This window comes from Marinovum sp. (genome assembly GCF_034669705.1).
Taxonomy (GTDB): domain Bacteria; phylum Pseudomonadota; class Alphaproteobacteria; order Rhodobacterales; family Rhodobacteraceae; genus Marinovum.
Genome location: NZ_JAXMOR010000023.1, coordinates 1 through 56,557, shown reverse-complemented (window position 1 = coordinate 56,557; position 56,557 = coordinate 1). Strand labels below are relative to the sequence as shown.

Annotated in this window: 54 protein-coding genes and 1 pseudogene (1 of these 55 cut by a window edge); 39 read left to right on the top strand and 16 right to left on the bottom strand. The window is 67.7% G+C overall.

The features are described 5' to 3' along the window. From VOI27_RS15835 to VOI27_RS15795, 9 genes are all read left to right on the top strand, one after another. A protein-coding gene (locus VOI27_RS15835; protein ID WP_323766340.1) for an ABC transporter substrate-binding protein crosses the window boundary here: on the top strand, positions 1–1,494 show its 3' portion. The gene continues 84 nt to the left of window position 1, outside the view; 1,494 of the gene's 1,578 nt are visible here — the last part of the coding sequence; its start codon lies off the left edge, out of view; it ends in the stop codon at positions 1,492–1,494. 205 nt (positions 1,495–1,699) lie between these two features. Next, a complete protein-coding gene (locus VOI27_RS15830) occupies positions 1,700–2,683 on the top strand; it encodes an ABC transporter permease (protein ID WP_323766339.1) in 984 nt (327 codons plus the stop codon). A 13-nt stretch (positions 2,684–2,696) separates the two neighbouring features. Beyond that, entirely contained in the window at positions 2,697–3,662 is a 966-nt protein-coding gene (locus VOI27_RS15825; protein WP_323766338.1) for an ABC transporter permease, read from the top strand. Between the two features lie 5 nt (positions 3,663–3,667). Beyond that, positions 3,668–4,849, top strand: a complete 1,182-nt coding sequence (locus VOI27_RS15820; RefSeq protein WP_323766337.1) for an amidohydrolase family protein — start codon at positions 3,668–3,670, stop codon at positions 4,847–4,849. Continuing rightward, positions 4,849–6,285 (top strand): chlorohydrolase family protein, encoded by a 1,437-nt coding sequence (locus VOI27_RS15815; protein WP_323766336.1) that lies wholly within the window; start codon positions 4,849–4,851, stop codon positions 6,283–6,285. Before VOI27_RS15820 ends, VOI27_RS15815 begins: the two co-directional genes overlap by 1 nt. Continuing rightward, a complete protein-coding gene (locus VOI27_RS15810; protein WP_323766335.1) occupies positions 6,282–7,274 on the top strand; it encodes an ABC transporter ATP-binding protein in 993 nt (330 codons plus the stop codon). The genes VOI27_RS15815 and VOI27_RS15810 overlap by 4 nt, the downstream gene beginning before the upstream one ends. Continuing rightward, complete coding sequence (locus VOI27_RS15805; protein WP_323766334.1) at positions 7,271–8,245, top strand: oligopeptide/dipeptide ABC transporter ATP-binding protein; 975 nt, start codon at positions 7,271–7,273, stop codon at positions 8,243–8,245. The genes VOI27_RS15810 and VOI27_RS15805 overlap by 4 nt, the downstream gene beginning before the upstream one ends. Further along, positions 8,235–8,732, top strand: a complete 498-nt coding sequence (locus VOI27_RS15800) for a nucleoside deaminase (RefSeq protein WP_323766333.1) — start codon at positions 8,235–8,237, stop codon at positions 8,730–8,732. Before VOI27_RS15805 ends, VOI27_RS15800 begins: the two co-directional genes overlap by 11 nt. 3 nt (positions 8,733–8,735) lie before the next feature. Beyond that, positions 8,736–9,449 carry an aspartate/glutamate racemase family protein gene (locus VOI27_RS15795; protein WP_323766332.1) on the top strand — a complete coding sequence of 238 codons (714 nt, stop codon included), beginning with the start codon at positions 8,736–8,738 and terminating at the stop codon, positions 9,447–9,449. Between the two features lie 38 nt (positions 9,450–9,487). Here VOI27_RS15795 and VOI27_RS15790 read toward each other — a convergent pair whose 3' ends face one another. Then, positions 9,488–10,393 carry a LysR family transcriptional regulator gene (locus VOI27_RS15790; RefSeq protein ID WP_323766331.1) on the bottom strand — a complete coding sequence of 302 codons (906 nt, stop codon included), beginning with the start codon at positions 10,391–10,393 and terminating at the stop codon, positions 9,488–9,490. A gap of 113 nt (positions 10,394–10,506) precedes the next feature. On the opposite strand from VOI27_RS15790, the gene VOI27_RS15785 reads away from it, so the two are divergent. The 5 genes from VOI27_RS15785 to atzF all read left to right on the top strand — a co-directional run bounded on the left by VOI27_RS15785 (position 10,507) and on the right by atzF (position 17,557). Beyond that, complete coding sequence (locus VOI27_RS15785; protein ID WP_323766330.1) at positions 10,507–12,129, top strand: ABC transporter substrate-binding protein; 1,623 nt, start codon at positions 10,507–10,509, stop codon at positions 12,127–12,129. Next, positions 12,129–13,145: an ABC transporter permease gene (locus VOI27_RS15780; RefSeq protein WP_323766329.1), complete on the top strand. Its 1,017-nt coding sequence runs from the start codon at positions 12,129–12,131 to the stop codon at positions 13,143–13,145. Before VOI27_RS15785 ends, VOI27_RS15780 begins: the two co-directional genes overlap by 1 nt. Beyond that, complete coding sequence (locus VOI27_RS15775) at positions 13,146–14,024, top strand: ABC transporter permease (protein WP_323766328.1); 879 nt, start codon at positions 13,146–13,148, stop codon at positions 14,022–14,024. 2 nt (positions 14,025–14,026) lie between these two features. Further along, a complete protein-coding gene (locus VOI27_RS15770; protein ID WP_323766327.1) occupies positions 14,027–15,652 on the top strand; it encodes an ABC transporter ATP-binding protein in 1,626 nt (541 codons plus the stop codon). Positions 15,653–15,763: 111 nt separating this feature from the next. Next, entirely contained in the window at positions 15,764–17,557 is a 1,794-nt protein-coding gene (gene atzF, locus VOI27_RS15765) for an allophanate hydrolase (RefSeq protein ID WP_323766326.1), read from the top strand. Positions 17,558–17,653: 96 nt separating this feature from the next. Here atzF and VOI27_RS15760 read toward each other — a convergent pair whose 3' ends face one another. After that, the gene (locus tag VOI27_RS15760; protein ID WP_323766325.1) at positions 17,654–18,250 is read right to left on the bottom strand and encodes a MarR family winged helix-turn-helix transcriptional regulator; all 597 of its coding nucleotides are present in this window, start codon (positions 18,248–18,250) and stop codon (positions 17,654–17,656) included. Positions 18,251–18,364: 114 nt separating this feature from the next. On the opposite strand from VOI27_RS15760, the gene VOI27_RS15755 reads away from it, so the two are divergent. Continuing rightward, positions 18,365–19,882, top strand: coding sequence for an MDR family MFS transporter (locus VOI27_RS15755; RefSeq protein WP_323766324.1), 1,518 nt, complete (start codon positions 18,365–18,367; stop codon positions 19,880–19,882). A gap of 7 nt (positions 19,883–19,889) precedes the next feature. Here VOI27_RS15755 and VOI27_RS15750 read toward each other — a convergent pair whose 3' ends face one another. From VOI27_RS15750 to VOI27_RS15730, 5 genes are all read right to left on the bottom strand, one after another. Then, positions 19,890–20,837: a DUF6282 family protein gene (locus VOI27_RS15750; protein ID WP_323766323.1), complete on the bottom strand. Its 948-nt coding sequence runs from the start codon at positions 20,835–20,837 to the stop codon at positions 19,890–19,892. After that, on the bottom strand, positions 20,806–21,543 hold the full coding sequence (locus tag VOI27_RS15745; RefSeq protein WP_323766322.1) for an amino acid ABC transporter ATP-binding protein: 738 nt from the start codon (positions 21,541–21,543) through the stop codon (positions 20,806–20,808). The genes VOI27_RS15750 and VOI27_RS15745 overlap by 32 nt, the downstream gene beginning before the upstream one ends. After that, complete coding sequence (locus VOI27_RS15740) at positions 21,521–22,207, bottom strand: amino acid ABC transporter permease (RefSeq protein WP_323766321.1); 687 nt, start codon at positions 22,205–22,207, stop codon at positions 21,521–21,523. The genes VOI27_RS15745 and VOI27_RS15740 overlap by 23 nt, the downstream gene beginning before the upstream one ends. Continuing rightward, positions 22,207–22,881: an amino acid ABC transporter permease gene (locus VOI27_RS15735; RefSeq protein WP_323766320.1), complete on the bottom strand. Its 675-nt coding sequence runs from the start codon at positions 22,879–22,881 to the stop codon at positions 22,207–22,209. The genes VOI27_RS15740 and VOI27_RS15735 overlap by 1 nt, the downstream gene beginning before the upstream one ends. Positions 22,882–22,953: 72 nt before the next feature. After that, a complete protein-coding gene (locus VOI27_RS15730; protein WP_323766319.1) occupies positions 22,954–23,772 on the bottom strand; it encodes a transporter substrate-binding domain-containing protein in 819 nt (272 codons plus the stop codon). Between the two features lie 129 nt (positions 23,773–23,901). Between VOI27_RS15730 and VOI27_RS15725 the strand changes: the two genes are divergently transcribed. Genes VOI27_RS15725 through VOI27_RS15710 form a run of 4 tightly spaced genes read left to right on the top strand, consistent with a single transcriptional unit; the run spans position 23,902 to position 27,649 of the window. Continuing rightward, entirely contained in the window at positions 23,902–24,171 is a 270-nt protein-coding gene (locus VOI27_RS15725; protein ID WP_323766318.1) for a (2Fe-2S)-binding protein, read from the top strand. Next, positions 24,168–25,565: an FAD-dependent oxidoreductase gene (locus tag VOI27_RS15720; RefSeq protein ID WP_323766317.1), complete on the top strand. Its 1,398-nt coding sequence runs from the start codon at positions 24,168–24,170 to the stop codon at positions 25,563–25,565. The genes VOI27_RS15725 and VOI27_RS15720 overlap by 4 nt, the downstream gene beginning before the upstream one ends. Beyond that, on the top strand, positions 25,562–26,680 hold the full coding sequence (locus VOI27_RS15715; protein WP_323766316.1) for an FAD-dependent oxidoreductase: 1,119 nt from the start codon (positions 25,562–25,564) through the stop codon (positions 26,678–26,680). Before VOI27_RS15720 ends, VOI27_RS15715 begins: the two co-directional genes overlap by 4 nt. A 15-nt stretch (positions 26,681–26,695) precedes the next feature. Then, the gene (locus VOI27_RS15710; RefSeq protein WP_323766315.1) at positions 26,696–27,649 is read left to right on the top strand and encodes a dihydrodipicolinate synthase family protein; all 954 of its coding nucleotides are present in this window, start codon (positions 26,696–26,698) and stop codon (positions 27,647–27,649) included. A 37-nt stretch (positions 27,650–27,686) separates the two neighbouring features. Here VOI27_RS15710 and VOI27_RS15705 read toward each other — a convergent pair whose 3' ends face one another. The 3 genes from VOI27_RS15705 to VOI27_RS15695 all read right to left on the bottom strand — a co-directional run bounded on the left by VOI27_RS15705 (position 27,687) and on the right by VOI27_RS15695 (position 30,585). Further along, positions 27,687–28,364 carry a GntR family transcriptional regulator gene (locus VOI27_RS15705; RefSeq protein WP_323766314.1) on the bottom strand — a complete coding sequence of 226 codons (678 nt, stop codon included), beginning with the start codon at positions 28,362–28,364 and terminating at the stop codon, positions 27,687–27,689. Between the two features lie 36 nt (positions 28,365–28,400). Continuing rightward, the gene (gene hydA, locus VOI27_RS15700; RefSeq protein WP_323766313.1) at positions 28,401–29,786 is read right to left on the bottom strand and encodes a dihydropyrimidinase; all 1,386 of its coding nucleotides are present in this window, start codon (positions 29,784–29,786) and stop codon (positions 28,401–28,403) included. 118 nt (positions 29,787–29,904) lie between these two features. Continuing rightward, complete coding sequence (locus tag VOI27_RS15695) at positions 29,905–30,585, bottom strand: GntR family transcriptional regulator (protein WP_323766312.1); 681 nt, start codon at positions 30,583–30,585, stop codon at positions 29,905–29,907. Between the two features lie 197 nt (positions 30,586–30,782). On the opposite strand from VOI27_RS15695, the gene VOI27_RS15690 reads away from it, so the two are divergent. From VOI27_RS15690 to VOI27_RS15640, 11 genes are all read left to right on the top strand, one after another. Next, positions 30,783–32,072 carry a M20 family metallopeptidase gene (locus VOI27_RS15690; protein WP_323766311.1) on the top strand — a complete coding sequence of 430 codons (1,290 nt, stop codon included), beginning with the start codon at positions 30,783–30,785 and terminating at the stop codon, positions 32,070–32,072. A 75-nt stretch (positions 32,073–32,147) separates the two neighbouring features. After that, positions 32,148–32,993 carry an ABC transporter substrate-binding protein gene (locus VOI27_RS15685; protein ID WP_323766310.1) on the top strand — a complete coding sequence of 282 codons (846 nt, stop codon included), beginning with the start codon at positions 32,148–32,150 and terminating at the stop codon, positions 32,991–32,993. Between the two features lie 70 nt (positions 32,994–33,063). After that, positions 33,064–33,795, top strand: coding sequence for an amino acid ABC transporter permease (locus VOI27_RS15680; protein ID WP_323766309.1), 732 nt, complete (start codon positions 33,064–33,066; stop codon positions 33,793–33,795). Between the two features lie 82 nt (positions 33,796–33,877). Then, on the top strand, positions 33,878–34,633 hold the full coding sequence (locus VOI27_RS15675) for an amino acid ABC transporter ATP-binding protein (RefSeq protein WP_416374683.1): 756 nt from the start codon (positions 33,878–33,880) through the stop codon (positions 34,631–34,633). An 11-nt stretch (positions 34,634–34,644) separates the two neighbouring features. Beyond that, a complete protein-coding gene (locus VOI27_RS15670) occupies positions 34,645–35,667 on the top strand; it encodes a hypothetical protein (RefSeq protein ID WP_323766307.1) in 1,023 nt (340 codons plus the stop codon). Next, a complete protein-coding gene (locus VOI27_RS15665) occupies positions 35,664–36,557 on the top strand; it encodes a dihydrodipicolinate synthase family protein (protein ID WP_323766306.1) in 894 nt (297 codons plus the stop codon). The genes VOI27_RS15670 and VOI27_RS15665 overlap by 4 nt, the downstream gene beginning before the upstream one ends. A gap of 3 nt (positions 36,558–36,560) precedes the next feature. Next, on the top strand, positions 36,561–39,386 hold the full coding sequence (locus VOI27_RS15660; RefSeq protein ID WP_323766305.1) for an FAD-dependent oxidoreductase: 2,826 nt from the start codon (positions 36,561–36,563) through the stop codon (positions 39,384–39,386). Between the two features lie 13 nt (positions 39,387–39,399). Next, the gene (locus tag VOI27_RS15655) at positions 39,400–39,813 is read left to right on the top strand and encodes a DUF3830 family protein (RefSeq protein WP_323766304.1); all 414 of its coding nucleotides are present in this window, start codon (positions 39,400–39,402) and stop codon (positions 39,811–39,813) included. A 590-nt stretch (positions 39,814–40,403) separates the two neighbouring features. Then, positions 40,404–41,354 (top strand): tripartite tricarboxylate transporter substrate binding protein, encoded by a 951-nt coding sequence (locus VOI27_RS15650; RefSeq protein ID WP_323766303.1) that lies wholly within the window; start codon positions 40,404–40,406, stop codon positions 41,352–41,354. A 62-nt stretch (positions 41,355–41,416) separates the two neighbouring features. Then, positions 41,417–42,952 (top strand): tripartite tricarboxylate transporter permease, encoded by a 1,536-nt coding sequence (locus tag VOI27_RS15645; RefSeq protein WP_323766302.1) that lies wholly within the window; start codon positions 41,417–41,419, stop codon positions 42,950–42,952. Continuing rightward, on the top strand, positions 42,949–43,371 hold the full coding sequence (locus tag VOI27_RS15640) for a tripartite tricarboxylate transporter TctB family protein (protein ID WP_323766301.1): 423 nt from the start codon (positions 42,949–42,951) through the stop codon (positions 43,369–43,371). The genes VOI27_RS15645 and VOI27_RS15640 overlap by 4 nt, the downstream gene beginning before the upstream one ends. Positions 43,372–43,378: 7 nt before the next feature. On the opposite strand, the gene VOI27_RS15635 is transcribed toward VOI27_RS15640, so the two are convergent. Continuing rightward, complete coding sequence (locus tag VOI27_RS15635; protein ID WP_323766300.1) at positions 43,379–44,056, bottom strand: GntR family transcriptional regulator; 678 nt, start codon at positions 44,054–44,056, stop codon at positions 43,379–43,381. A 99-nt stretch (positions 44,057–44,155) separates the two neighbouring features. Between VOI27_RS15635 and VOI27_RS15630 the strand changes: the two genes are divergently transcribed. Continuing rightward, positions 44,156–45,328, top strand: a complete 1,173-nt coding sequence (locus tag VOI27_RS15630; RefSeq protein WP_323766299.1) for a UxaA family hydrolase — start codon at positions 44,156–44,158, stop codon at positions 45,326–45,328. Continuing rightward, positions 45,325–45,636: a UxaA family hydrolase gene (locus VOI27_RS15625; RefSeq protein WP_323766298.1), complete on the top strand. Its 312-nt coding sequence runs from the start codon at positions 45,325–45,327 to the stop codon at positions 45,634–45,636. The genes VOI27_RS15630 and VOI27_RS15625 overlap by 4 nt, the downstream gene beginning before the upstream one ends. A gap of 108 nt (positions 45,637–45,744) precedes the next feature. Here the strand turns inward: VOI27_RS15625 and VOI27_RS23160 are convergent. From VOI27_RS23160 to VOI27_RS15610, 3 genes and pseudogenes are all read right to left on the bottom strand, one after another. Continuing rightward, a pseudogene (locus tag VOI27_RS23160) lies at positions 45,745–45,930 on the bottom strand (hypothetical protein); the annotation flags it as partial. A 313-nt stretch (positions 45,931–46,243) separates the two neighbouring features. Beyond that, complete coding sequence (locus VOI27_RS15615; protein ID WP_323766296.1) at positions 46,244–46,912, bottom strand: GntR family transcriptional regulator; 669 nt, start codon at positions 46,910–46,912, stop codon at positions 46,244–46,246. Between the two features lie 238 nt (positions 46,913–47,150). Beyond that, positions 47,151–48,392 carry an amidohydrolase family protein gene (locus VOI27_RS15610; RefSeq protein WP_323766295.1) on the bottom strand — a complete coding sequence of 414 codons (1,242 nt, stop codon included), beginning with the start codon at positions 48,390–48,392 and terminating at the stop codon, positions 47,151–47,153. Between the two features lie 380 nt (positions 48,393–48,772). On the opposite strand from VOI27_RS15610, the gene VOI27_RS15605 reads away from it, so the two are divergent. Genes VOI27_RS15605 through VOI27_RS15585 form a run of 5 tightly spaced genes read left to right on the top strand, consistent with a single transcriptional unit; the run spans position 48,773 to position 54,241 of the window. After that, positions 48,773–50,344 (top strand): ABC transporter substrate-binding protein, encoded by a 1,572-nt coding sequence (locus VOI27_RS15605; RefSeq protein WP_323766294.1) that lies wholly within the window; start codon positions 48,773–48,775, stop codon positions 50,342–50,344. Between the two features lie 30 nt (positions 50,345–50,374). Further along, positions 50,375–51,427 (top strand): ABC transporter permease, encoded by a 1,053-nt coding sequence (locus tag VOI27_RS15600; protein ID WP_323766293.1) that lies wholly within the window; start codon positions 50,375–50,377, stop codon positions 51,425–51,427. Further along, positions 51,427–52,290, top strand: a complete 864-nt coding sequence (locus tag VOI27_RS15595) for an ABC transporter permease (RefSeq protein ID WP_323766292.1) — start codon at positions 51,427–51,429, stop codon at positions 52,288–52,290. The genes VOI27_RS15600 and VOI27_RS15595 overlap by 1 nt, the downstream gene beginning before the upstream one ends. Further along, positions 52,287–53,273 (top strand): ABC transporter ATP-binding protein, encoded by a 987-nt coding sequence (locus tag VOI27_RS15590; protein ID WP_323766291.1) that lies wholly within the window; start codon positions 52,287–52,289, stop codon positions 53,271–53,273. The genes VOI27_RS15595 and VOI27_RS15590 overlap by 4 nt, the downstream gene beginning before the upstream one ends. Further along, positions 53,270–54,241, top strand: a complete 972-nt coding sequence (locus VOI27_RS15585; RefSeq protein ID WP_323766290.1) for an ABC transporter ATP-binding protein — start codon at positions 53,270–53,272, stop codon at positions 54,239–54,241. Before VOI27_RS15590 ends, VOI27_RS15585 begins: the two co-directional genes overlap by 4 nt. Positions 54,242–54,461: 220 nt before the next feature. Here VOI27_RS15585 and VOI27_RS15580 read toward each other — a convergent pair whose 3' ends face one another. Both VOI27_RS15580 and VOI27_RS15575 read right to left on the bottom strand, forming a co-directional pair. After that, positions 54,462–54,599 (bottom strand): hypothetical protein, encoded by a 138-nt coding sequence (locus VOI27_RS15580; RefSeq protein ID WP_323766289.1) that lies wholly within the window; start codon positions 54,597–54,599, stop codon positions 54,462–54,464. A 113-nt stretch (positions 54,600–54,712) separates the two neighbouring features. Further along, positions 54,713–55,414, bottom strand: coding sequence for a GntR family transcriptional regulator (locus VOI27_RS15575; RefSeq protein ID WP_323766288.1), 702 nt, complete (start codon positions 55,412–55,414; stop codon positions 54,713–54,715). 177 nt (positions 55,415–55,591) lie between these two features. Here VOI27_RS15575 and VOI27_RS15570 point away from each other — a divergent pair, with 177 nt between their 5' ends. Together VOI27_RS15570 and VOI27_RS15565 are read left to right on the top strand one after the other, a co-directional pair. Further along, complete coding sequence (locus tag VOI27_RS15570; RefSeq protein ID WP_323766287.1) at positions 55,592–55,879, top strand: UxaA family hydrolase; 288 nt, start codon at positions 55,592–55,594, stop codon at positions 55,877–55,879. Between the two features lie 11 nt (positions 55,880–55,890). After that, on the top strand, positions 55,891–56,557 hold a 667-nt coding region (locus VOI27_RS15565; protein WP_323766286.1), incomplete at its 3' end, for a UxaA family hydrolase.

The window sequence follows — 56,557 nt, the reverse complement described above, 5'->3', positions numbered from 1 at the left end:
GGCGCCAACCGCGATGTCGGCTCGCTCGACCCCTATTCCTTTGGCGACAGCTTCACCATCAACGTGCTCAACCACGTCTATGAGGGGCTGGTGCGCTACAACAAGGAGCTCAAGATCGAGCCGGCGCTGGCGGAAAGCTGGGAAATCCTCGACGACCAGATCACCTGGCGCTTCAAGCTGCGCGATGGGGTGACCTTTCACAACGGCAATCCGTTCACCGCCGAGGACGTGGTCGCCTCGCTGACCCGCGTCAGCCACGAGACCTCGCCGCTGAAAGGCAACCTGCCGGCCTATGTCAGCTCGAAGGTGGTCGATGACCTGACCGTCGACATCACCCTGAACGGCACCTATCCGCTGCTGCTCAACGATCTGACCAACATCCATATCTTCGACGAAGAGTGGATGACCGAGAACGACGCGCTGATGCCGACCGACGTGGGCGCGGGCACCGAGGGCTATGCCACCTACAACGCCAACGGCACCGGCCCCTTTATCGTCGAGAGCCGCCAGCCCGATGCCAAGACCGTGTTTGTCGCCAATGCCGACTGGTGGGACGAGCCGCAGCACAACCTCGACCGGATCGAGCTGACGCCGGTGAATTCGGCCGCCACACGTGTGGCCGCGCTGCTCTCTGGCGAGATCAGCTTTACCAATGACGCGCCGGTGCAGGATTTGCCGCGGCTGGTCGCCGCGCCCAATGTCGAGGTGCTCGAAGGCGTCGACCTGCGCACGGTGATGATCGGCTTTCCGTTCCGCGACACGCTGACCACCGGCGAGGCCAACCCCTTTGCCGAGAAATCCGTGCGCGAAGCGCTCTACAAGGCGATCGACCTCGACCTGATCCACCAGAAGGTGATGCGCGGCAAGTCCCGCAACGCCGGCGCCACCGTCGCGCCGCCGATCCCGGGCTATACCGAGGCGCTCGACGAATTGCCGGTCCATGACCCCGAGGCCGCCAAGGCCCTGCTGGCCGAGGCCGGCGTGCCCGAGGGGCTGGCGTTCGAATTCAACTGCCTCAGCGACGGGCTGGTGAACGAAGAGCAGTTCTGTCAGGCCATCGCCTCGATGTGGAGCCGGATCGGGCTTTCGCCCAAGCTCGACGTGGCGCCGCGCGCGGTGCAATCGCCGAAGCGGACCAACGGCAAGACCGACGTCTATACCCTGGGCTGGGCGACGCTGCCGCTGCTCGACAGCTATTCGCCGCTGCTGCAGATCTTCCACTCCAAGGACGGCAATGCCGGCGTGTTCAACTGGGGCGGCTGGTCCTACCCCGAGCTTGACGCGCTGATCGACGCGGCGGGCAGCGAGCTTGACCTCGAGACGCGGCTGGCGCTGCAGACCGAGGCCCTGCAGATGGTCAAGGACGAGATGATCATGATCCCGCTGCACCAGCAGCCGATGGCCTGGGCGGTGACCGAGGAGGTGGCGGAGATGCCGCTCTTCCCCGACGCCAAGCCGCGGCTCTGGTTTGCCAAGATGGGCACCGGTTCCTGACGCACGGGTGGGGTCGCCTTGCGGGGCGACCCGGCCTGACCCTGTAGTCGGATCGCTCGCGCGATCCGGAACTGATCTAAACGTCGGATCGTCAAGACGATCCGACTGGCCGGGGGATTTCATCCCCCGGACCCCCTGAGAGTTTATTCGGCAAGATGAAGGGAGCGGATCCGCTTCTTCATCCTGCCCGGCACTGGAGACCGGAATGATTGCCTTTCTTCTCAAACGCACCGCCAACGCGGCCTTCGTCATGCTGGCGGTGGCGCTGCTGGCCTTCGTGATCTTCCGCTTCTTCGGCGACCCGGTCGAGATGATGGTGAACGAGCAGGCCACCTTGCAGGACCGCGTCGAACTGCGCGAGCGGCTGGGGCTGAACGACAGTTTCGTCACCCAGTACACCCGTTTCGTCACCAACGCGGTGCAGGGCGATTTCGGGATTTCCTATCGCAACCAGCAGGACGTGATGGTGCTGATCAAGGAGCGCTTCCCGGCGACCTTCGAGCTGGTGCTGGTGGCCACCGTGATCTCGCTCGTGGTGGGCATTCCGGCCGGGGTGATCACCGCGGTCTATCGAGACAGCCGATTGGCCAACATGCTGCAGCTGGGGTCGATCATCGGGGTGTCGCTGCCAAGTTTCGTGGTGGGCATCCTGCTGATCCTCGCCTTCTCGGTCTCGCTCGGCTGGCTGCCGGCCTTCGGGCGGGGCGAGACGGTGGACATCGGCTGGTGGTCGACCGGGCTGCTCACGCCCTCTGGCCGGGCGGCGCTGATCCTGCCGGCGATCTCGCTCTCGACCTTTCAGGTGACGCTGGTGATGCGGCTGGTGCGGGCCGAGATGCTGGAAACCCTGCGCGCCGATTACATCAAGTTCGCCCGTGCCCGCGGCGTGCCCACCGCCCGGGTGCAATGGCGCCACGCGCTTCGCAACTGCCTGATGCCGGTGATCACGCTCACCGGCATGCAGATCGGCAACCTGATCGCCTTTGCGCTGGTGACCGAGACGGTGTTTCAATGGCCCGGCATGGGGATGCTCTTCATCCAGGCGGTGACCTTTGTCGACCTGCCGGTGATGGCCGCCTACCTGCTGATCGTTTCCTTCATCTTCGTCGCCCTCAATACCCTCGTCGACATCACCTATGCCTGGGTCGATCCGCGCCTGCGCGACGACAGCGCCCGTGGCAATGGCTGAACCGGAGACCCCCATGGACAAGACCATCCCCCTGACCCAGACCGCCGCCACCGCGGCCCCCGTGCGCCCCTCGCGGCTGACCCGGCTGCGCGAGAGCGACCTGTGGTTTTCCTTCCGCGCGCATCCTTCGGCGATCTTTGCCGCGGTGCTGCTGGCGCTGGTGGCGCTGACCGCCTTTCTCGCGCCCTGGATCACACCGCAGAACCCCTACGACCTGGCCGCGCTCGAGCTCTGGAACTCGGAAATCCCGCCGATCTGGGAGGCAGACGGCCAATGGCCCTACCTTCTGGGCACCGACACGCAAGGCCGCGACATCCTTTCGGCGGTGCTCTACGGCTCGCGCATCTCGCTGATCATCGGATTTGCCTCGGTGCTGCTGGCGCTGGCCGTGGGCCTCGCGTTGGGGCTGGTCGCGGGCTATTTCGGCGGCTGGATCGACAATGTAATCATGCGGGTGGGCGACGTGCTCTTGTCGATGCCCTTCATCCTGATCGCCATCCTGATCACCGCCATCGCCTCCGCCTCGCTGCCCACGGGCCTCAAGGACGTGCTGGCGGCGCCGATCCTGATCTTTGCCATCGCGGTACCCTCTTGGGTGCAATATGCCCGCACGGTGCGCGCCTCGGCGATGGTCGAGGCGAAAAAGGAATACGTGCAGGCGGCCAAGCTGATCCGGGTGAAATCCTGGCGGGTGATGCTGCACCACATCCTGCCCAACTGCCTGACGCCGATTCTGGTGGCGGCGACGCTGAACTTCGGCCTGGCGATCCTGTCGGAGGCGACGCTGTCCTTCCTCGGCGTCGGCATGCCGCCGGACCAACCCTCGCTCGGCACGCTCATTCGGATCGGCAACCAATATCTCTTCTCCGGCCTGTGGTGGATCGTGGTCTTCCCGTCGATCCAGCTCTGCCTGATCGTGCTCTCGGTCAACATGATCGGCGACTGGCTGCGCGATGCGCTCAACCCCAAACTGCGGTGATTTCAGTGACCTCCAAGACTATTCAGAACGTGCGCCCGATGGGCGGCCCGGCCACCGACCTGCATATCGTTGACGGCGTCTTTGTCGCCGACACGCCCGAGGGGGCCGAGGTGATCGACGGCGGCGGGCGCATCGTGATCCCCGGGCTGGTCGAGGCGCATACCCATCTCGACAAGTCGCTGCTCGGCCTGCCGTGGTATCGCAATGAGGTCGGCCCGCGGCTGATCGACAAGATCGACAACGAGCGCGAGGTCAAGGTCTCGCTCGGCCTCGATCCACAGGTACAGAGCGAACGCCATGCCATCCTCGCCATGTCGCACGGCTGCACCCATATCCGCAGCCACGTGGATGTTGATACTCACCACGGGCTGGCCGGGATCGAGGGCGTCATGGCGACGCGCGACAAGCTGGCCGGCATGGTCGATATCGAGATCGTGGCCTTCCCGCAGTCCGGCATGATGACCCGGCCGGGCACCGCCGAGCTGATGGGAGAGGCGCTGGCGATGGGCGCGGACCTTGTGGGCGGCATCGACCCCTGCGGCATGGAGCATGACCCCAAGGGCCACCTCGATACGGTCTTTGCGCTGGCCGAGAAACACGGCAAGCCGGTGGACATTCACCTGCATGAGCGCGACGCGCTGGGCTGGTTCTCGATGGAAGAGATCATCGACCGGACCGTGGCACTGGGGATGCAGGGCAGGGTGTCGATTTCCCATGCCTTCTGCCTTGGCGCGGTGGATCGCGGCCATGTGGCGGGATTGCAGGAGAAACTGGCGAAACACCGCATCCATATCCTGACGACCGCGCCGGCCGCGGCGCCGGTGCCCGCGGTCAAGGAGTTGAAGGCGCTTGGTATTCTGACCGGCGCGGGCTGCGATGGCATCCGCGACACCTGGGGGCCCTATGGCAACTCCGACATGCTGGAAAAGGCCATGCAGATCGGCATGCGCAACAACCTGCGCCGCGATGACGAGGTCGAGCTGGCGCTGGAAATCTGCACCTTTGGCGGGGCGGCGATCATGGGGGTCGAGGGCTACGGGCTGGAGCCGGACTGCCGCGCTGATTGCGTGTTGGTCGAGGGCGAGACACTGGCCGAGGCCGTCGTCACCCATGCGCCGCGCAAGCTGGTGCTGAAGGGCGGCGCGGTGATTGCTCGCGACGGTGCCTGCGTGATCGAGGCACCGTGATGCAGGGTCGCACGCTGCTTACGGCCCGCTGGGTCATCGGCCACCGGGACGGGCACCATGTGGTGCATGAAAACGGCGTGGTGGTGATCGAGGGCTCGCAGGTGCTGCACGTCGGGGCGGGTTTCCACGGCGAGGTGACACGGCGCGTCGACTATGGCGAAGCGGTGATCTCGCCCGGGTTCATCGACCTCGATGCGTTGTCCGATCTCGACACCACGATCCTCGGCTACGACAACGGGCCGGCATGGAAAAAAGGCCGGGTCTGGCCCGAGAGCTATATCGCGCGCGGGCCCTACGAGATGTATACGCCCGAAGAACTGGCGTTTCAGAAGCGCCATGCCTTTGCGCAGCTGATCCGCAACGGGATCACCACGGCGCTGCCCATCGCCTCGCTGTTTTACCGGGAATGGGGCGAGACGGTCGCGGAGTTCGAAGCCGCCGCCGCCGCCGCCGAAGACCTCGGGCTGCGGGTCTACCTCGGCCCGGCCTATCGCAGTGGCGGGCAGGTGACGGATGAGGCCGGCAATATCCGCGCGGTCTTTGACGAGGCGCGCGGGCTGGCCGGGCTGGCGGAGGCGGCTGATTTCGCACAGCGCATCGACGGCATCGCCGGCGGTCGCATCCGCGCGATGTTTGCCCCCGACCGGATCGAGACCTGCACCGAGACGCTTTTGCAACGTACCGCCGAGATCGCCACCGAGATGGGCGCGCCGGTGCGCCAGCATTGCAGCCAGTCGCCGGTTGAATTGCGGCTGGTGCGCGAGCAGCACGGCTGCGCGCCGATCGAATGGCTCAGCCGGATCGGCGCATTGCGCGGCAACTGGTTGCTGCCGCATGGCACGCAAGCCACCGAAGCGGAGTTCGACCTGATCGCCGGGGCAGGGGCCACGCTGGTGCATTGCCCGCTGGTTGCCGCGCGCCATGGCGGGATGCTGAGGAGCTTCCCCAAGGCCCGCGCCAAGGGGATCAATATCGGTTTGGGCACCGACACCCATCCGGCCGACATGATCCTGAACATGCAGATCGGCATGATGACCGCGCGGCTGGCCGAAGGCATGGAGGCGATCCGCTCGGAAGAGATGTTCGACGCCGCCACGCTCGGCGGCGCACAGGCGCTGAACCGCGCCGATCTGGGCCGGCTTGCCCCCGGTGCCAAGGCCGATATCGCGGTGATCGACCTCAGCCACACCTTGCAGACGCCCGACCCGGTGCAGACCATCATGACCGGGGCCTCCGGTCGCGACGTCCGCGACGTTTTCATCGACGGGCGGCAGGTGATGACGGATGGCGTGATCCCCGGCGTCGACGCCACCGCCGACGCTGCCCGCGCCCAGGCGCAATTCGACAGGCTGATCGCCAGGTACCCAGACCGCACCGCCGGCCATCCGCCGGTACATGAGATCTTCACCCCCAGCTACGAGAGGGCCGCGCCATGAGCGATGTCGTTCTCGACGTGCAGAACCTGCGCGTCGAATTTCCCAACCGAAAGGGCGTGCTGACCGCCGTCGACGGTATCTCGCTGCAAATCCGCCGCGGCGAGATCCTTGGCATGGTCGGTGAATCCGGCGCCGGCAAGTCGATGACCGGCATGTCGATCCTCGGGCTGCTCGAGCCGCCGGGGCGGATCGCTGCCGGCACCATTCACCTTTCTGGCGACCGGATCGACAATCTCGACGACCGCGCCATGCAGGCCGTGCGCGGCCGCCGCATCGGCGCGATCTTCCAGGACCCGCTGACCTCGCTCAACCCGCTGTTCCGGGTCGGCGACCAGCTGGTCGAGACCATCCGCCTGCACATCGACCTCGACAAGCCCCGCGCCCGCGAGCGCGCCAAGGAGCTGATGCGCGAGGTCGGCATCCCGGCGGTGGAAGAGCGCATCGACAGCTACCCGCACCAGTTCTCCGGCGGGATGCGGCAACGGATCGTGATCGCCCTGGCGCTCTGCGCCGAGCCGGAGCTGATCGTGGCGGATGAGCCGACAACCGCGCTCGATGTGTCCATTCAGGCGCAGATCACCGCGCTGCTGAAACGGCTCTGCCGCGAGCGCGGCACGGCGGTGATGCTGGTGACCCACGACATGGGGGTGATCGCCGAGACCGCCGACCGGGTGGCGGTGATGTACGCCGGGCGGCTGGCCGAGATCGGCAGCGTCGATGACCTCGTGCGCCGTCCGCGCCACCCCTATACCACCGGGCTGATGGGCTCGATCCCCTCGCTGCGCAAGGACGTGGAAGAGCTGCAGATGATCCCCGGCTCGATGCCGCGCCTCAATGCGATCCCGCAGGGCTGCGCCTTCAACCCGCGCTGTGCCCACGCCGGGCCGCGCTGCCGCGCCGAGGTGCCGAAGATCGCGCGCGAAGAGACCACCGGCGCCGCCTGCTGGCTGGCCCAGACCGGCACCGTTGAACAGGGAGAAGCCGCATGATCCTCCGCCCCAATGCCATCCTCGAGGTCGATGCGCTGGAACGCCGCTTCGACGTCTCCGCCCCTTGGCTCAACCGGGTGATCGAGCGCAAGCCGCGCAAAACCCTGCGTGCCGTCGATGGGGTCGATTTCATCATCCAGCGCGGCCAGACCCTCGCGCTGGTGGGCGAGAGCGGCTGCGGCAAGAGCACGATTGCCAAGCTGGTCACCGGGCTGCATGCGCCGTCGGGCGGCAAGATCACCTTCAACGGCGACCGCGACCGGCTGCAGATGATCTTTCAGGACCCGTTTGCCAGCCTCAACCCGCGCTGGCGCGTCGCCCGGATCATCGCTGAGCCGCTGCGCACGCTGAAGCCCGACACGCCCGAGGCCGAGGTCTCGGCCCGGGTCGACGAGCTGTTGCGCACCGTGGGGCTGGCGGCGGCCGACGGGCTGAAGTTCCCGCATGAGTTCTCCGGCGGCCAGCGGCAGCGGATCTCCATCGCCCGGGCGCTGGCCGGCGAGCCGGAGTTTCTGGTCTGTGACGAGCCGACCTCGGCGCTGGATGTCTCGGTGCAGGCGCAGGTGCTCAACCTGATGAAACGGCTGCAAAAGCAGATGGAGCTGACCTATCTCTTCATCAGCCACGATCTGAGCGTGGTGCGCCACATGGCCGATGTGATCGCGGTGATGTACCTTGGCCGCATCGTCGAGATCCAGCCGACCGCCGATCTCTTTGCCAACCCGCTCCACCCCTACACCCGCCTGCTGCTCGAGACGATCCCTGATCTCGAAGCGCCGCAACGCGACCGCACCCCGATGGGGGGCGAGGTGCCCTCGCCGGTCTCGCCGCCCTCTGGCTGCAGCTTTCACCCGCGCTGCCCGCTGGCCTTTGACCGCTGCACATCCGAGCGCCCGCAGCGCCGCGCCCATGTCCACAACCGCCGCGTTGCCTGTTTCGCGGCCGAAGAAGGAACCCCCGATGTACAATGAAATCTTCCTGCGCCGCGCCATCGAGATCTCGGCGCAGGCGCTCGACACCCCCGGCACCGAGCCCTTCGGCGCGGTGATCGTCAGGGACGGCAGGATCGTCGGCGAGGGCATCAACCGCTCGGTGATGAACCACGACCCGACCTCGCATGGCGAGACCGAAGCAATCCGCGATGCCTGCCGCAATCTGGAAACCGTCGATCTGCGCGGCTGCGCGCTCTATTCCAGTTGCGAGCCCTGCGCGCTCTGCGTGGCGGCGATGAACATCGCCGGCATCACGGCGCTCTATTACGCCGCCGACATGGCGCAGGCCGGGGCCGCGATTGCCGATCTGCCAGAGGCTGCGCGCTTTCCGGTGGATGTCGACCGGCTGACCCATGAATGCGGCCACGCGGTCTCTGAGCGGATGATGCCCTCGGAACAGCACATGGACGCCGAGGCCACGCAGATCCTGCGGGACTGGGCCGCGCTCGCCCGGTCCCGGGTCTGACCGGTGCGCCTGCTCTACCTCAACCCCAATTCCACCACGGCAATGACCGACAGCATGGTCTCGGTCGCGCGGGCGGCGCTGCCCGGGGCCGATGTGCAGGGCTGGACCAACGCCAGCGGCCCGCCGGCGATCCAAGGGCCCGAGGATGGCGCGGCGGCGGTCGGCGGGCTGCTGGCGCTGCTGCCGGAGGCGCGCAACGCTGGTGTCCAGGCCATCGTCATCGGCTGTTTCGACGATACCGGACTGGCCCGCCTGCGGCACGCGGCGCATTGCCCGGTGCTGGGTCTCGGGCAGGCGGCGATGGCGCTGGCGGCGCTTTACGGCCGCTTCGGCGTGGTGACGACGCTCGACGTCTCGGTGCCGGTGATCGAGGCCAATGTGCAGGCCTATGGCCATGCCGGGGCCTGTGTCGGAGTGCTGGCCTCCGGGCTTGCGGTGCTGGAGGTCGAGGCGGGCGGGCCGGCGGTCGAGCGCCGGCTGGCCGCACGCATCGCCGAGGCGCAGACCGCCGGGGCAGGGGCCGTGGTGCTGGGCTGCGCCGGCATGGCCCGGCTGCGGCCGGGTCTGTCCACGCGGTCCGGCCCGGTGCTGGTCGACGGCGTCACCGCCTCGGCGCATCTGGCGCGGGCACTCGTCGCGCCGCCGGGGCAGGGGCTCGGGCGCCCCGATCACAAAGCGACGGTTTCCACCGAGGATGCGCCCGCCGCCGGGGTCTGACCCACGGGCGCCTGCGCCTCGGGGGCGGCCCGGTCCGCTCAGGCCGGCACGGTCACCGCATCAAGCGCCTTGGCGAGCTGCTGGGCAAACTTCAGCGCCGCCACCGGCAGGGTGCGGCCGCGCAGGTGGCCAAGCAGCAGCTCGCCGCCGGCAATGTCGCGCGCCGAGATCCGCACATAGGCCAGCTCGGGCCGCGCCACCGCGCTCAGACCCACCGGCAGCTGAAAGCCGATCGACTGGCCAAAGGCCGCGGCATGGCGCACCATCTCGAAACTCTCGGTCTCGATCACCGGTTCGAGCCGCCGGCCGAGGCGCTGCGCCGCCCGGTCCAGCAAGGCGCGCACGCCGTAATGCGGGCCGGGCAGGACGAGGTCATAGTCGAGACAGTCGCGCAGCCGCAGCTCGGACCGTTGCGCCAGCGGATGGTCACGCGACATGATCGCCATTATCGGCTGGGTCACCGCGTGCAGCACCTCGAAATCCACCATATGCGCCGGCTCGAACACCAGCGCCAGATCGCTCTCGAAGTTGACCAGATCGCGCTCGGCCTGAATCCGGTCGCGGACGTTGACGGCAAAGGTCACGCCGGGAAACCCGGTGCGATAGTCCGAGATCTGGCGCGGCAGGAAATACGGCAGCAGCGCCTGCGAACAGGCGATCTTGACGTGCCCCCGGCGCTTGCCCGAGAGGTCGGCGACCTGCGAGTTGACCCGCGCGAGATCCTGCCGCTGGCTGCGAATGTGGTGCAGCAGCAGCTCGCCCGCCGGGTTGAGCCGCATGCCGCGTGGCAGACGCTCGAAGATTTCCGAGCCGAATTCCTGCTCGAAGGCCTGAATGCGCCGGTTCAGCGCCGAGGCGGTGATATTGGTATCCTCCGCCGCCTTGCGGATCGAGCCCGAGCGGTGGACCGCTTCGATCATGTCGTAGATGAGGAGGTGTCGCATGGAGTGTTGCGTTTCTTGCAGCGGATGTGTGCGTTCTTAACAGTTGTTTGCAGCGCATGGGAGAGCGAAGTTGTGGCCAAACGCCCCTTCCCTCATCCGAAAGGCTTCCCCCAATGGCACCTTCCTCTCGCAGAGACTTTCTGAAACTGACCGGCGGCACGATCGGCGCCGCGATGCTGCCCTTTCTCAAGGCGCTGCCGGCCCATGCCGCCACCGGCGACACGCTGGTCGTGGTCACCGGCCAGACGATCAACTCGCTCGACCTGCACCGCACCGGCACCAACCGCGCGTCCTATCAGGTGGCGGTCAACGCCTATGACCGGCTGGTCAGCTTCGGCACCAAGCCGGCGCCGGGGGGCGGGCTGTCCTATGACTATTCGGTGATCGTGCCGGAACTGGCCGAAAGCTGGGAGATCTCCGACGATGGCATGACCATGACCTTCACGCTCAACCCCGAGGCCACCTTCTGGGATGGCCGCAAGGTGACCGCCGAGGACGTGAAATGGTCGTTCGACCGGGCCGTGTCGGTCGGTGGTTTCCCGACGGTGCAGATGAAGGCCGGCGGGCTCGAGCGCCCGGACCAGTTCGCGGCTGTGGACGAGTCGACCTTCGTGATCACCCTCGACCGGCCCTCCAAGCTCACCCTGCCGGACCTCGCGGTGCCGGTGCCCTTCATCATCAACGCCGAGGTCGCCAAGGCCCATGCTACCGAGGCCGACCCCTGGGCGATGGAATACCTGCACACCACGCCCGCAGGCTCGGGCGCCTACAAGGTTGCCGCCTGGCAGCAGGGCCAGCAGCTGGTCTACGAGCGCAATGACGCCTGGACCGGCGGGCCGCTGCCGGCCTTCAGCCGGGTGATCCTGCGCGAGGTGCCGAGCCCGGCCACCCGGCGGGCGCTGATCGAGCGCGGCGATGTGCAGATGTCGTTCGACATTCCCAACAAGGACGCCGCCGAGCTGGATGCCAAGGAGGGGGTCGAGGTCTATTCGACGCCGATCGAGAACTGCATCCACTGCCTCTGCCCGAACACCAAATTCGAGCCGTTTCAGGATGCCAACGTGCGCAAGGCGCTGGCCCATGCGATCCCCTACGAAGCGATTTTCCAGACCGCCGCCTATGGCCGCGGCGCGCCGATGTGGGGCGGTGAGGCCGAGATCACCGACACTGCCTGGCCGCGCAAGTCGCCCTACATGACGGATATGGCCAAGGCCAAGGAGCTGATGGCCGCCTCGGGCCATGCCGGCGGCTTCGAGGTGCCGCTGTCGATCAGCCTCGACCTTGCCGACTGGATGGAGCCGACCGCGCTGTTGATGCAGGAGGCCTTCGCCGAGATCGGCATCAAGACCCAGATCGAGAAGATCCCCGGTGCCAACTGGCGCACCGCAGCACTGGTCGACAAGCGCCTGCCGCTGCACCTCGAGAACTTCGGCGGCTGGCTGAACACGCCGGATTACTACTTCTTCTGGGCCTACAAGCACGGCCATCTGTTCAACTCGTCCAACTACCTCAACAACGAGGTCGAGACGCTGGTCGACGAGACGCTGCACATGTCGATGGAGGCGCCCGAGTATGCACCCAAGATCAAGCGGCTGTTCGAGATCGCCTTCGAGGACCTGCCGCGCATCCCGCTGTGGCAGCCGGCACTGAACGTGGCGATGAACGGCGCGAGCGATTACGAGTTTTGGTTCCACCGTCAGCTTGACGTGCGGCCGCTGACCTCGGCTTCGGTCTGATGGCACGGGCACGGATGATCCTGGGCCGGGTGGCCCAGGCGCTGCCGGTGGTGGCGGGGGTGGTGGTGATCTCGTTCCTGCTGACCCGCGCGCTGCCCGGCGACCCGGCGGCCTATTTCGCCGGGCCCGCCGCCGACGCCGCCTCGATCGCCGAGGTGCGCGAGGCGCTGGGCCTCGACAAGCCGCTGATCCAGCAGTTCTTCCTCTACCTGGGCGATCTGGCGCGGGGCGACCTCGGTCAGGCGATTTCCACCGGTCAGCCGGTGGCGGCCGACCTCGCGGCGCGGCTGCCGGCCTCGCTGGAGCTGACGCTGGTGGCGCTGGTGCTGTCCTGCGCCATCGCCATCCCCTTGGGCATTCTCGCGGCGACGCGGCCCGGCACCTGGGTCGATCACCTCTGCCGGGTGCTGGTGACGGCGGGGGTGTCGATGCCCACGTTCTTTACCGGCATCGTGCTGATCTATGTCTTCTACTACCTTGCCGGCTGGGCGCCGTCGCCACTCGGGCGGCTGGATTTCATCTATCTTTCGCCGCCGCATGTCACCGGCTTCTACCTGATCGACGCTGCGCTGGCGGGCGACTGGTTTACCTGGCTGGGCGCGCTGAAGCAGCTGATCCTGCCCGCGGCGACGCTGGCGCTCTTCACCCTGGCGCCGATCGCGCGGATGACCCGGGCGGCGATGCTCACGGCGCTGTCGTCTGACTTCATCCGCACCGCCCGGGCGGCTGGTCTGGGGCGGGGCAAGGTGCTCTATGCCTATGCCTTCCGCAACGCGCTTTTGCCGGTGGTGACGACGCTGGGGATGGTGTTTTCCTTCACCCTGGGCGCCAACGTGCTGGTCGAGAAGGTCTTTGCCTGGCCCGGCATCGGCTCTTACGCGGTCGAGGCGCTGGTGGTGTCCGACTATGCCGCGGTGCAGGGCTTCGTGCTGGCGATGGCGCTGCTCTTCGTGGCTCTCAACCTGGTGATCGACATCGCCTATGCGCTGATCGACCCGCGGATCGGAGTGTCCTGAATGACCGATACCTCCCTCGCCCCGCCGCGCAAGGGCGACACCACGCTGGGCCATATCGCCTATGTGCTCAGGGGCAACCCGGTGACGCTGCTGGCCTTTGCCATGCTCGCCTTCTTCGTGGGCTGCGCGCTCTTCGGCCCGGCGCTGGTGCCCTATGACCCGCTGGCCACCGATGCGCCCCGCGCGCTGGAGCCGCCGAGCCGGGACCACTGGTTCGGCACCGACAGCCTCGGGCGCGACGTGTTCAGCCGGGTGATCGTGGCGACGCGGCTCGACCTGACGATCTCGGTCGCGGCCGTGGCGATCAGCTTCATGCTGGGCTCGGTGCTGGGCTCCATCGCCGGCTACTGGGGCGGCTGGATCGACGCGGTGCTGAACCGCCTGCTCGATACCATCATGGCCTTCCCGCTCTTCGTGCTGGCGATGGGCGTGGTGGCGGCACTTGGCAACACGGTCGAGAACATCATCATCGCCACCGCGATCATCAACATCCCGTTCTACGCCCGTCTGGTGCGGGCCGAGGTCAACATCCGCCGCTACGCGGGCTTTGCCCAGGCCGCGAAACTGGCGGGCAACTCCGACCTGAGGGTGCTGGCGGTGCACATCTTCCCCAACGCGCTGCCGCCGATGATGGTGCAGGTCTCGCTCAACCTCGGCTGGGCAATCCTCAATGCCGCCGGTCTGTCGTTCATCGGCCTCGGCGTGCGCCCGCCGACCCCGGAATGGGGCATCATGGTGGCCGAGGGGGCGAATTACATCGTCTCCGGCGAGTGGTGGCTGGCGCTGTTCCCCGGTCTCTGGCTGATGCTGGCGGTCTTTACCTTCAACCTTCTGGGCGACGGGTTGCGCGACATCGTCGACCCCCGCAAGAGGACCTGAACATGCTGTCGATCAAGGACCTCTCGGTCGCCTTCCAGACCCGCAAGGGCGAGGTCAGCGCGGTGCGCGGCATCTCCTTCGACGTGGCCAGGGGCGAGACCCTGGGCATCGTCGGAGAGAGCGGCTCTGGCAAGTCGGTGACCTCCTACGCGCTGATGCGCATCCTCGATGCCGGCGGCGAGATCCGCACCGGCGAGGTCCGCTATTCCGGTCAGGACCTGCGCCACGCCTCGGAGCGGCAGATGCGCGACATTCGCGGCAGCGAGATCTCGATGATCTTTCAGAACCCCCGCGCCGCGCTGAACCCGATCCGCCGCGTCGGGCACCAGCTTGAGGACGTGCTGATCCGCCATGGCCGGGCCACACGCCGCGATGCCAGGCCCAAGGCCATCGCCGCGCTCGAGGCGGTGCGGATCAACGACGCCGCCGCGCGCTATCACGCCTATCCGTTCGAGCTGTCGGGCGGCATGTGCCAGCGCATCGTCATCGCCATCGCGCTGGCCTGCGACCCGCAGCTGCTGATCGCCGACGAGCCGACCACCGGGCTCGACATCACCACCCAGAAGGCAGTGATGGACTTGGTGCGCGACCTGACCCGGGCGCGCGAGATGAGCCTGATGCTGATCACCCATGACCTTGGCCTCGCATCGCAATATTGCGACCGGATCGTGGTGATGAAGGACGGTCTGATCGTCGAGGCGGGCGATCCGGCGCGGCTCTTCACCGATCCGCAGCACGCCTATACCCGCCGGCTGGTCGACGCCACGCCGCGCATCGGCGCGACGATCCGCGGGCTGCTGCCGCCAGAGGTCCGCACCGCGGAGCCGCACCATCAGGTCCATTCGCGCCCGGTGCTGGAGGTGGTCGATCTGGTCAAGACCTACCCGGGCAAGGCCGGGCCGGTGCAGGCGGTCAAGGGCATCTCCTTCGAGATCAAGGCCGGGCAGTCGCTGGGGCTGGTGGGCGAGTCGGGCAGCGGCAAGTCGACCACCTCGGAGATGATCGTGCGCCTGCAGGACCCCACGAGCGGCAACATCCTGTTCGACGGTCAGGACATTGCGGCCACGCCGGCGGCGCGCTTTGCCAGCCATGCCGCGAGGCGCGATATCCAGATGGTGTTTCAGGACGCCACCGACAGTCTCAATCCGCGCGGCACCGCCGGTGACGCCATCGCCGAGCCGCTCAAGCGCATCGCCGGGATGCGTGGCGCCAAGGCGGCGGCCCGTGTCGCCGAGCTGGCCGAACTGGTGGGCCTGCCGCAGCCGCTGCTCAGCCGCTTTCCGCATCAGCTCTCGGGTGGACAGAAGGCGCGCGTCGGCATCGCGCGGGCGATTGCGCTGGAGCCGAAGCTGCTGATCCTCGATGAGCCCACCGCGGCGCTCGACGTCTCGATCCAGGCCATCGTGCTCAACCTGCTGGTCGACCTGCGGGCGCGGCTCGGCATGTCCTATCTCTTTGTCAGCCACGATCTCAACGTCGTCCGGCTGCTCTGCGACGAGGTGCTGGTGATGAAGAGCGGCGAGATCATCGAGCGCGGCCCGGCGGCGCGGATCATGACCGCGCCGGACCACGCCTATACCCGCGCGCTGGTTGCCGCCGCGCCACAGCCCCCGGCCCAGGCTGCCTGACCTCCATGCCGCCTGACCCCCGGCGCCAGTCCACTTTGCTGCCGCCCTCCCTCCCATATCGCCGGCGTCACGTCGCCGGCCCCATTTGCCTGCCCTTCTGAAGGAGACCCCATGTTGACACATCTGCCGATGACGCTGCCTGCGCTGCAGGACGCCTATGCCGAGGGGCTGACCCCGGCCGAGCTGATCGCCGAGGTCTATCGCCGCATCGCCGCCGTGGACGACCCGGCGCTCTTTCTGCATCTGCGCGACACGGCCGAGGTGCAGGCCGAGGCGGCGGCCCTGCCGGTCAAAAGTGCCGCGACGCCGCTCTGGGGTGTGCCCTTCGTGGTGAAGGACAACATCGACGTGGCAGGCCTGCCGACGACCGCGGCCTGCCCGGCCTTTGCCTACACGGCAGAGGAGGATGCCTTTGTCGTGGGCCGCCTGCGCGCCGCCGGGGCGCTGCTGATCGGCAAGACCAACCTCGACCAGTTCGCCACCGGGCTGGTGGGCGTGCGCTCGCCCTATGGGGTGCCGCGCAACGCGATCGATCCGGCGCTGGTGCCGGGCGGGTCGTCCAGCGGCTCGGCGGTGGCGGTGGGTCACGGCCTCGTCAGCTTCTCGCTCGGCACCGACACCGCAGGCTCTGGCCGGGTGCCCGCCGCGCTCAACAATATCGTCGGGCTGAAGCCCTCGCTGGGGGCGCTCTCGGCCTCTGGCGTGGTGCCGGCCTGCCGCACGCTGGACACGATCTCGATCTTCGCGGCCTCGGTGACCGAGGCCTACGCGGTGTTCGAGACCGCCTGCGCCTTCGATCCCGCCGACGCCTATTCCCGCACGATCGCGCCCGCGCCGCTGACACCACCACCCGCCGGGCTGCGGATCGGCGTTCCGTCCCCCGCCACGCGGCAGTTCTTCGGCGACCGGGCGCAGGCGGCGATGTTCGACGCGGCGCTGGCGCGGCTCGAGGCCGGCGGCGCGACCCTGACCGAGATCGACATGACGCCGTTCAATGACGTGGCCGAAATGCTCTACGAGGGCGCCTGGGTGGCGGAACGCTATACCGTGGTCGAGGGATTGATGCAGCGCCAGCCAGAGGCGCTGCATCCGACCACGGCGCAAATCATCGGCGCGGCGCGCGGGCTCTCGGCGGCGGATGCCTTTCGCGGCATCTACCGGCTGAAAGAGCTGGAGCGGCTGGCCAAGGATGCGATGGCGGGGCTCGACCTGCTCTGCGTGCCGACGATTCCGACCTTCTACACGCTGGCCGATCTCGAGGCCGATCCGGTCACCCCGAATTCGAACCTCGGGACCTATACCAATTTCGTCAACCTGCTCGACATGTGCGGTCTGGCGGTGCCGACCGAGGCCCGCAGCGACGGCCGGCCGGGGTCGGTGACGCTGCTGGGGCGGTCTGGCGCCGACGGGCTGGTCGCCGCGATGGCGCGGCTTTTCGAGGCGGAGGGCGCGGCGGTGCGGCCGGTGCCGCTGCGCGAGGACGAGAACCAACCCGTCAAGGACGACGAGATCGCGCTGGCGGTCTGCGGCGCGCATATGTCCGGGCTGCCGCTCAATGGCGAGCTGACGTCGCGCGGTGGTCGGCTGCTTGAGGCGACGCGCACCGCGCCGCGCTATGGGCTTTATGCGCTGGCCGGCGGGCCGCCGGCGCGGCCGGGCCTGTTGCGGCGCGAGGCGGGGGCGGCGATCGAGGTCGAGGTCTGGAGCCTGCCGAAGACCGCGCTCGGCAGCTTTCTCGCCGGCATCCCGCAGCCGCTGTCGATCGGCACCGTCGAGCTGGAAACCGGCACCCGCGTGCATGGCTTTCTGGTCGAGGCGGCGGGCCTCGGCGGCGCGACCGAGATCAGCGAGTTCGGCGGCTGGCGCGGCTATCTCGCCGCCCCCGAGGCGGCCAGCGTGGCATAGCGCCCACAGGGCGGGCGGCCTGCGGTCGCCCGCCCCGCAGACGGCACGACCCCGGATCAGCGTCGCGCTCAACGCTGCGCACCCCCGGGGCTGCGGTCAGTCCTCGGGTTGCGACAGGCTCTTGCGCAGCCGGTCGATCTCGGCGGCGATCTGGCCGCTGGGGTCCTCGGAGGCCTCTGACCAGGCCGAGAACCGTTCCAGCAGCGGGATGAAGGTGGCCAGCTCGGCTTCGGTCCAGCCGGCGAGGAAATTGCCGAGGATCAGGAACTTGTAGCGCCGGACCGCCTGAACGATGCACCCGCCCGCCTCGGTCAGCTCGAGCTTGGCGCGCCGCGCGTCCTCCTGGCTGACGGCGCGGCGGACCAGCCCGAGGCGGATCAGCTCCGAAGTCAGCCGGCTGGCGCGCGACGGATCGATCCCGAGCCGCGTGGCGACGGTCGAGACCATGACCTCGCCCGCGTCGGTGTCGTCGAAATCGCTGGTCGGGGCCCAGACCACCATCAACACGTCAAGCAGCGGCAGGTCGAGTTCGAGCCCGAGGTCGGCCAGCGCCCGCTGGCCCAGCTCGCGCTTCACCACCCGGCGGCGCCAATGCTGCATGATCGCATCCAACTCAAGCGCCGGCTGGCTGAGATCGGCGTCGATCCCGGCCTGCGCCAGCAGTCGTTTCAGGTCGTCATCACGGTCGGGCACGGGCTCTCCCTCAAATTACATGCTGTTGACATATATATGCACATGGCACATATATGCAATCAGCAACGAGTCATCGGCCGGGGGGCTTGCGCCCGCGGCCCCCGGAGATGTGCCATGAACACCGAGACAACGCAAAACCCGACCGCGGCCGGCCAGACCCCCGCGCAGACCCGGATCGCCCTTGCGGCGGTGGCGGCGACGCTGCTCTTTGCCTCGCTGGGCCAGACCATCGTCACCACCGCCATGCCGATCATGGTGGCCGATCTGGGCGGCATGGAGCACATGACCTGGGTGATCACCGCCTATTTGCTGGCCTCGACCATCGGCGCACCGGTGGCGGGCAAGCTGGGCGATCTCTTTGGCCGCAAGGTGGTGGTGCAGCTTGGCATCTTCGTGTTTCTCGCCGGCGCGACGCTGGCCGGGCTGGCGCAGTCGATGGGCGTGCTGATTGCCGGGCGCGCGATACAGGGGCTGGGCGGCGGCGGGTTGATCGTGGTGGCGATGGCGATCGTGGCCGACGTGCTGCCGGCGCGCCAGCGCGGTCAGGCGCAGGGGCTTCTGGGCGCGGTCTTTGGCGTCTCGACGGTGATCGGCCCGCTGATCGGCGGCTTCCTCGTCGAGGCGCTGAGCTGGCACTGGATCTTCTTTGCCAACTTCCCGGTCGGCCTGCTGGCGCTGGCGGTGCTGCATGCGGCGCTGCCCAACGTCAAACGCGACAGCGCGGTCAAGCTCGACATGGCCGGGGCCTTTTTGCTGGCGACGCTGCTCTCGGTCGCGGTGCTGGTGTCGAACCTCGGCGGCGCGGTGCTGCCCTGGGGCAGCCTCGAGCTGATCGGGCTGGCCGGGCTGGGGCTGGCGGCGCTGGCCGGGTTCATCGCGGTCGAGCGCCGCGCCGAAGAGCCGATCCTGCCGCTCAGCCTGTTTCGCAACAACACCTTTCTGGTGGTCAATTCGGTGGGCTTCATGGTCGGCGTGGCGATGTTCGGCACGATCACCTTCCTGCCGCTCTACCTGCAGGTGGTGCAGGGTGTCTCGCCCGCCGTCTCGGGCCTGTTCCTGACGCCGATGATGGCCGGGCTGATCGCCTCGTCGGCCCTGGCCGGCCGGGTGATGAGCCGCACCGGACGCTACCGCTGGATGCCGGTGGTCTCGACCGCGCTGCTGGCGCTGGCGATGCTGTCGCTCTCGACCCTCGCGCCGGGCTCGTCGCTGTGGCAGGTCACCCTGTCGATGGTGCTGGTCGGGCTCGGGCTGGGGCCGGTGTTCTCGATCGGCATCGCCGCGATTCAGAACGCGGTCCCGCGCGAGATGCTGGGCGTCGGCACCGCCAGCGCCAACATGTTCCGGCTGATCGGCGGCTCGGTCGGCACGGCGGCCTTCGGCGCGCTGTTCAGCACCAACCTCGCACGCAACCTGGGCGGTGACCTGGCGGCGGGCGCCGGCACCGGGATCGGATCGATCAGCGCCGAGATGGTGTCGCAGATGCCGGCCGCGGCGCAGAGCGCGGTCTACACCGGCTTTTCCGACGCGCTGCACCCGGTGTTCTGGATCGCGGCGGGCCTTGCGGCGCTGGCCTGCCTGATCTCGCTGCGCCTGCGCGAGGTGCCGATGCCCGAGAACGCGGCGCCCTGAGCGCCGGTTAGCCCCCGACCCGGAACAGCGCAGCCGGGGTCTGGCCGGTCATGCGGCGCAGGTCCGCGCGGCCAATCCCGCAGCTTTCCAGCAGCAGCAGGAACTCGCGCAGCCCCTCGACCGGCGGCGGCAGCAGGAAGACGCCGCAATCGCCCGAAAGCACCACCTTGTCGGGCGGCGCGGCCTGGATCAGCGCCACCATCTCCGGCGCGCTGACCGGGGGGACGGTGTTGCGGGCGGCGTCCACATGGGTCAGCCCGGTCTGGGTGGCATGGCTGGCAAAGAAGAACGAGAACTCGACATGCGCGCCCAGACCGGCCAGCGCCGCCACGGTCTCGGCGTCATAATGGCTGGCGGGCACGAGGAGGCGCGCCACCCCGCGGGCGCGGGCCGCCTCGACCGTGCGCAGCGCCTCCGGCCCCGACAGGTGACCGGTGTTCAGCACCACGTCGGCCTCGGCCACCAGATCGAAGATCTCGGGCAGCGGATCGGGCAGCGGTCCGCTCTCGGGGATCGCAAGGCAGCGCGCGAGGTGATCCTCGGCGCGCTGTTCCAGCAGCGCCACGTGGCGGGTGTGATGGGTCGGCAGCGAGACAAAGCGCGCCCCGTCGCCCGGCGCGCCATAGCCCAGTTTCAGCGCGATGCGCACCGCCTCGGCGCTGATCCCGCCGGCCGGCGGCTCCATGATCAGCCCGCCAAAGACCTCGACCCCGAGGTGCCCCAGCTGCCGGTTGGCCAGCGCCGCGAGGCCGGAGGTATTGGCGAAGTTGTCCATCAGCCCGATGGCGCGCATGCCGGCGGCGGCGGCCATCCGGGTGGCCTCGAAGACATCGAGCGAGCGGTGGTTGATATGCGGGCAGGCGTGCACATGGCCATCGACCGCGCCGACCAGAAGATCGGCCCCGGGCAGATGCGGCAGCGCCTCAGTGGCGCAGGATTTTTCCGACGAAATCACGGGTTCTCTCCTTTTCGGGGGCGTCAAAGATCTGCGTGGGCGAGCCGAGCTCGACCACCTTGCCCTCGGCCATGAAGGCGACCCGGGCACTGATTTCGCGGATGAACCCCATCTCGTGGCTGACGATCAGCATGGTCATGCCGTCCTCGGCCAGCCCGCGAATGGTGTCGAGCACCTCGCTGACCAGTTCGGGGTCAAGCGCGGCGGTGACCTCGTCGAGCAGCAGGATCTCGGGCTTGAGGCACAGCCCGCGGGCAATCGCCACCCGCTGCTGCTGACCGCCAGAGAGCTGGTCGGGGTAGCTGTCCATCTTGTCGGCCAGACCGACCTTGGCCAAGAGATGCTCGGCTTCGGGCCGCACCTCGCGCGGCTTGCGGCCGCGCACCTTGGTGGGGGCGATCATCACGTTTTCCAGCACGGTGAGGTTCTGGAACAGGTTGTACTGCTGAAACACGATCGCCGCCCGGTCGCGCAGCCGGCGGATCTCGGCGGGCCTGTCGAAGTTGACCTCCTCGCCGCCGACCCGCACCGCGCCGGCTTCGGGCTTGAGCAGGCCGGTCAGCACCCGCAGGATGGTGCTCTTGCCAGAGCCGGAAGGGCCGATCAGCCCGACGGTTTCGCCAGAGCCGACCGAGATGTCGATCCCGTCGAGCACCCGCAGCTTTCCATAGGCGGCGCTGATGTTATCGAGTTCGAGATGAGGCAAGTTTTTTCTCCAGTTTCGCGCCGAGGCGGGACAGGGGGTAGGACAGCATGAAATAGGCCACGAGGATCACGCCGAACGACAGGCCGGCGGAAAAGCCCCGGTTGTTGAAGACCTTGCCGACATAGGTCAGCTCGACCACGCCGATCTGCGAGGCCAGCGCGCTGTCCTTGATGAAGAGGATGAAGAAGCCGAAGGCCGGCGGCAGGATCACCGTCCAGGCCTGCGGCAGCACCACGTAGCGGATGGTCTGCAGCAGGGTGAAGTTCATCGTCTCGGCCGCGTGCCACTGGTTGGGGTGCACCGATTGCAGCCCGGCGCGCACGATCTCGGCCAGAAAGGCGGTGCCGATCAGCACCACGGTGACGCAGCCCACGGTAAAGGTCGACACGTCGAGCCCGCTGAACTGGAACACGAAGAAGCACAGCATCAGCGTCACCAGAAACGGCACCCGGCGAAAGAACTCGGTGAACACCAGCGCCAGCGCCCGAAGCGGCAGGGTCAGCGGCCCGGTGGTCAGCCGCGCGACGGCCAGCGCGGTGCCGAACAGCCCGCCAAGGATGCACCCCAGCGCCGAGAGCGCGAATGTGGTGGCCATGCCCTTGAGCAGGAAGATCAGGTTGTACTGGGTCAGCAGGCTGGTCAGCTCGGTGAGGAAACCGCTCATCACACCACCCTCATCTTGGCGCGAAAGACGATCCGGCCGAACAGCGCCAGCAGCACCGAGGCGACCAGCGTCACCACCACGTAGATCACCGCCACGATCGAGAAGACCTCGAGCGAGCGGAAGGTTTCGCTGTTGATGTTGAAGGCGCGGCCGGTCAGTTCCTCGACCCCGAAGATCGCCGCCATCGAGGTGCCCAGCGTCATCAGGATGTAGTGGTTCGACAGCGGCGGAAACAGCACCTTGGCGACATGCGGCAGGATCACGTAGCGGATCTGCTGCCAGCGGGAAAAGCCCAGCACCTCGGCGGCCTCCATCTCGCTTTGGCGGCGGCTTTCAAAACCGGCGCGCTGGATCTCGGTGAGATAGGCCCCGGCGTTCAGCGTCATGCCCAGCAGCACCGCCATGTAGGAGCTGAGATAGATGCCCATGTCGGGCAGCGCGAAGTAGAGAAAGTAGATCTGCACCAGCTGCGGCGTGTTGACGAAGAACACCACATAGGCGTTCACCCCGCGCCGCATCCAGCCGCCGCCGAAGGTCTTGACCGCGGCGCAGGCGGTGCCGATCAGCATGCCGCCGCAGAAGGCGAGAAAGGCGATCTGCAGGCTCAGCCAGGCGCCTTTGACGAGATAGGGAAGGTAGGGCCAGACCTGGCCGTACTGAAAGGTATAGTCCATCGATCACCCTTGGTTGCAAGGCCCCCGCAGAGTGCTCTGCAGGGGCCTTGTTTGCGCTTCGGGAAAAGGGGCTCAGAACCAGGGCGAAACGCCGACCTCGCGGATCATCGGGCGCTCGAACCACTTGACCCAGAGATCGTCGACCACGCCGTCGCGGTGCAGCTCGAAGATCGCCACGTTAAGCCAGTCCTTGAGGTTGTCGCTGTTCTTGGCGACGCCGATGGCGCAGTAGTAGATGTCGACCGGGGTCTCGACGACCTTCCAGGCAACGTCATGCTTGTTCATGTGCTCGCCGACGAAATCCACCACGTCGAGCAGCGCATCGCCGCGGCCCTGCGCCAGCGCGCGGATCACGTCGGGGTAGTTGTCGAGCAGCAGCACCTCGGCCTCGGGCAGGTTCTCCTCGATGAACTTGACCGGCGTCGAGCCGCGCACCTGCACCATGGTCACATCCGGCGAGTTGAGCTCTTTCCAGTCGGTATAGCCCTTCTCCTCGGTGGTCAGCACGCCGAACACCTCGGTGTGCACCGGCAGGGTAAAGTCGATCACCTTGGCGCGGGTCGGATTGCGGGTCATCGCGCCCATGACGATGTCGATCTTGCCGCTGGCGACAAACGGGATGCGGTCCGGCGAGCCGACCTGCACCACCTCGAGCTCGACCCCCAGCATGTCCGCCAGCTTTTGCGAGAAATCGACGTCGAAGCCGGCGATCTGGTTGGTGTCATCATAGATGCCCAGGGGCGGCAGCGTCGGGTTCACGCCGACCTTGAGTGTGCCGGAGGAGAGGATCTCATCCAGCGACCGCGCCTCTGCCGCGCCTGGCAAAAGCATCGAGGAAGAGAGCAGGGCGGCCGCCCCGGCGGCCATCGCGCGCTTGAGAAATGTGATCATCTGTCTGGTGTCCCTGTTTTCGGTTCATCGCTTCGGCAAACTCTATTGCTCGCCTTGCACTCAGACTGTATACAAATCACATACAAGTAAACAGATTTCTTGAACGGGCCGGGGCGGGCACTTCCGAAGATGATCGAAAATGAGGCATTTCAACTGGTTGTGGATGGAAAACCCATCGCTTGCGTCGCCGGTCAGACGGTGGCCGGGGCGTTGCTGGCAGGCGGTCTCTACCGCTTTCGCGCCTCTCCCTTGGCCGGGGCACCGCGCGGGCCGTTCTGCATGATGGGCGCCTGCCAGGAATGCGCGATCGAGATCGACGGCGTGATTCGCCGCGCCTGCCAGACCGAGGCGGCGCCGGGCATGGTGGTCGCCCTGCGCGGTGCGGGCGGGGCGGCATGAGCGAGGGGTATGACGTGATCGTCGTCGGCGCCGGCCCGGCGGGCGGCGAGGCGGCGCTGGCGGCGGCCTCTGCCGGGCTGCGGGTGGCGCTGGTCGACGAAGGCCCGGCACCTGGCGGTCAGGTCTGGCGCGCGCCGCGCACCGCCCAAGCGCGGGCGGCGGCGCAAACGGATGCCGATGGCCGGCAGGGCGCGGCGCTCCGGGCCCGGTTGCAGGCCGCTTCGGTCGATCTTCTGACCGGGGCCGAGGTCTGGGACGCGCAGCCCGGTTTCACGCTGCATTGTCTCACCCCCGAGGGCAACCGGCCGCTTTCGGCGCCGCGGGTGATCCTCGCCACCGGCGCGATGGAGCGGGTGCTGCCGTTTCCGGGCTGGACCACGCCGGGCGTCTTCGGCCTCGCCGCGGCGACCGCGCTCCTCAAGTCTGAGCACGCCTTGCCGGGCCGCGAGATCGTGATCGCCGGTCAGGGGCCGCTGCTGATCGCCGTCGCCGCCAAGGCCCTGGCGCTGGGGCTGCGGCCGCGTGCGGTGGTCGACCGGGCCAGCCGGGGCGACTGGCTGCGCGCCGCCGCGGGCTTTGCCGCGGTGCCGTCGATGCTGGCGCGCGGCGCGCAGTGGATGGCGCGGCTGAGCGCGGCACGGGTGCCGATCCTGCGGCAAAGCGCGGTGATCGCCGCCACGGGCGACCCCCAGCTGGCCGCCGTCACGGTGCGGCATCTGCCCAGCGGACGGGTGCAGGAGATCGCGGCCGACACGCTCTATCTCGGCAACGGGCTGACCCCGGCGGACGAGCTGCACCGCCTGCTCGGTGCGGCCCAGACACGCGATGCGCTGCGCGGCGGCTACCGGACGCTGGTGGACGCGGACCGGCGCACCTCGGTGGCCGGGCTCTACGCGGCGGGCGACGGGGCGGGGGTGCATGGCGCCTTGCCCTCGGTGCTGCAGGGGCGGATCGCGGGCCTTGCCGCGGCGCGCGACCACGGGGCGCTGAGCGCGGCCGAGGTCGCGAAACAGACCGCCCCGGCGCGGCACGAACTGGTGCGGGCCCTGCGGTTTGCCGATGCCTCCTGCCGCCTGATGGCCTTTCCCGAGGCGGCGCTGGCCGAGGTGCCGCCCGACGCGGTGGTCTGCCGCTGCGAGGATGTGTGCCGCTCGGAGATCGACGCGGCCGTGGCGCGCGGCGCCGGCGATCTGAACCAGCTCAAGCATTTCACCCGGCTCGGCATGGGGCCGTGTCAGGGCCGGATGTGCGGTCTGAACGCCGCCCGGCTGATGCACCCGGAGGCCGATCTGCGGCTCACGCCGCGCGCGCCGGTGCGCCCGGTCAGCATGGACCGGCTGATCGGCGAGTTCGACTACTCCGACATCCCGGTTCCGAAACCGGCGCCGCTATGACCGGGGGCGGGCATGATCTGGCCGTCATCGGCGGCGGCATTCAAGGCGCGAGCGTGGCGCTCTTTGCGGCGCGCGCCGGGCTGCGGGTGGTGCTGTTCGACGCCGGCGCGCTGGCGCGGCAGGCCTCTGGCACCAATGCCGGCACGCTGACCATGCAGATGACCCGCGCGGCACTGATCCCCTATGCGCTGAAGGCGCATGAGATGTGGGTCAATGCGCCGAAATGGCTGGGCCATGACGTGGGGGTGGTGGCCTGTGACGGTCTGTCGCTGGCCTTTACCGAGGCCGAGGAAGAGATCCTGTCGCAACGCGCCGAGGCCCGCAGCGCCGCCGGCGCGCCGATCCGGCTGGTGTCGCCCACCGAGGCGGCGCGGATCGAGCCCGGGGTGAACCCGGCCATCCGCATGGCCAGTCACTGCCCGGTCGACGGCTATGCCAATGCCTATCTGACCGGGCTGGCCTATCGCCGCGCATTGCTCGAGGCCGGGGTGGAGCTGCGCGAATACACCCCCGTCACCGGCGTCGATCCCGCGGGCCCGGGCTATGACATCCGTACCCTTCAGGGCCGCCACCCGGCGCGGCAGGTGGTGCTGGCCGGCGGTGTCTGGATCGAGCCGATGCTGGGCTGGCTGGGGGTCGACCTGCCGATCCGGACGCTGATCAACCAGCTGGCGGTGACCGAACGCGCCGCGCCGGTGATGCGCACGGTGCTGGGGATTGCCAGCGGGCTGCTGTCGCTCAAGCAATACCCGCATGGCACCGTGGTGATCGGCGGCGGCTGGCAGGGCGAGGGCGGCCGCGCCAGCGGCACCCACCGCGCCACCGCCGCCAGCGCCATCGGCAACGCGAGGCTGGCCGTGCACGCCATCCCGGCGCTGCGACAGGCGCGGATCGTCCGCATCTGGACCGGCTTCGAGGCCGAGACCGCCGATGCCCTGCCCGCCGTCGGCCCGGTGCCCGGCCATCCCGGCGCCTGGGTCATCGGCTCGGTGCATTCGGGCTATACCAGCGCGCCCTATGTGGCCCGCTGCCTGACCCAGGCGCTGCTGGGCGAGGCGCCCGACATGCCGCTGTTTCCCATCGACCGGCTGCTGCCCGGCCACCGTCCCCAGTAACGAAAGAGATCGCACGTGACAGAGATTGCCCCGCCCCTCGACATCCCGCAGCTGACCGGCATCCACGCCGCCACGCTTTGTCCGCTGACCGACGACGGCGCGGTCTCCGAGGCCGAACTGGCGGCCCATGTGGCGCGGATCGCGCAGGCCGATGGCATTCGCGGGCTGCTGATCAATGGCCACGCCGGCGAGGGCGGGCTGATGGCGCCCGACGAGCGCGTGCGGGTGGCAGAGGTGACCCGCGCCTCGGTGCCCGAGGGCTGTTTCCTCACCGTCGGCGTGACCTCGGAATCCACCGCCGGGGCCGCGCGCGAGGCCGAAGCGGCGGCGCGGGCCGGGGCGGATGCGGTGCTGGTCTTTCCGCCCAATCACTGGGCGATGGGCGCCGATGCGACCATCGTGACCGACCATCACCGCGCCGTGGCCGCCGCCTGCGGGCTGCCGCTGGTGCTCTACAAGGCGCCACTGGGCTGGGGGCATTTGTCCTATGACGTCGATCTGCTGGCCCGGCTCTGCCAGATCGAGGCGGTCGCCGGCATCAAGGAAGGTGCCTGGGAGGTCGCGGCCTATGAAGAGCTGCGCCGGCGGATCAAGTCGGAGCGGCCCGGCGTCTCGGTCATGGCCTCTGGCGATGAGCACCTGCTGGCCTGCTACCAGATCGGCACCGAGGGCAGCCAGGTCTCGCTCGCGGCCATCGTGCCGGAGCTTGTGACCGGGCTGTTCGCCGCCTGCCAAGCCGGCGATTGGAAGAGGGCGCGAGAGCTGCACGCGGCAATTTACCCGCTCTCGCGCGAAATCTATCGCCGGGCGCCGGGGTATCTTGCCAATGCGCGGCTCAAGGCCTATCTGCATCTGCAGGGCCATATCGCGACCGACCGGATGAAGCGCCCGATGCGGCAGCTGTCGCCCGAGGAAACCGACCGGCTGCGCGCGGTCCTCGACGCCGAGGCCGCCCGCGCCGCGGCCTGACACCCGGCGCCCGCGTCAGGGGCGCGCGGGCGCGGCGTCAAGTGAACTGCTCCAGCGAATAGCCGATCAGGCTGGCGATATGGGCGTCGACCGCGCGGCGCGCCCAGTCGGGATCTTCCGCCTCGAGCGCGTCGAGGATCTCGAGATGCTGGGCATGGTCGGCCTCGACCCGCTGGCGGATGTCGGTCACCTCGAACAGCCGGGTGGTGACCCGCAGCCGCTCGATCACGCCGTACATCACCTGGTTGCCGGAATGGTAGCCGAACAGCCGGTGCAGCCTGTCGTCGCAATTCCAGTGCGCGCGGGTGTGCTCGCGGTCGTCATGGGTGCTGTGCAGCGCCTCGATCTCGACGCGCATCTCGGCCAGCTCGGACTTCGGCACCCGTCTGGCGGCCAGCGCCGCGGCCTCCGGCTCGATGATCCGGCGCATCTTCAGGCTCTGCATGTACTCGGTGAAATCCACCTGCCGTACCATGAAGGAGCGGCCGGCGTTCTTTTGCAGCATGCCCTCGCCCTCGAGCCGCAACAGCGCCTCGCGCAGCGGCGTCCGCGAGACGCCCAGCGTCTCGGCCAGGCGCTCTTCGGTGATCACCTGACCGCCGGTCAGGTCGCGGTTGCGGATCATCTCGTTCAGGCGCTGGCGCACCTGTTCCGACAGCGCGCTGCTGCGCTTGCGCGGGGGGAGCTTGATGGGGTCGTTGATCTCCCGGCTCATGCGGGCCTCCTGTGCTGCAACAGGCGGCACCGTGACCTAGCGAGAGAGATATTGACCGTCACCGAGCTTTCCTTCCAATACGCCGTCCTGCACCATGACCTTGCCGCGCAGCACCACGGTGGTGGGCCAGCCGGTCAGGGTCATGCCTTCATAGGGCGAATAATCGGCGCCGTCATGCAAGTCCTGATGGTTGACGGTGCGGGTGAGCTCCGGATCCCAGATCGCGATATCGGCGTCCGATCCCACCGCCAGCGTGCCCTTCTGGGGATAGAGCCCGTAGGTCCTTGCGTGGTTGGTCGCGGTCAGCGCCACGAATTGCTGCAGGTCGATGCGGCCCTTGCCCACGCCTTCGGAAAACAGGATCGGCAGCCGGGTCTCGATGCCGGGAATGCCGTTGGGGATGTAGCGGAAGTTCTTCGCGCCCTCGGGGTTCATCTTGCCGTCGGTGCCCTCGTAGCGGAACGGGCAGTGATCCGAGGAAAAGAGATCGAAGGTGCCATCGGTCAGCCCCTGCCAGCAGGCCTCCTGCTCGGTGGCATTGCGCGGCGGCGGCGAGCAGACGAACTTGGCGCCCTCCCAGTCCATGCCGTCGAGGTCATCCTCGGTCAGCACCAGGTATTGCGGGCAGGTCTCGGCCGTGACCTTCATGCCGCGCGCCCGGGCGCGGCGGATCTCGTCGATCGCGGCGGCGTTCGAGACATGCACGATGACGATCGGCAGGTCGACGATCTCGGCCAGCGACAGGGCGCGGTGGGTGGCCTCGCGCTCGACCGGCACCGGCCGGGTCGCGGCATGGGCGCGCGGGCGGACATCGCCGTTGGCCTCGTGACGCTCGACCAGATAGCGGATCGCATCCTCGTTCTCGCAGTGGATCATCATCGTCGCGCCGTTTTCGCGCGCCACGTCAAAGGTGGCGAGCAACTCGGCATCGTTGAGCCGCAGGTTCTCGTAGGTCATGAAGACCTTGATCGAGGTGTAGCCGTCCTTGATCGCCGCCGGCAGCTGCTGGCCCAGCACGCCGGGGCTGGGGTTGGCGACGATCAGGTGAAAGGCGACATCGGTATAGAGCTGGTCCTCGGCCAGCCCGTGATACCAGTTGAGCGCGCTGCGCAGGTCGCCGTCGCGCTCCTGCAGGCAGAAGGGCATCACCGTGGTATTGCCGCCGAACAACGCCGAGCGGGTGCCGCTCTCGAAATCGTCGGCCATGACAATGCCGTCGCCGGAGGGCTGCGAGATATGGACGTGGCTGTCGATCCCGCCGGGCAGGATCAGCCGGCCGGTGGCGTCGATCACCCGGTCGGCGGGGCCGTCGAGCACAGCCTCGATGGCGGTGATCTTGCCGTCCCGGATGCCGACATCGGCCTTCAGGCTTTCGGTCTCGGTCACCACGGTTCCGGATTTCAGGAGCAGGTCAAAATGCATGGGATAGGCCTCAAGGTGATCTTTTCACAGGCAGTATACGTCTAAAAGACAGACTGTATACATCACTTGAAGAGAATCGTCGGCGCCGCACCCGGTTTGCCCGGGAAACAGGCAGCGCCTAGGAGACGGTTTCGATGGCGAACTGGAACAGCGAGCGGATGTGGCTGGCCACCGCCTTGCGCGCCGCTTCGGGGTCGCGCGACTCGAGCGCGTCGAGAATCATCTCGTGCTGGCGCGAGTCGGGTTCGAGGCGTTCCGACAGCCGGTCGATCTCGAACATCTTGGTGCTGGCGCGCAGGGCATGCATCAGGTCGGTCATCACCCGGTTGCCGCAATGTTCGATGAACAGCCCGTGCACCTGGTCGTCAGACCGCCAATGCGCCAGCATGTCATAGGGTTTCTGCGTCTTGACCGCGTGCAGCGCCGCCCGCGCCGCCTGAATCGCGGCGGCGTCGATCCGGTCGACGCAGAGCCCCGCCGCCTCGCTTTCCAGAAGCTCGCGGACCTTGAGGCTCTGCAGGTATTCCCGCAGCTCGACCTTGCGCACCTGATAGGAGCGGCTGGCCGATTTCACCAGCACGCCCTCGGCCTCGAGCTTTTGCAAGGCCTGCCGCAGCGGGGTGCGCGAGATGCCCAGTTCGTTGGCCAACTGCTGCTCGACCACCGCCTGACCGGAGACCAGCTGGCGCTGCTCGATCATCGTCGAGACCGCAGCATAGGCTTGGTCCGACAAAGTGCCGCTTTTTGAGGCAACGGCGCTGTCGGGGCCGGGGGTCAGGGCTGGGGTCTGTTTGGTCATCGGTCGACTCTTTACTGGCATCGCGCCGATATCCGGCCACCGGCGGGCGAAACGTGCAATAATCAGGCACTGGCCCCGGTCGGAAAGCGGCTCTCCTTCTCTATCTCATGTATCCGAAAAGAAATCTATTGCATTCTGGCAGTGTACCGTTGTTAATTGATTGTATACCGTCGGTACGCGATGGAAGGAGACGACAGATGAATGACGCCAGCGCCCCCCAGGGCAGAACCGAAAGTGCCATCGCCTTTCTGCGCGAGCTGATCGCCGCCCAAGTGAAAGGCGAGGCCGCGGTGCAGGCCGCGATTGCCGCGCGGCTGGCGCAGGCGGGCTGCACGGTGGCCCAGACCGAATACGACCCGGCCAAGGTGCCGGTGAAAGGCGAGATCGATGCCGCCAATGGCACCACCGGACTGCGCAGCGCGGTGGTGGGCACGCTGGAGGGGCAGGGCGATCTGCCGAGCCTGCTGATCTTTGCCCATCCCGACGGCGAGCCGGTGACCGATGCCGATCAGTGGACCCATGATGCCTTTGCCGGCGAGATCGACGGCGGCCGGCTCTATGGCTGGGGCGTCGCCGATGACCTTGCCGGCTGCGCCGCCGCTGTTCTGGCGGTCGAGGCGGCGGCGGCCTCTGGCCAGCCGATGGGCCGCGTGGTCTTTGCCTCGACGCCCTCCAAGCGCTATGCCCGCGGGGTTGCGGCACTGTTGCATGACGGTCTGCGCGCCGATGCCGCGCTCTACCTGCACCCGGCCGAATCCGGCGTCGGGATGCGCGAGATCAAGGCGCTGGCCTCGGGCCACGTGGAATTCAAGATCACCATAAAGGGGCAGGCGCCAGACACCACCGAGCCGGGGCAGACCGCGTTTTCGCACCTCGCCGCCAATCCGGTGAACAAGGCCTTCCTGATCCACGCCGCGCTGATGGATCTGGCCGAGGCCCGCGCCAAGCGGGTCCGCCAGCCGCAGATGGAGGCGCGGGTGGGCCGGGCGACCAACCTGCATATCTCGCGTCTGCAGTGCGGCGAGATGCGCAAGTTCAGCCGCATCCACGACGAATGCATCATGGGCGGCGCACTGTCCTTTCCGCCGGGCGAAACCCTGGCCGAGATCTGCGCCGAGGTTGAGGCCGCCGTGGCCAAGGCCGCGCAATCCGACGACTGGCTGCGCGACAACCCGCCCCGGGTCGACTGGCTGACCGGCGTGACCGGCGCGCATGTGCCAGAGGATCACCCGCTCTACCAGGTCACCGCCCGGGCCGTCAGCGAGGTCACCGGCGAGGCGCCTTATGTCAACGTGATGCACACCTCCTCGGACATCCGCAATCCGCCGGTCGAGGCGGATATCCCCTGCGTCGCCTTCGGCTGTCTCTGCGGCGATCTCAGCCAGAACGAGAAGCGCGACGAATGGATCGACGTGGCCGACTTCCAGCGCATGGTCGATGTGACCACGCAGGTGGTCACCGACTGGTGCCGCGGCCGGCACCCCTGAGCCTTAATCCGACAGAGGGCCGGTGAAGCGGCCCCGTTCCCCTCCACTCACGAAGCCTCCAACAAAGGAAACCCCATGAAACACAGCATGATGACCGCAACGGCGCTTGCCACCGTGATGACCCTTTCCGCCGGCGCCGCGCTGGCGCAGGACTGCCCCGAAGGCCTGCCGCTGGTCGAGCCGGGCAAGCTCACCATGTCGATCAACGCCACGATTCCGCCGAAGCAGTATATCGACGCCAATGGCAATCTCGCCGGCCTGCACAAGGACATGGGCGACGAGATCGCCAAGCGGCTCTGCCTCGAGCCGAACTATCAGAACGTCGATTTCGCGGTGCAGATCCCCGGCCTCGATGCCGACCGCTGGGACATGATCAACACCGGCCTCTATTTCACCGACGAACGCGCCGGCTTCATGCAGCTGGTGCCCTATTCGGTCAACGCGCTGGCGCTGATCGCCGCGGCGGGCAACCCCGAGGGGCTGACCGGCCCCGAGGACCTCGCCGGCCATGCGGTGGGCGTGGAGATCGCCGGTTTCGAGGAAAAGAAGCTCAACGAGATCAACGACGCGCAGGTCGCCAAGGGCATGGACCCGATGGATATCCGCGCCTTCAACACCTATGGCGAGACTTTCCTGGCGCTTGGCGGCGGACAGATCTCGGCGGTCTTTGCCGGCGATGCCATCGGCTCCTACTATCAGGAGAAGGGCCAGTTCTCCAAGGCCGCGACCGGACTCTTCCCCGGCACCCCCGGCGCCTTTGCCTTTGACGAACCGAATCTGGCCCAGGCGGTGGCCGACGCGCTCAACGCCATGCGCGAGGACGGCACCTATGCGGCGATGATGGACAGCTACGGCACCACCCCGATCGACGTCTGGGACCGCTGGCCGGGCGAGTTCACCTATTTCTACACCGGCGGCTGAACCGCACCGACCGTGACCTGAAACGAAGGGCGGTCACCCGTGGCCGCCCTGAACCCTGAGGGGAGAGACCATGTCCTGGAGTTGGGACCATTTCATGCAATTCCTGTTCAGCCCCTACATGCTGAACGGGGTCTGGACGACGATCTGGCTGTCGATCGTGGCGATGGTGATCGGCTGTTCGCTGGGGGTCATGCTGGCCTTCATGAAGATGTCCAAGACCTGGGCGCTGCGGCAGATCGCCAATACCTATATCTGGGTCTGGCGCGGCACGCCGCTCCTGGTGCAGATGGTGATCATCTACACCGTGCTGCCCAAGGTCGGCATCAAGCTCGGCGTGGTCGAAAGCGCCATCATCGCGCTGTCGCTGCACGAGGCGGCCTATTTCGCGGAGATCGTCCGCTCGGGCATCACCTCGGTCAACAAGGGGCAGGAGGACGCCAGCCTCGCGCTTGGCATGACCTGGCCGCAGCGGATGCGCTATGTGATCATCCCGCAGGCGACGCGGGTCATCATCCCGCCGCTCGGCAACCAGTTCAACCTGATGATCAAGACCACCTCGCTGGCCTCGGTGATCTCGATGGAAGAGCTGTTCCGCCGCACCCAGCAGCTGGCCCAGCTCGAGTTCAAGGTGCTCGAGGCCTATATGTGCGCGGCCTGCTGGTACCTGCTGATGACCACCGTCTGGGGGCTGATCCAGCAACGGCTCGAGGCGCATTACGACCGGCCCTTCGGCCCCGTCGCCGACACCGATCCCAAGAAAAAGCCCGACCCGGTGCTGACCGGCCAGGCCGCCCAGGTCTGAAATGGAGGACAAGGATATGAGCAACATGGAAACGCAAGTCCTCCCGGTGGCGAAGGCCGGCCCGCGTGATCTGGGCCCGCCGATCGTCGAGGTCAGGAACGTCGAGAAACGCTTTGGCAAGGTCACCGTCCTCAAGGATGTGAGCCTGACGGTCCGCACCGGCGAGGTGGTGGTCATCGCCGGCCGCTCGGGCTCGGGCAAATCGACGCTGCTGCGCTGCATCGACCATCTGGAAACCATCGAGGGCGGCAGCATCATCGCCTGCGGCGAGAACATGGGCTACCGCCAGGACAACTCTGGCAAGCGGGTGCAGCTGGGCGACCGCAAGGTCGCCAAACAGCGCCGCCAGATGGGCATGGTGTTCCAGTCCTTCAACCTCTTTCCGCATCTCAACGTGCTGCGCAACATCACCCTCGCGCCGGTGCGGATCATGGGCGAAGACCCGAAGGAGGCCGAGGCCCATGCCCATGCGCTGCTGACCAGGGTCGGGCTGCCGGACCGGGCGGACGCCTATCCCAGCCAGCTTTCCGGCGGCCAGCAGCAGCGGGTGGCGATTGCCCGGGCGCTGGCGATGCGGCCGCAGGTGATGCTGTTTGACGAGCCGACCTCGGCGCTCGACCCCGAGATGATCTCCGAGGTGCTCGACGTGATGATCGACCTCTCGCGGCAGGGCATGACGATGATCGTGGTCACCCACGAGATGGGCTTTGCCCGCGCCGCCGCCGACCGGGTGCTGATGATGGCCGATGGCATGATCGTCGAAGAGGCGCCGCCCGAGGAGTTCTTCACCAACCCGCAGAACGAGCACAGCAAGCTCTTCCTGTCGAAAATCCTCTGAAGGGGCCTCCCGTGATCAGAACCGTTCTGGGCGACCTGTCTGCAGAGGCGGTCGGACCCATCCTGCTGCACGAACACCTGCTGTTCGACATCGTGCCGCCCGGCACCGCCGGCGACCGTTGGGCCGAGATCGCGCCGGCCGACCGCTGGCAGATCGACTACCGCGCCAATGAATGCGCCGCCAATGCGCTGCAGACCGATGTGGGGATCGCCGCCGCCGAGCTTTCGGCCTATGCCGAGGACGGCGGCAGCCTCTTGGTCGACCAGTCGATCTTTGGCCTCGCCCGCGATCCGCAAGGCCAAGCCGAGGCCTCGCGCCGGAGCGGCGTGCATGTGGTCGCCGCCGCCGGCACCTATGTCGAGGCCTATGTGCCGGATGATCTGAAGGCGCTGCCCACCGAGGCGCTGGCCGACCGATTTACCGCCGAGGTCTGCGAGGGCATGGACGGCACCGATATCCGCGCCGGGCTGATCGGCGAGATGGGCTGTTCCTGGCCGCTGACCCCGTTCGAGACCCGCGCGCTCGAGGCCGCCGCCGGGGCTCAGGCCCGCAGCGGTGCGGCGATCAGCGTGCATCCCGGCCGGCACGAGACCGCCTGCGCCGAAATCCTCGACATCCTCGAGGCCAATGGCGCCGACCTCACCCGCGTGGTGCTCTGCCACATGGACCGCACCCACCCCGACGGCACCGGCATCGCGCCGCTGCTCGAACGCGGCGCGGTGGTGGAATGGGATTTCTTCGGCGTCGAAAGTTCGCATTACTGGATGACCGACGAGGTCGAGCTGCCCACCGATCTGGCCCGCCTGCGGCTGATCCGCGATCTCGCCGCGCAGGGATTTGGCGACCAAATCGCCCTCTCGCAGGACATCTGCACCAAGACCCGTCTGCGCCACTGGGGCGGCCATGGCTATGGCCACATCCTGCGCAATGTCACGGCCCTCATGCAACGGCTGGAGTTTCCGCCCGCGCTCGTATCCGCGCTTTTGCGCGACACCCCCTTGCGATTGCTGAACTTGAAGGAGATCCCGCAATGACCCAGTTTCGCGGCACCTATTCCGTGATGGTCACCGCCTATGATGATGCGGGCAATTTCGATCCCGCGCGCATGGCCCGCTACACCGACTGGCAGGTGACCGAAGGCATCCACGGGCTGATCCCGCTGGGCTCGACCGGCGAATTCCTGTCGCTGAGTCGGGCCGAGCGCGAGGCCGTCGCCCGCTGTGTCGTGGACACCGTGGCCGGCCGGGTGCCGGTGCTGCTGGGCGCGGGCGCCGAGAGCACCGAGGAGGTGATCGAGAATTGCCGCATGGCCGAAGCGGTGGGCGCCGACGGGGTGATGATCATCCCGCCGTTCTACTCGACCCCGACCGAGGAAGAGCTCTATCGCCACTACGCGCGGATCAGCGAGGCCACCGACCTGCCGATCATGCTCTACAACAACCCGGCCACCGCCAATGTCGACCTGACCGCCCCGATCGTGGCGCGGCTGTCGACGCTCGAGGGCGTGGACTACATCAAGGAAAGCACCATGGACGTGACCCGGGTGCGCGATATCCTCGATCTGTGCGGCGACCGGATGACCGTGTTCGGCGGCATCATGGGGTTCGAAAGTTTCGTCAATGGCGCCGAGGGCTGGGTGGCCGTGGGGTCCAACATCCTGCCGCGGGATTGCGCCCGGCTGTTCACCCTGACCGCGGATGCGCAGGATTACGATGCCGCCCGCGCGCTCTATGCCAGGATGCTGCCGGTGATCCGGCTGGTCGGCGGGCACCGCTATGTCTCGGCCACCAAGAAGGCGCTCGAGCTGATGGGCCTGCCCACCGGCGATCCGCGCAGCCCGCGGCTGCCGTTGCCCGAGGCCGACATGCCGGAGCTGCTGGCGGCGATGAAGGCCACCGACCTTCTGGAACTGGCCGAGGCGTAACCCATGCGCTTCACCTGGAACGGCGCACCGCTCGAGGCGCGCGCCGGCGACAGCATCGCTGCCGCCCTGACGGCCGCGGGGGTGCGCAAGCTGGGCACCGGCTGCGCCGGTCAGGACCGGGCGATGTTCTGCGGCATGGGCGTCTGCCAGGACTGCGCCGTTCAGGTGGACGGGCAGGTCGGGCAGCTGGCCTGCATGACCAAGGTGACGCCCGGCATGGAGATCCGCGCGCAGGAGGATCTGACTGCGCCGCCCGCGCCCTGGGACGGCGAGGCCGCGCCGCCGCGCGCGGTCAGCGTCGACGTGGCGGTGATCGGCGCCGGGCCGGCGGGGCTGCGTGCCGCGCTGGAGCTGGCCCGTGCCGGTGCGTCGGTGCTGGTACTCGATGAGCGCGATGCCTCTGGCGGGCAATACTTCAAACCGCGCAGCGCAGGCTTCCGCCACGCCGCGCCCAAGGACGCCCAGCACCGCGCCGGCGACGCCCTGCGCACCGCCGTGGCCGAGGCCGGCATCGAGGTGGCTCATGGCCAGACCGTCTGGCACGCGCGGGCGGACGACGGGTTTTCGCTGCGCGCGCAGGGCGCCGAGGGCGGGCTCAAGGTCAGCGCAAAGGCCGTGCTGCTGGCGACCGGCGGCTACGAGATGCCGCCGGTGGTGCCGGGCTGGACCGGAGCAAACGTGCTCAGCATCGGCGGCGCGCAGACGCTGGTGCGGCGCTACGGCGTGCTGCCGCCGGGGCCGGTGCTGGTGGCCGGGCATGGCCCTCTGGGCTGGCAGGTGGCCGACGAGATCCTGCGGATGGGCGGCACGGTCACCGCGGTGGTCGAACGGGCCGCGCTGCGCCGCATCGGTGCGGTCGCGCGGGCTGCGCGCCAGTCGCCCGGGCTGATCGCGGCCGGTATGGCGCAACGGCTGCGCTTTGCGCGCGCCGGCGTGCCGGTGCTGACCGGCTGGGAGCTGACCCGGATCACCGAGACCGCCGCCGTGGTGCAACCGGTGGGCGGCGGGGCGGAACGCGCCTTCGCGGCCGCCACGGTCTGCGTCGGTGCGGGCTTCGCGCCGCAGATGGAACTGGCCCGGCTGATGGGCGCGACACTGGAAGCCGGCGCAGCCAATGGCTGGCCGGTGCCGCAGCGCGACGAGACCGGCGCGACCTCGGTCGAGGGTCTCTGGATCGCGGGCGATGCCGGCGGCATGGGCGGCGCCCCCGCCGCCGAGGCACAGGGCGCGCTCTCCGGCGCCGCCATCGCCCGGTTCCTCGGGCGTCAGGCGCCAGAGGTCTCGGCCGAACCGCTGGCGCGCGCACGACGGTTTCAATCGGCGCTCTGGTCGCTGTTCGAGGCCCCGCCGCCGGCGTCACCCGAAGACGACGCAGTGGTCTGCCGCTGCGAGGCGGTGACGGCGGGCCAGTTGCGCCAGGCGATCGGCGAGGGCGCGCGCGATCCCGGGGCGCTCAAACGCGCCACCCGCATGGGCATGGGCCGCTGCCAGGGGCGCTATTGCCTGCCGGTGGCGCTGCGGATGCTGGCCGAGGCGGGCGCAGAACAGCCGCCGGAGCGGCTTTTCGCGCCGCAACTGCCGGCCAAACCGGTGCCGGTCTCGGCGCTGGGGATCGAGAAACCGGAATGGGGCGGCCACCGCGAAAGCGCCCCGGCCGCGCGGCCGGGCCCGCCGCCCGCGACGCCGCTGGCGCAAGACAGCGCCGACCTTGTGGTGATCGGCGGCGGTGTCACCGGCATCTCGGCCGCGCTTTTCGCCGCGCGAGAGGGCGCGCGGGTCACCGTGCTCGACCGCGGCTGGCTGAATGCCGAGGCCTCTGGCGGCAACGCCGGCAGCCTGCACCTGCAGCTGCTGTCGTGGGATTTCGGGACCAAGGCGGTGGGCGGTGGTGACCTGCAGTTGCGCACCCTGCCGCTGCAACAGGAGTCGATCGCGCTCTGGGGTGACCTGCAACGCCAGCTCGGCGCCGATTTCGAAATGGCCACCACCGGCGGGCTGATGGTCGCCGAGACCGCGGCGCAGATCCCCTTTCTCGAGCAGAAGGCGGCCTCTGAGGCGCGGGTCGGCATCACCACCGAGATCATCGGGCCGGAGCGGCTGCGCCAGATCGCGCCGGGCATCTCGCCGCGCATGGTGGCCGCCGCCTGGTGCCCCGGCGAGGGCAAGATCAACCCGCTCGCGTCCTCGCGCGCGCTGATCGCCGAGGCGCGGGCGCTGGGGGTGACCTTCGAGGAGCAGGCGCCGGTGACCGGCCTCGCCCGCGCCGGCGACGGATACGCCATCGCCACCCCGCGCGGCGAGATCAGCGCCCCGCGCCTCGTCATCGCGGCGGGCGGCTGGTCGGCAGAGCTCGGCCGGATGCTGGGCGCCGCGATCCCGGTCAAGGGCGCACCGCTGCAGATGGTGGTGACCGAGCGCTGCGCGCCGGTGCTGCCCTGCCTCGTGGCCCATGCCGACCGCCACCTGACGATGAAACAGACCGCCTCTGGCACCGTGCTGATCGGCGGCGCCTGGACCGCCGAGACCGGGCCGGGCGGGCAGTCGCGGGTGCTGCCCGACAGTCTCGAGGGCAACCTCTGGGTGGCGGCGCGCACGGTGCCGGCGGTGGGCGGGCTGCGGGTGCTGCGCAGCTGGGCGGCGATGAACATCGACATCGACGGCGCGCCGCTGATCGGGCCGCTGCCGGGCCATCCCGGCGTGAGCGTCGCGGCCACCGCCAACGGCTATACCCTCGGGCCGCTGATGGGCCGCGCGGCGGCGCAGGCGGCGCTCCATGGCACCCTGCGGCAGGACCTCGCCGCATTCTCGTTCGACCGTTTCAACAGCTGAAGAAAGGCACGACATGACCAAGCTGAAAATCAAGGCCGGCCCCTACGACTTCGACGCGGTGCTGGAGGAAGACGCCGCCCCCGAGACCTGCGCGGTGTTTCGCAAGACGCTGCCCTACAAGAGCCAGCTGGTGCATGTGCGCTGGAGCGGCGAGGGCGTGTGGATCCCGCTGGGCGATCATGACTTCGGGGTGGGCTATGAAAACCACACCTCGCACCCGGCGCCGGGGCATTTCATCCTCTATCCCGGCGGCATTTCCGAGACCGAGATCCTGCTGGCCTATGGCGGCGTCGATTTCTCGTCCAAGATGGGCCAGCTTGCCGGCAACCATTTCCTGACCATCACCAGCGGCCAGGAGAACCTGGCCAAGCTCGGCAACCTGGTGCTTTGGGAAGGCGCGCAGGACATCCACTTCGAGCTCGCCTGACGCGGGCTCCGGCCGTCTGCCCCTTCGCGGGCAGGCGGGCCTCGGGTCAGATGGGGTCTTGGATATTTGACCGGTTTTCCGCCGTGCTATGCCATGGCGGGAGGTTCATGTCAGGCGGCGGCTATCGGGTTTCGGATCCGGCTCGCCCAGAGCGGAACGCCGTGGCAAGGTCGCCCGCGCCCGGAATGCAAGGCAGCGGAGCCTCCGCCCAGGCCCTGAAGGCATCGACCTTGGGTCCGGATGCCGCGTCCGCGCGGACCTGCGCGTCTCGGCTGGATGGCCGGCGACCTCTCGTTCAATGCCGTAGAGCTTCGCGATCATGTCGGCGGCCTTCCCCACGGTCTCGGACTTCGTGTGATCTCCCAGACGGCATGCAAGTTGCGCCGCAGGTCCGTGCCGCGGGCGGCTTCGTCGAAGCCGGTACTGCCACCCGGGCGCTGCAAACCAGACATTTACCGACAGACAATAGCCACTTGACAGGGCGTGAGGGGCTGTGCGACCTCCTTAGATGCTGATATCTCAGTTGAGCTATCAAGCGAGATATCCTCGCGGAGCTTGGGCCCGGGAGATCGAAATGGGAGGAAATTTGTATGAAAACCATGATTAAGTCCGGCGTTCTGGCGGTTGCGATGCTGGGATTGGGCGTGGCGCAGGCAGCGGCGGAATACCCGGAGCGTCAGGTGACAATGATCGTGCCGTTCGGCGCGGGCGGCGGATCGGACCGCGTGGCCAGGACGGTCGACCGGTTCTGGCAAGAGCAGACCGGCGAGAGCTTCAACTTCAAGTATCAGCCGGGGGCGGCCGGCGCTGTCGGCACGGCGGAAATCAGTCGGGCCAAGCCGGATGGATACACCGTCGGCATCGTGAACCTGCCGAATATGGTCGTCCAACCGGTGGCAGGAACCGGCACATTCGCGCTGGACAGTTTCGACTACATCGGGCGCGTGAACGCCGACCCCATTGTCTTGATGGTGCCTGAAACCAGCCCCTACCAGACCCTCGAGGCGTTTCTGGCAGCGGCCAAGGACGCGCCGGGCACGATGACGCTGGCAATCACCGGCACCATGGGCGCGGCCCATCTGGCAGCCTTGCAGATGATGGACGGCGCCGGGGTCGAAGTGACGCTGGTTCCGACGCAGGGCGGGTCGAATACCGTGGCGCGCATTGCCGGCGGGCATGTGACGGCCGGACTGATCGGGCTGGGCCTTTTCACCAGTCAGGAAAACGGGCGCGCCCTTGCGGTGACCGCTGCGGAGCGGTCGGATTTCACTCCCGATGTCCCGACATTCAGCGAAAAGGGCATTCCGATCGACCTGTCCACGGCGCGGATCATCGTGGCGCCAGAAGGATTGCCGGACGACGTACTGACCCATCTGCGCGAGACGTTGCAATCGGTCACCGAAAGCGAAGGCTTTGTCGCCGCATCCGCCGATCAGGGGCAGGGCGCGATCTGGCAGGATGGTGCCGCGCTGGAACAGGCGGTGATGGCGATGGAGCAAAGCACCACCGAGTTGCTGCGCAAGTATGAACTGATCGACTGAGGTTGGTTCCTTTCAACGGCGGCCCATAGGCTGGGCCGTCGCGGGCCGGGAGACCCCATTTCATGCCTTTTTCCGAAAGCATTGCTGCGGCAATGGATCCGACGATCCTGCTGATGATCGCCCTGGCGACCGTGTTCGGTGCCATCATCGGCGCGCTGCCGGGCTTCAGCTCTGTCATGGCAATCTCGTTGCTGTTGCCCGTGGTCTATCCGATGGACCCGCTCATGGGGCTGTTGGTCCTCGGGTCGATTTACATGGGCGCGATGTATGGTGATGCCAATGCCGCGATCCTGTTGAACATTCCGGGCACGGCGTCATCCCTGCCAACCACCTTTGACGGCTTTCCCATGACCCAGCAAGGCCGCGCGAAAGAGGCGCTGCTGGCCGCGCTGGCAGGGTCGGTGTTTGGCGGCGCCGTTGGTATCCTGGTTCTGCTGTTCACCTTTGGCGCCTTGGCGGAGTTCTCGCTGCGCTTCGGCCCGCAGGAATATTTCTGGCTGACAGTGCTGGGCCTGACGACGATTGCCGCGCTGTCCGAGGGAAACATGCTGAAGGGCCTGGTTGGCGGTGGGCTCGGCATCGCGATCAGCTTGATCGGGATCGATCCCTATTGGGGCATGCCGCGCTTCACGTTCGGCCAGTCCTCGCTGATTTCCGGCGTTCACCTGATCCCGGCGCTGTTGGGGTTGTTTTGCGTGGCGCAGGTCTTGTCCAGCCTTGCCAGTGACGAACGAGATCGCCCCACGCCGGAGATTGGCGCCCAGAAGGACGCCCTGGCCAAGGTCATGAAGGCGATGGGGCGGCGCTGGGATGTTCTGCTCCGGTCCTCGGCCATTGGCGTGGTGATCGGCATGCTTCCCGGCGCAGGCGGGCCCATCGCGTCGACCATTTCCTACAATGAAACGCGGCGCTGGGACCGTGACAGCGCCAGCTTTGGCAAGGGCCGCATCGAAGGGGTCATGGCCTCCGAGGTGGCCAATAACGCGATGGTCGGCGGCAGCCTGATCCCGATGATGGCACTGGGAATTCCGGGCAATGTGAATGCTGCGGTGATCCTTGGCGCGCTGATGTCGTTTGGGATGCGGCCCGGCATGAACCTGATCTCGGATGGCTCGGGCGTGGCGATGTCGTTCATGATCGGTCTGCTGATCTCCAGCATCCTGCTGGCACCGCTGGGATATTTCCTGATCATCCGGGTGTCGACGCTGGTGTTGCGCATTCCGCGCACCTATCTGGCGCCGACCATCCTGGTGTTTGCCAGTGTCGGCGCCTATTCCGTCACCAACTCGATGTTCGGTGTCATCATCATGGCGGCCCTCGGGATCGGCGGATATGCCTTTCGTCGCATCGGGGTTGAGGCCGCGCCCATTGGTCTGGGCCTGATCCTCGGGCCGATCGCCGAACGTGAATTCACCAGTTCGCTGCTGATTGCACAGGCGCAGGGCAGCTACCTGACGATGGTGTTCCGGCCCATTTCACTGGTGCTGATTGCCCTTTGCGTGTTGTCCATTGCCACGCCGCTGTTCTTGAGCCTTCGCAACAAGCGCGCCGCACGTCTGGGCGGCAGACTGTCCGCAGGCGGGGAGGCCGGCAAATGATGTCCGTTCTCGAGAAAGCGCTGCTGGCTCTGGTGGTCGTCTTTTGCGCCGCCCTGACCTGGGAGGCCTGGGCGATCAAGCCGCCCGCCTGGAGCTTTCCGGTATTCACCGGTGTCCTGACCGCAGCCCTGGCCGGGTGGGCGCTGGTGCACAGCCGGACGCGGCCGATGGGCGGGCCGATCTTTTCCGAAGGCAGCGCCGGGACGGTGATGGCGGGCATGGCGGGGCTGGTCGGGTATGTGCTGTTGCTCAGGGTCAGCTATCTCGCGGCGACGCCGGTGTTCCTGTTTCTGGGGTATCTCTATCTGCTGCCAGAACGGACGCTGCGCAGCATCGCCATCGCCGCCATTATCGCGGTCGCAACCACCGGTTTTACCTGGCTTTGTTTTGCCTACTGGCTGGGCGTCGACCTGCCGTGACCGGCGGTCAGCGCGACACGCCAAGCGCGCGGCGCCACGACGCTTGCAGATGCGTCTCCATCGCGGTGCCCGCGGAGTCCGGGTCGCCCTCAATGACGAAATCGAGGATATTCAGATGCTCCCGTATCGCCCTGTCGTCGGTATAGTTGCGAAGCCGAAAGACCAGCCGCGACAATTGCAGCCGGCCCAGAATGCGGTCAAACAACTCGTCCGCAAAGGCGTTGCCCATTGCGTTGACGAACAGTCGGTGCATTTCATGGTCCAGCGCGGTGCGCGCGTTGATCTCGCTCAGGTCCAGCGGTTCCGGCGTCGTGACGGTCGCGTTGGCGGCGGCCTCCGTCCGGGACCGCAGTTCAATCGCGGCGGATTTGTCCGCCTGATCGGCATAGGCGCGCACGGCCTCGATCTCGACCATCAGGCGCATTCTGAAGGCGTCGTTGATCGTCTTTTCATCGATGTCCAGAATGCGGATGCCACGCTGGGGAATGAGGGTGACGATACCTTCGCCTTCCAGCCGCTTCAGCGCCTCGCGCATCGGACCCATCGGCACGTCGAGAAGGGTACAAAGCTCGCGCTGCGTGACAAGCTGCGCGGGTTTCAACACGCCTGCGTTCAGGTTTTCCATAAAGCGTTCATGGGCAACGTTGCGCAAAGTACCGGTCTTGGGCGTGGCTGCATCGGTCATGAAACTGGTCGTCCTTGGCTGCGCGCGGCTGGAAAGCCTTGTGGCTGATACGCTCCGGCCACTGATATCTTAATTAAGTACTCATTCAAGGATATAACCGTGACCCGACCTGCGGCCCCAACATTTCTTGGATACCAGCGCGCAAAGGGGCGTCCGGGTATCCGCAATGTCCTTTTGGTGTTGAACCTGACGGGGCTGACGGCGCCGTCGGCCCGCCATATCGCCCAGGATCTGGTTGGCAGCCAGCTGATCACGATGGATCACGGCGTGGCGATCAACGGACGCGGGGAAGCGCCGGTCAACGCAACCGTGGAGAACCTGGCACGTCACCCCAACGCCGGTGCGGTCCTGATCCTGAGCGCGCATGCGGGCAAATCCGATGCCTTGCTTGAACGCCTGTCGGAAGACGACCGGCCCATTGCGGCGGTGTCGCTGGATGATGCCAATCGCGATGCCCTGGACTTCCGCACCTCTGCTGTGCGGACCGGCGCGCGCTTGATGGCGGAGATGTCACGGCAACAGCGCACGCCACGGCCGTGGAGCGATCTGCTGATCGCGCTGGAATGCGGCATGTCCGATCCGACCTCGGGGTTGGTGGCCAACCCGCTCTTGGGTCTTGTCACGGACCGCCTGGTTGCGGATGGCGGCGCGGCGGTGTTCGGCGAAACCACCGAATGGCTCGGATGCGAGGCGCATCTGGCCGCTCGGGCCGCAACCCCCGAAATTGCCGCGCAGATGACGCAGGCGGTCAAGCGGCGCGTGGCACTGGCGCGGCAGGTCGGGCTGGACCTGATCGGCAACAATCCCAACGATGCCAATATCGCCTCGGGTCTGACCACGATCGAGGACAAGGCCATCGGCAGCATCGCAAAGTCCGGCAGCGCGCCGATCACCGCCTTTCTCGACTATGGCGCGGCGATGCACGGACCTGGATTGGCCGCCATGGACGGCCCGTCCTACACCCCTGAGTCGCTGACCGGACTGGTGGCGGCAGGGGCGCAGATCTCCCTGTTCACCTCGGGCGTGGGCAATTCGTTTGTCAGCGGGTTGGCCCCCACCCTCAAGATCACCGCCAACGCCGACACGGCGCGCAATCTGCCGGTTCAGTTCGACTATTGTTGCGCGGACGCGCTGACCCGGCCAGACCTTATGGAAGCAAGTGTCGATGCGCTGATCCGCCGGATTGTCGAAGTGTCCTCGGGCGCGCTGACGTTCGGAGAGATCCTCGGCGAGAGCAATGAAGTCATCGCGCGTTTCGGAGAGACATTGTGACAGAGACATCGCATGCGGTGCGGGCCGTCCGGCTCCGCCCGGAAGACACGGTCGCGGTGCTGACCCGGTCCGTGAAGAAGGGCGAACCGGTGGTGGTTTCCGGACCGGGCGCGCCGCTGGAGATTTCGGCGGCCGAGGATATTCCCGGCTATCACAAACTGGCCTTGTCCGCCGCACGCATCGGCGACCGTCCGCTGCGCAACGGCATGGTCATCGGCGTCTTCACCGCCGAAACAGAGGCGGGAGGCTGGGTGCATATCCACAATCTGGCCAGTGTGTTCTCCACCGGTCGACACGAGGGCGGATGAGGGAAAACAGCTCGCCATGTTCTGTAGGACGCGGGCAGCGCCGCGCCAGGCGCGCGCAAAATCGATCAGCTTGCGGGTGCTCTGCGACACCTTGGTCGCGGAGTGCCCCAGCGACAGGGCCGCCGCCTCGTCGCGGTCGGCCAAGGGCACGGAGCACACCGAGGGGATGGCCATGCAGCTCACGCGCTGCGGCACAAAGGCAATCCCGGCGCCAGTGCTCACCATCCCGATGGCGGTGTACATCGTGTTCGCCTCGACCACGGCGCGCGGCAGGACCACGCACGACGAGCACATGGTCATCAGTTGGTTGTAGAAGGCGGGCGAGCGGTGGTTCCCTTGGAGGGTCGAAAAGCCGCGCCTCCCGTTTGAAACGCCACAACCGCGTTGGTCTTTGTCAATCGGCATGCAAATCTGGGTTCACCCCGATTTCTGAGGGGTGTCATGCCGAATGCTGCAGGCGCGCCGGAAGAAAGCCGACGCCAGCGGCCTCATACATCTGCCGTTTCAAGATTGTTTAACCTGTTGATTTGCCCTTCGGCCTGGCCAGCACGGCAGTGGCGCCAGGCTCTACGACTATAGAGCAACCGATCCCGCGGCCGCGCGCGGCTCAGGAGATGGTGTCGATCGCGAACTGGCGCAGCGAGCGGATGTGGCCGGCCATGGCCTTGCGCGCCAGCCGGCCGTCTCGCGCCTCCAGCGCATCGAGGATCAGCTCGTGCTGGCGGGTGTCGGGTTCCAGCCGTTCGGCCAGCCTGTCGATCTCGAACATCTTGGTGCTGGCGCGCAGCGCGTGCAGCATGTCCGCCATCACCCGGTTGCCGCAATTCTCGATCACCAGCCCGTGCACCTCGTCATCCGAGCGCCAATGCGCCAGCATTTCATAGCGCTGCTGCTGCTTCACCGCCTGCAAGGCCGCGCGGGCCCCGGCCAGCGCGGCGGCATCGACCCGGTCGACGCAGAGCGCCGCTGCCTCGGCCTCGAGCAGCTCGCGGACCTTCAGGCTCTGCAGGTATTCGCTGAGCTCGACCTTGCGCACCTGAAACGAACGGTTGGCGGATTTCACCAGCACGCCCTGCGCCTCGAGCCGTTGCAGGGCGTGGCGCAGCGGGGTGCGCGAGATGCCCAGAAGGTCGGCGATCTGCTGTTCGACGATGACGCTGCCGGCGGCCAGCTCGCGCTGTTCGATCATGGTGGAAATCGCGTCATAGGCCCGGCCCGCCAGGGTGCCGCGGCGCTGCGGTGCCGAAAGGTCCGGGGAAGAGGGCTGTTTCGTCATGGCGTCAATCTCTTCGTCTGTGCGCGTCCGCGCGGAACGCCGGCCTGGCTGCGGTGTTGTGTCTCTTTGCCGTTTCTGCGGGGGCGAAGGCAAATCCAATCTGGACCGCCGGCGCAGAAATCACCGTCCTCGCCAGACTATCGCGATCCCGGGTCCCTGGCAAAGGCGGCCGCCGCCGCCCGAAACCCTGCGCCGCACGAACCTCCCCTGTCGCCTCGGGAGGTCCCTGCGGCAGAGATCATGCCTGCGCCAGAAGACCGGTGTCGTCGCGCACCGTCCGGCCGGCCTGCAGGACGCTGACGAGCTTGTTGTCGTGCTGGCCAAAGCAGGCGAGATCGTCGAACGGGTTGGCCTCGACCACCAGCAGATCGGCATGGGCGCCGGCGGTGATCTGGCCGATCTGGCCTTCCATGCGCACCACCTTGGCGTTGTTGATCGTGACATGGCGCAGGGCCTCGGCCGGGCCGCAGACCTCCTGGTGGATCATCAGACCGTCGCCCTGATAGCGCTTGGGCGACCAGCAGAGGTCGGTGCCATAGCCGATGTTCACCCCCGCCGCCTGCGCCACGCGCAGCGAGTCGAGCCCCGAGGCCAGCACCTCGGCGTTCTTCTCGGCATTCTCGGGGCTCCAGCCGAAATCCATGCCGTATTTGCCGTCGGCCTCATAGGTAATGAGGGTCGGCACCAGATGCGCGCCCTTCTCGGCCATCAGCGCGGCGGTCTCGGCGGTCAGGAAGTTGCCATGCTCGATGGTGCGCACCCCGGCGGTCACCGCGCGCTGGATGCCGAGGTCGCTATAGACATGCGACAGCACGTAGCGGCCGCAGCGCTCGGTCTCGTCGACGATGGCATAGAGTTCCTCCATCGAATATTGCGGGTGGATCAGCTTGTCACCCGGAGAGCTGACGCCGCCGCCGGCCATGATCTTGATCTGATCGACCCCCTGCCGGGCGTTCTCGCGCACCGCCTTGCGCACCGCGTCGACGCCATCGGCAATCACCGAGGTGCCGCCGATCTCGGCCGAGCAATGGCAGGTGTCGGCGCGCCCGCGGTGGTCGCCATGGCCGCCGGTCTGCGACAGGATGCGGCCCGAGACGAAGAGGCGCGGGCCGGTGAACACGCCTTTTTCGACTGCCGCCCGGTGGCCCTGATCGGCACCGCCGGCATCGCGCACGGTGGTAAAGCCGCGCATCAGCATCCCCTTGAGATGCATCCCGGCGCGGGCCGTCAGCTCCGAGGGCAGAACCGAGGTGCCGTCGTCGAACCCGCCGATGAAGCAATGCGCGTGGCAGTCGATCAGCCCGGGCGAGAGGTAACGGCCCTCGAGCGAGACCTGCGTCATCTCGGCGGGCAGGTCGGCTTCCGGCATAAGCGCGGCGACGCGGCCGTCGCGGATCACCACCGCCTGTCCGGTCACGATCTCTCCGGCAAGGGTGTCGACGATGTGCGCCTGCGTCAGGGCATAGTCTGCATGTGTCATTCTGGGTCCTTCCTGTCGGTCCTGCCTCTGGCAGGGGATCCACGATCGGCGCTGACCGCAGCGCCGCCGGGGTCCGTTTGTTTGCAAGCAAACGGTATACTGATAGAATTCTATTAGTATACCTTAATTTCAGAACGCCGGTCTGCTGCGCAAATTGGAACCATGAAACCAATGGCTTCTGCCTGTTTCCGCGGCGCAGCCGCCCGTCAAAGCGCTTTTCTCCAGATCGACCGTTGACAGGTTGCGGTACTCTATCGGTATACAATGAGAATACGTTTCAATTAATTCAGGACACCGATTCTCCATACCATCCCGGACTTCCCACAACGACGCCTGCGGCAGAGAAACGCCGGCGCCCATCCGCCAACAGGAGTAAAGACATGTCATTCAACCGTTCCATCAAGGCCCGTTCCCGGCTGGCGCTGGCGATCCCGCTGGGCCTTTTCGCGCTGGCCGCTCAGCCGGCGCTGGCGCAGGACACGCTGGTCGTCGATGCCAACTTCCAGCTCAAGACCGCCGATCCGGCGCGTGCCTTCGAGCCCACCGCCAGCCTCGTGCTGCATCCGGTCTATGAGACGCTGGTCACCTTCGAGGGCTCTGACGTGACCCGGGTGGTGCCGCTGCTGGCCAATGTCCCCGAGATCTCGGAGGACGTGAAAACCTTCACCTTCACCCTGAACCCCGAGGCGACCTTCGCCGATGGGTCGCCGGTCGAGGTCTCCGACGTGGTGTTCTCGCTGGAACGCGCCCGCGACCTCAAGGGCAGCCCCTCCTACCTGATGCGCGGTGTCTCGGTCGCGGCGGGCGAGGCGCCCGGCACCATCGTGCTGACCACCGAAGCCCCGGACCCGGCGCTGCCGTTCAAGCTCACCAATCTGGCGCTCAGCATCCTTGACGCCGAGACCCTGCAGGCCAATGGCGGCACCGCCACGCCCGAAGACGGCGCGGAACGGTTCCTTGCGGAAACCTCGATCGGCTCCGGTCCCTATACGCTGACCAAGTTCGACACCTCGTCGGAGGTCATCCTCGAGGCCAATGAGAGCTACTGGGGCGAGGCCCCGGCCTATGACCGGATCGTGGTGCGCAACGTCAACAGCAATGCCCAGCAGATGAACGTGGCGCGCGGCGCCTCGCAAATCGCGCTGAACCTGCGACCCGATCAGGTGGGCTCGATTTCCGACAAGGTGACGGTGATCTCCGGCCCGGCCGCCGACATGGGCTTCCTGTTCATGAACGGCAACCCGGAGGTCTCTGAGCTTTCGGTCAACCCCGACCTGCGCGAGGCGGTGCGCTATGGCATCGATTACGCCGGCATCATCGACTTCATCGGCGAAGGCGCGGTACAGCCCGCCGGCATCATTCCGACGATGATCGAAGGCGCGCTGCCCACCGAGCAAGTGCCGACGCGCGACCTCGAACGCGCCAAGGCGGCGCTGGCGCGCAGCGGTCTGAGCGATCCGACCCTGACCATCAGCTATGCCGCCGACCTTGCGAAATACGGCATCGCCTTTGCCGACATCGCCGCCAAGATCCAGTCCGACCTTGCCGATGTGGGCATCACGGTCGAACTGAACCCGGAATCGGTGCAGGCCAACCTCGACAACTACCGCGGCGGCACGCTCGAGATGAGCGTGCAGTGGTGGGGCGGCACGCCGCACCCCTCGAACTCGCTGCCCTTCACCTCGGGCAAGCTGGTCGGTCTGCGCGCCGGCTGGGCCGAGGGTGGCTCGCCGGAGCTGGAAGAGCTGGCCTCAAGGGCGGAGGTGGCCTCAGACGCCGACGAACGCGTCGCGCTCTACCGCGACTGGCAGACCAAGCTGAACGAGGTCGGCCCCTTCGTGCCGCTGTTTCAGCCGCCGGTGACGCTGGTCGGATCGACCGAGATCGCGCCGCTGGAGTACAACCCGATGTGGACCGTCGACCTGAGCGACGTCCGCAAGGCCTCGGAGTAACGGGGCCGGACCGGGCAGGAAGATATCTTCATGATGAGTCCCCTCAAGTCAGGTTGGTATCGCCTGCCCGGGCTGTTGCGCTACGCGCTGCAGCGCCTCGGCATGGGCGCGGTGCTCTGCGTCGGCGTGACCTTCGTTTCCTTTGCATTGACACAGGTGGTGCCCGGCGATCCGGTCACCGCGAACCTCGGCGAGCGGGCCGCCGCCGACCCCGAGATCGTGGCGCTCTACCGCGAGCGCTACGGGCTCGACAAACCGCTGCCCGCCCAATACGCGCGCTACCTCACCCGCCTGCTGCAGGGCGATCTGGGCATTTCGCAGCAGACCCACCGGCCGGTGGCCACCGACCTTGCCACCTACATGAGCGCCACGCTGGAACTGGCCATCGTCGCCATGGTGCTGGCGATGGCGGCCGGCATGGCGCTGGGGATCGTCGCCGCGGTCTGGCGCGACGGCTGGCCGGATCAGGTGATCCGGGTGGTCTCGCTCGCCGGAGTTTCGGTGCCGACCTTCTGGCTGGCGCTGGTCTGCCTCTATCTCTTCTTCTTCAAGTTCAACCTCTCTCCCGGTGTCGGCCGGCTTGGCCCCGGCACCCCGGCGCCGGAAGCGCTGACCGGGCTCTACACGCTTGACGCCGCGCTGCGCGGCCAGTGGGGCCTGCTGCGCGAGGCGCTGTCCTACATCGCACTGCCGGCGCTGGTGCTGGCGACCTATACCACCGGGATCGTCACCCGGTTCACCCGCGCCGCGATGCTCGACTCGCTGGGCCATGACTACGTGCGCGCCGCCCGCGCCAAGGGGCTGCCGGCGCACACGGTGATCCTGCGCCATGCCCTGCGCCCGGCGCTGGCGGCGATCATCACCGTCTCGGGCATGGCCTTTGGCCGGATGCTGGCCGGCGCGGTGCTGGTGGAGTCGGTCTATTCCTGGCCGGGACTGGGGCTATACGCCTATCGCAGCGCGCTGACGCTCGACCTGCAGGCGATCATGGGGGTCAGCCTGATCATCGCGGTGATCTACATCCTGGTGAACCTGGCCGTCGACATTCTCTATGCCGTGATTGACCCGAGGATCCGCTACTGATGACCGAGACGACGCTCCCTTCGCATCGCGCCGGCCGCCGGCTGCGACCGGTCTGGATGCAGCCGCTGGGCCTGATTGGCGCCGCCATCCTGATCGCGCTGGCGCTGGTGGCGGTGCTGGCGCCGCTGATCGCGCCCTATGATCCGCTGACCCAGGAGGCGCGGCGGCTGATGCCCCCGAGCGCCGAGCACTGGTTCGGCACCGACCAGCTGGGCCGCGACGTGTTTTCGCGGGTGCTGCACGGCGCGCGCCTGTCGCTGCCCTACGCGCTGCAGCTGGTGGTCCTCGCCGGCCTCCTCGGCACCGTTCTGGGCGCCATCGCCGGCTATTTCGGCGGCTGGGTCGACGGGCTGATCATGCGGATGGCCGATCTGGTGCTGGCCTTCCCCGACATCATCCTCGCCATGGCCGTGGTCGCGGCGCTGGGGCCGGGGCTGTTCAACGCAGTGCTGGCGGTGGTGATCGTCAGCTGGCCGATCTATGCCCGCGTCGCCCGCTCGATGATCCTCAGCCTGCGCAACGAGCCCTTCGTGCTGTCGCGCCGCCTGCTGGGGGCCTCCTCGGCGCGCACGCTCTGGTCCGAGGTGCGGCCCAACATCACCGGCCCGCTGGTGGTGCTGGTGGCGCTGGAATACGGCCATGCGGTGCTGATCCTGTCGGGGCTGTCGTTTCTCGGCTTGGGCGCGCAGCCGCCGGCGGCGGAATGGGGCGCGATGGTCTCCGAGGGTGCCAAGTATTTCGACAAGTGGTGGATGAGCGTCTTTCCCGGCCTCGCGATCCTGCTGGTGGTCATGGCCGCCAATTTCCTCGGCGACACCCTGCGCGACGTGATCGACCCGCGCAGCAAGAGGCACCTGTCATGACCGCGCCGCTGCTGGACATCTCGGACCTGACAGTCAGCCTGCCGGCCCCCGATGGCAGCCGATTGTTCGCGGTGCGCGACCTGAACCTGCGCATCGGCACCGGCCAGATCGCCGGGCTGGCCGGCGAAAGCGGATCGGGCAAGTCGCTGACCTCGCTGGCGCTTCTGGGGCTGTTGCCCGCCGGCGCGCGAACCAGTGGCCGCAGCGGCTTTGAAGGTCGCGACCTACTGAGCCTGTCAGAGCGCGACCGCGCGGCGGTGCGCGGCCGGCGGATCGCGATGATCTTTCAGGATCCGATGACCGCGCTGCACCCGATGCTGTCGATCGGCCGGCAGATGACCGAGCACTACCGGCACCACTTCCGCGTGCCGCAGGCCAAGGCGCTGCGCCGGGCCGAGGAGATGCTCGATCTCGTGCGCATCCCCGACCCAAAGGCCGCGCTGGGGCGCAGCCCGCACGAGTTTTCCGGCGGCATGCGCCAGAGGATCGCCATCGCCATGGCGCTGTGCTGCGAGCCTTCGCTGATCATCGCCGACGAGCCGACGACCGCGCTTGATGTCACGGTGCAGGCCGGCATCCTGCGGCTCTTCGAGCGGCTGCGGGCCGAGCTCGGCCTCTCGGTGCTGCTGATCACCCATGATCTGGGTGTGATGTCGGCGGTGGCCGACGAGGTCTCTGTCATGTACGCCGGCCGTCTTGTCGAAGCCGGGCCGCGGGCCGATATCCTCACCCGTCCGCGCCATCCCTATACCCACGGGCTGCTCGGCGCGCTGCCGGGGGCCGGCGGGGCAGGCGGGATGGCGCCGATCCCCGGCCTGCCGCCCTCGATCACCACCCACCCGTCGGGCTGCGCCTTTCACCCGCGCTGCAGCTGGAGCCAGCCGGCCTGCCGCGGCGAGAGCCCGGCCCTGCAGCCGGTGACGCCCGAGCGCCGGCTGGCCTGCCCGGTCGATCCGCTGGCCCCGAAGGAGACCCTCTCATGAGCCTGTTGGAACTGCGCGGCGTCGAGGTCAGCTATCCGGGCCCCAAGGGCCGGCCGGTGCGCGCGGTGGCCGGTGTCGACCTCGATATCGAGGCCGGTCGGGTGACGGCGCTGGTCGGCGAAAGCGGCTGTGGCAAATCCTCGCTCGGCAAGGCGGCGGTGGGCCTGCTCGCGCCCTCGGGCGGGGGGATCCGCTTTGACGGCCAGCCGGTGGCGGCGCTCGGACGCGGCGCCCGGCCCCCGGCACTGCGCGCCCTGCAGATGGTGTTTCAGGACCCCTATTCCTCGCTCAACCCCCGGCGCAGGGTCGGTGAGCAGGTGGCCGACGGCGTCCGCGCCGGCCCGGACGCCGGAACCGACAACATCGACCGCCGCGTGGCCGAGGTGCTTGAGCGTGTCGGCCTGCCGGCGCGGATCGCGGCGCAGTATCCGCATGAGTTCTCCGGCGGTCAGCGGCAGCGCATCGCCATCGCCCGCGCGCTGGCGGCCCGGCCACGCTGCATCGTCGCGGATGAGCCGATCTCGGCGCTCGACGCCTCGGCCCAGGCGTCGGTGGCGCGGCTGCTCGCCGAACTGGCGCGAGAGACCGGCATGGGGATGCTGTTCATCTCTCATGACCTGTCGATCGTGCGCCGGATCGCCGATGACATCGCGGTGATGTATCTGGGCAAGCTGGTCGAGCGCGGCGCGCCCGCCGCCCTGTGGCAGGCGCCGCTGCATCCCTATACCCGCGGTCTCATCGGCGCCATTCCCGAGGCCGACGGGGCGGGGCGGCTGCCCGACGACCTGCCCGGCGACGTGGCCAACCCGGCCGAGCCGCCACCCGGCTGCCGGTTCCACCCGCGCTGTCCCATGGCGCAGGAGATCTGCACCCGGCAGGACCCGTCGTTTCTCACCGAAGGCGGCCGCGGGGCCGCCTGTCACTTCGCCGACTGGTCCGGCGTGTCACTGCGTTCGGTGTCTGCCTGAACGGAGCTGCACCGGCGCGCCCGGCAGGGCTGTCCGGAGGCGGTGGACGCCAACAGGGAGCGTATTGTTATAACATAACTCTGATTAGGCGCTACAGGCCCCTGCAGCCGCAAGCGCCTGACCTAAGCCGGCGCATCGGCCAACCGCGCCAGACTTCAAAGGTCCGCCACCCGATGACCTCCGAGGCGCGGATACCCGTTTACCCACGCCGGATGCCCCCTCACGGCAGGTCGAGCCCGTCGATCAGACCGAACAGCGCGTTCAGCGTTTCCATCCGGCGCTCGACCGGGGCAAAGACGGTCTCGGCGCTGGAGGTATTGGCGCGCAGAGACCGGTCCCCTGCACTCCCGAAGAGCACGTTGCCAAAAAACCGCCCGGCAGGCGTGAGTGCCTGGACCTTCGGACAAATCCCCACGGACCGCTCTGCCCTCTTTGCCGGCGCCCCGGGTCGGACAGCCCGCCACGCGCGGCTCAGGACAGCGAGATCAGGTAATCCTGGTCCTGCGTCAGGGTGATGCTGCGGCGCAGTTCGACAATCCGGTCGAGCACGTCCACCGCCTGGCGGCGCACCTCCAGCACCGGGCTGCCCTCGGCGATGCCGAGCGCCCGGGCGCTGGCCTGAGGCGCCGAGATCGCCCTGAGCCGCTCGTCGGCCTGGACGATGATCACCGAATAGGCCTGCTGGAAGAACACATAGAGCGTGTTGGGCAGCGGCGACCGCTCGGCCAGCCCGGGAAACATCGGCGCGCCGATCACCGAGACCTCATGCGCCACCGCGCGGCCCGAGATGCTGCGGACGCGTTCGATCTCGATCACCTCCGCGGGCCGGCCGTGAAGCAGGCCGGTTTCGCGCTCGGTGGCGGCGCGGCGGCGCAAACTCTCGCTTTCGAGCTGCGGCATGTCGAGCGAGCCGTCCGCGCGGCGCAGCCGGAAGAAGCTGAACAGCGAGGTCTCTGGCGTGCGCACGGTGACAAAGGTGCCGCGCCCCTGGGCGCGCTGCACCAGCCCGCGTTTCTCAAGTTCGATCAAGGCCTTGCGCGCCGTGCCCTGGCTTACGCCCAGCTCGACGCCAAGCTGGGTCTCGCTCGGCAGCATGGCGCCCGAGGGCAGCTCTCCGCCGGCGATTCGCGCGACGATGGTGTCGATCACGGTCTGATAGAGCGGGGTCGCCATGGCCTCTCGGTCTCCTGCTTGCACAGGCCCCCTGTTTTCACAGGCCTCCTGTTTTCACCGGCCCATTTAGCACCACGGCCGGGATCTGCACAAGCTTACATAATAACTCTTGTATAAGACTTGATGTACATGTTACGCCTTCACCGACACTTGAAGCTGGGACAGGAGGGCCTGACAGTGGCCACACCACATCTTTTGAAACACGATCACGAGGACAACGTCGGCGTTGTCGTGGTGGAAGGACTGACCGCGGGCACCGAGATGCTCTGCGTCGTGACGGCGGATGACACCGACTTCACGGTGACCGCCAAGGTCGACATTCCGATCGGTCACAAGATCGCGCTGACCGACCTTAAGGAAGGCGACACCGTCTTCAAATACGGCGAGGACATCGGCCGCATGACCGGCCCGGCCGCGGTGGGCGAACACGTCCATACCCACAACTGCAAAACCAAACGGTGGTAAGGAACGCTCCCATGGCATCGAAATACTCCAACATGACCGTGCAGGCCTACCGTCGTGAAAACGGCCGGGTCGGCGTGCGCAACCATGTCGTCATCCTGCCGGTCGACGACATCTCCAACGCCGCCTGCGAGGCGGTGGCAAACAACGTCAAGGGCACGCTGGCGATCCCGCATGCCTATGGCCGGCTGCAGTTCGGCGAAGACCTCGAGGTGCATTTCCGCACCATGATCGGCACCGGCGCCAACCCCAATGTGCATTCGGTGGTGGTGATCGGCATCGAGCCCGGCTGGACCAAGCGCATCGCCGACGGCATCCGCAAGACCGGCAAGGAAGTCGCCGAGTTCTCGATCGAGCAGAAGGGCGATTTCGAGACCATCCGCGCCGCCTCCTGGGCCGCCAAGGACTTTGTCCACAAGGCCACCGAGGTGCAGCGCGAGGAATGCTCGATCTCGGAACTCTGGGTCTCGACCAAATGCGGCGAGAGCGACACCACCACCGGTCTGGGATCCTGCCCCACCGTCGGCAACATGTACGACAAGCTGCTGCCCGAAGGCATCACCGGCTTCTTCGGCGAGACCTCCGAGATCACCGGCGCCGAGCACATCTGCCAGAAACGCGCGATCAACGAAGAGGTCGGCGAGCGCTGGTACAAGATGTGGAAGGCCTATCAGGACGACG

Coding starts and splice junctions, on each gene's coding strand:
- hydA (WP_323766313.1), bottom strand. CDS start 29,786: ATGCATTTTGACCTGCTCCTGAAATCCGGAACCGTGGTGACCGAGACC.
- VOI27_RS15695 (WP_323766312.1), bottom strand. CDS start 30,585: ATGACCAAACAGACCCCAGCCCTGACCCCCGGCCCCGACAGCGCCGTT.
- VOI27_RS15715 (WP_323766316.1), top strand. CDS start 25,562: ATGACCGGGGGCGGGCATGATCTGGCCGTCATCGGCGGCGGCATTCAA.
- VOI27_RS15650 (WP_323766303.1), top strand. CDS start 40,404: ATGAAAACCATGATTAAGTCCGGCGTTCTGGCGGTTGCGATGCTGGGA.
- VOI27_RS15605 (WP_323766294.1), top strand. CDS start 48,773: ATGTCATTCAACCGTTCCATCAAGGCCCGTTCCCGGCTGGCGCTGGCG.
- VOI27_RS15635 (WP_323766300.1), bottom strand. CDS start 44,056: ATGACCGATGCAGCCACGCCCAAGACCGGTACTTTGCGCAACGTTGCC.
- VOI27_RS15690 (WP_323766311.1), top strand. CDS start 30,783: ATGAATGACGCCAGCGCCCCCCAGGGCAGAACCGAAAGTGCCATCGCC.
- VOI27_RS15640 (WP_323766301.1), top strand. CDS start 42,949: ATGATGTCCGTTCTCGAGAAAGCGCTGCTGGCTCTGGTGGTCGTCTTT.
- VOI27_RS15665 (WP_323766306.1), top strand. CDS start 35,664: ATGACCCAGTTTCGCGGCACCTATTCCGTGATGGTCACCGCCTATGAT.
- VOI27_RS15815 (WP_323766336.1), top strand. CDS start 4,849: ATGCAGGGTCGCACGCTGCTTACGGCCCGCTGGGTCATCGGCCACCGG.
- VOI27_RS15735 (WP_323766320.1), bottom strand. CDS start 22,881: ATGGACTATACCTTTCAGTACGGCCAGGTCTGGCCCTACCTTCCCTAT.
- VOI27_RS15680 (WP_323766309.1), top strand. CDS start 33,064: ATGTCCTGGAGTTGGGACCATTTCATGCAATTCCTGTTCAGCCCCTAC.
- VOI27_RS15830 (WP_323766339.1), top strand. CDS start 1,700: ATGATTGCCTTTCTTCTCAAACGCACCGCCAACGCGGCCTTCGTCATG.
- VOI27_RS15780 (WP_323766329.1), top strand. CDS start 12,129: ATGGCACGGGCACGGATGATCCTGGGCCGGGTGGCCCAGGCGCTGCCG.
- VOI27_RS15660 (WP_323766305.1), top strand. CDS start 36,561: ATGCGCTTCACCTGGAACGGCGCACCGCTCGAGGCGCGCGCCGGCGAC.
- VOI27_RS15825 (WP_323766338.1), top strand. CDS start 2,697: ATGGACAAGACCATCCCCCTGACCCAGACCGCCGCCACCGCGGCCCCC.
- VOI27_RS15655 (WP_323766304.1), top strand. CDS start 39,400: ATGACCAAGCTGAAAATCAAGGCCGGCCCCTACGACTTCGACGCGGTG.
- VOI27_RS15730 (WP_323766319.1), bottom strand. CDS start 23,772: ATGATCACATTTCTCAAGCGCGCGATGGCCGCCGGGGCGGCCGCCCTG.
- VOI27_RS15615 (WP_323766296.1), bottom strand. CDS start 46,912: ATGACGAAACAGCCCTCTTCCCCGGACCTTTCGGCACCGCAGCGCCGC.
- VOI27_RS15740 (WP_323766321.1), bottom strand. CDS start 22,207: ATGAGCGGTTTCCTCACCGAGCTGACCAGCCTGCTGACCCAGTACAAC.
- VOI27_RS15720 (WP_323766317.1), top strand. CDS start 24,168: ATGAGCGAGGGGTATGACGTGATCGTCGTCGGCGCCGGCCCGGCGGGC.
- VOI27_RS15755 (WP_323766324.1), top strand. CDS start 18,365: ATGAACACCGAGACAACGCAAAACCCGACCGCGGCCGGCCAGACCCCC.
- VOI27_RS15785 (WP_323766330.1), top strand. CDS start 10,507: ATGGCACCTTCCTCTCGCAGAGACTTTCTGAAACTGACCGGCGGCACG.
- VOI27_RS15810 (WP_323766335.1), top strand. CDS start 6,282: ATGAGCGATGTCGTTCTCGACGTGCAGAACCTGCGCGTCGAATTTCCC.
- VOI27_RS15725 (WP_323766318.1), top strand. CDS start 23,902: ATGATCGAAAATGAGGCATTTCAACTGGTTGTGGATGGAAAACCCATC.
- VOI27_RS15705 (WP_323766314.1), bottom strand. CDS start 28,364: ATGAGCCGGGAGATCAACGACCCCATCAAGCTCCCCCCGCGCAAGCGC.
- VOI27_RS15645 (WP_323766302.1), top strand. CDS start 41,417: ATGCCTTTTTCCGAAAGCATTGCTGCGGCAATGGATCCGACGATCCTG.
- VOI27_RS15595 (WP_323766292.1), top strand. CDS start 51,427: ATGACCGAGACGACGCTCCCTTCGCATCGCGCCGGCCGCCGGCTGCGA.
- VOI27_RS15775 (WP_323766328.1), top strand. CDS start 13,146: ATGACCGATACCTCCCTCGCCCCGCCGCGCAAGGGCGACACCACGCTG.
- atzF (WP_323766326.1), top strand. CDS start 15,764: ATGTTGACACATCTGCCGATGACGCTGCCTGCGCTGCAGGACGCCTAT.
- VOI27_RS15585 (WP_323766290.1), top strand. CDS start 53,270: ATGAGCCTGTTGGAACTGCGCGGCGTCGAGGTCAGCTATCCGGGCCCC.
- VOI27_RS15575 (WP_323766288.1), bottom strand. CDS start 55,414: ATGGCGACCCCGCTCTATCAGACCGTGATCGACACCATCGTCGCGCGA.
- VOI27_RS15610 (WP_323766295.1), bottom strand. CDS start 48,392: ATGACACATGCAGACTATGCCCTGACGCAGGCGCACATCGTCGACACC.
- VOI27_RS15770 (WP_323766327.1), top strand. CDS start 14,027: ATGCTGTCGATCAAGGACCTCTCGGTCGCCTTCCAGACCCGCAAGGGC.
- VOI27_RS15800 (WP_323766333.1), top strand. CDS start 8,235: ATGTACAATGAAATCTTCCTGCGCCGCGCCATCGAGATCTCGGCGCAG.
- VOI27_RS15805 (WP_323766334.1), top strand. CDS start 7,271: ATGATCCTCCGCCCCAATGCCATCCTCGAGGTCGATGCGCTGGAACGC.
- VOI27_RS15685 (WP_323766310.1), top strand. CDS start 32,148: ATGAAACACAGCATGATGACCGCAACGGCGCTTGCCACCGTGATGACC.
- VOI27_RS15590 (WP_323766291.1), top strand. CDS start 52,287: ATGACCGCGCCGCTGCTGGACATCTCGGACCTGACAGTCAGCCTGCCG.
- VOI27_RS15790 (WP_323766331.1), bottom strand. CDS start 10,393: ATGCGACACCTCCTCATCTACGACATGATCGAAGCGGTCCACCGCTCG.
- VOI27_RS15600 (WP_323766293.1), top strand. CDS start 50,375: ATGATGAGTCCCCTCAAGTCAGGTTGGTATCGCCTGCCCGGGCTGTTG.